Annotated in this window: 49 protein-coding genes and 1 riboswitch (2 of these 50 running past the window's edge); of the genes, 17 read left to right on the top strand and 32 right to left on the bottom strand. The window is 73.8% G+C overall.

Annotated elements, in window-relative coordinates:
* Positions 1-260, bottom strand: the start of a protein-coding gene (locus GL259_RS28690) for a response regulator transcription factor (RefSeq protein ID WP_003993508.1). It extends 394 nt beyond the left edge of the window; only the first 260 of its 654 coding nucleotides appear in the window; its start codon is at positions 258-260; its stop codon lies off the left edge, out of view.
* Between the two features lie 448 nt (positions 261-708).
* On the opposite strand from GL259_RS28690, the gene GL259_RS37775 reads away from it, so the two are divergent.
* Positions 709-882, top strand: a complete 174-nt coding sequence (locus tag GL259_RS37775) for a hypothetical protein (RefSeq protein WP_166461570.1) — start codon at positions 709-711, stop codon at positions 880-882.
* Between the two features lie 147 nt (positions 883-1,029).
* Here GL259_RS37775 and GL259_RS28685 read toward each other — a convergent pair whose 3' ends face one another.
* Positions 1,030-1,845 carry an inositol monophosphatase family protein gene (locus GL259_RS28685; protein ID WP_159536188.1) on the bottom strand — a complete coding sequence of 272 codons (816 nt, stop codon included), beginning with the start codon at positions 1,843-1,845 and terminating at the stop codon, positions 1,030-1,032.
* Between the two features lie 8 nt (positions 1,846-1,853).
* Complete coding sequence (locus tag GL259_RS28680; RefSeq protein ID WP_159536187.1) at positions 1,854-2,981, bottom strand: ferrochelatase; 1,128 nt, start codon at positions 2,979-2,981, stop codon at positions 1,854-1,856.
* A 149-nt stretch (positions 2,982-3,130) separates the two neighbouring features.
* On the opposite strand from GL259_RS28680, the gene GL259_RS28675 reads away from it, so the two are divergent.
* From GL259_RS28675 to sepH, 3 genes are all read left to right on the top strand, one after another.
* Positions 3,131-4,369, top strand: coding sequence for an MFS transporter (locus GL259_RS28675; protein ID WP_159536186.1), 1,239 nt, complete (start codon positions 3,131-3,133; stop codon positions 4,367-4,369).
* A complete protein-coding gene (locus tag GL259_RS28670) occupies positions 4,329-5,648 on the top strand; it encodes a D-arabinono-1,4-lactone oxidase (RefSeq protein ID WP_159536185.1) in 1,320 nt (439 codons plus the stop codon). The genes GL259_RS28675 and GL259_RS28670 overlap by 41 nt, the downstream gene beginning before the upstream one ends.
* A gap of 413 nt (positions 5,649-6,061) precedes the next feature.
* Complete coding sequence (gene sepH / locus GL259_RS28665) at positions 6,062-7,108, top strand: septation protein SepH (protein WP_159536184.1); 1,047 nt, start codon at positions 6,062-6,064, stop codon at positions 7,106-7,108.
* 54 nt (positions 7,109-7,162) lie between these two features.
* Here the strand turns inward: sepH and GL259_RS28660 are convergent, their stop codons facing one another.
* Positions 7,163-8,014, bottom strand: coding sequence for a sulfurtransferase (locus GL259_RS28660; protein WP_159536183.1), 852 nt, complete (start codon positions 8,012-8,014; stop codon positions 7,163-7,165).
* Between the two features lie 327 nt (positions 8,015-8,341).
* Between GL259_RS28660 and GL259_RS28655 the strand changes: the two genes are divergently transcribed.
* Positions 8,342-9,142, top strand: coding sequence for a VOC family protein (locus GL259_RS28655; protein ID WP_159536182.1), 801 nt, complete (start codon positions 8,342-8,344; stop codon positions 9,140-9,142).
* A gap of 252 nt (positions 9,143-9,394) precedes the next feature.
* On the top strand, positions 9,395-10,270 hold the full coding sequence (locus tag GL259_RS28650; protein WP_159536181.1) for a PhzF family phenazine biosynthesis isomerase: 876 nt from the start codon (positions 9,395-9,397) through the stop codon (positions 10,268-10,270).
* A gap of 98 nt (positions 10,271-10,368) precedes the next feature.
* Here the strand turns inward: GL259_RS28650 and GL259_RS28645 are convergent, their stop codons facing one another.
* From GL259_RS28645 to GL259_RS28620, 6 genes are read right to left on the bottom strand one after another with little or no spacing between them, the layout of a single operon-like run.
* Positions 10,369-10,815: a cytidine deaminase gene (locus GL259_RS28645; protein ID WP_159536180.1), complete on the bottom strand. Its 447-nt coding sequence runs from the start codon at positions 10,813-10,815 to the stop codon at positions 10,369-10,371.
* A 14-nt stretch (positions 10,816-10,829) separates the two neighbouring features.
* The gene (locus tag GL259_RS28640) at positions 10,830-12,014 is read right to left on the bottom strand and encodes a VWA-like domain-containing protein (protein WP_159536179.1); all 1,185 of its coding nucleotides are present in this window, start codon (positions 12,012-12,014) and stop codon (positions 10,830-10,832) included.
* Positions 12,015-12,025: 11 nt separating this feature from the next.
* Positions 12,026-13,231 (bottom strand): AAA family ATPase, encoded by a 1,206-nt coding sequence (locus GL259_RS28635; RefSeq protein ID WP_159536178.1) that lies wholly within the window; start codon positions 13,229-13,231, stop codon positions 12,026-12,028.
* Complete coding sequence (locus GL259_RS28630) at positions 13,228-15,078, bottom strand: ankyrin repeat domain-containing protein (RefSeq protein WP_159536177.1); 1,851 nt, start codon at positions 15,076-15,078, stop codon at positions 13,228-13,230. The genes GL259_RS28635 and GL259_RS28630 overlap by 4 nt, the downstream gene beginning before the upstream one ends.
* Positions 15,075-16,208, bottom strand: coding sequence for a gala protein (locus GL259_RS28625; protein ID WP_159536176.1), 1,134 nt, complete (start codon positions 16,206-16,208; stop codon positions 15,075-15,077). The genes GL259_RS28630 and GL259_RS28625 overlap by 4 nt, the downstream gene beginning before the upstream one ends.
* Positions 16,208-16,432 (bottom strand): hypothetical protein, encoded by a 225-nt coding sequence (locus GL259_RS28620; protein ID WP_159536175.1) that lies wholly within the window; start codon positions 16,430-16,432, stop codon positions 16,208-16,210. Before GL259_RS28620 ends, GL259_RS28625 begins: the two co-directional genes overlap by 1 nt.
* A gap of 323 nt (positions 16,433-16,755) precedes the next feature.
* On the opposite strand from GL259_RS28620, the gene GL259_RS28615 reads away from it, so the two are divergent.
* The gene (locus GL259_RS28615; RefSeq protein WP_159539049.1) at positions 16,756-17,580 is read left to right on the top strand and encodes a hypothetical protein; all 825 of its coding nucleotides are present in this window, start codon (positions 16,756-16,758) and stop codon (positions 17,578-17,580) included.
* Positions 17,581-17,689: 109 nt separating this feature from the next.
* On the top strand, positions 17,690-18,022 hold the full coding sequence (locus tag GL259_RS28610; RefSeq protein WP_159536174.1) for a putative quinol monooxygenase: 333 nt from the start codon (positions 17,690-17,692) through the stop codon (positions 18,020-18,022).
* Between the two features lie 105 nt (positions 18,023-18,127).
* On the opposite strand, the gene GL259_RS28605 is transcribed toward GL259_RS28610, so the two are convergent.
* The 5 genes from GL259_RS28605 to GL259_RS28585 all read right to left on the bottom strand — a co-directional run bounded on the left by GL259_RS28605 (position 18,128) and on the right by GL259_RS28585 (position 25,030).
* Entirely contained in the window at positions 18,128-19,009 is an 882-nt protein-coding gene (locus tag GL259_RS28605; RefSeq protein ID WP_159536173.1) for an endonuclease/exonuclease/phosphatase family protein, read from the bottom strand.
* Between the two features lie 404 nt (positions 19,010-19,413).
* Positions 19,414-20,064, bottom strand: coding sequence for a thymidine kinase (locus GL259_RS28600; RefSeq protein ID WP_159536172.1), 651 nt, complete (start codon positions 20,062-20,064; stop codon positions 19,414-19,416).
* 106 nt (positions 20,065-20,170) lie between these two features.
* Entirely contained in the window at positions 20,171-21,397 is a 1,227-nt protein-coding gene (locus GL259_RS28595) for a nucleotide pyrophosphatase/phosphodiesterase family protein (RefSeq protein WP_159536171.1), read from the bottom strand.
* Complete coding sequence (locus GL259_RS28590; protein ID WP_159536170.1) at positions 21,397-21,984, bottom strand: DUF5998 family protein; 588 nt, start codon at positions 21,982-21,984, stop codon at positions 21,397-21,399. Before GL259_RS28590 ends, GL259_RS28595 begins: the two co-directional genes overlap by 1 nt.
* Before the next feature lie 112 nt (positions 21,985-22,096).
* Positions 22,097-25,030: a GNAT family N-acetyltransferase gene (locus GL259_RS28585; protein WP_159536169.1), complete on the bottom strand. Its 2,934-nt coding sequence runs from the start codon at positions 25,028-25,030 to the stop codon at positions 22,097-22,099.
* 173 nt (positions 25,031-25,203) lie between these two features.
* Between GL259_RS28585 and GL259_RS28575 the strand changes: the two genes are divergently transcribed.
* Complete coding sequence (locus tag GL259_RS28575; RefSeq protein ID WP_003993478.1) at positions 25,204-25,485, top strand: HPr family phosphocarrier protein; 282 nt, start codon at positions 25,204-25,206, stop codon at positions 25,483-25,485.
* Between the two features lie 238 nt (positions 25,486-25,723).
* Here GL259_RS28575 and GL259_RS28570 read toward each other — a convergent pair whose 3' ends face one another.
* The 4 genes from GL259_RS28570 to GL259_RS28555 all read right to left on the bottom strand — a co-directional run bounded on the left by GL259_RS28570 (position 25,724) and on the right by GL259_RS28555 (position 30,545).
* Positions 25,724-26,419, bottom strand: coding sequence for a GntR family transcriptional regulator (locus tag GL259_RS28570; protein ID WP_159536168.1), 696 nt, complete (start codon positions 26,417-26,419; stop codon positions 25,724-25,726).
* Positions 26,420-26,627: 208 nt separating this feature from the next.
* Positions 26,628-27,401: a M23 family metallopeptidase gene (locus GL259_RS28565; protein WP_159536167.1), complete on the bottom strand. Its 774-nt coding sequence runs from the start codon at positions 27,399-27,401 to the stop codon at positions 26,628-26,630.
* A 12-nt stretch (positions 27,402-27,413) separates the two neighbouring features.
* Positions 27,414-27,579, bottom strand: a riboswitch (cyclic di-AMP (ydaO/yuaA leader).
* 198 nt (positions 27,580-27,777) lie between these two features.
* Positions 27,778-29,166 carry a pitrilysin family protein gene (locus GL259_RS28560; protein WP_159536166.1) on the bottom strand — a complete coding sequence of 463 codons (1,389 nt, stop codon included), beginning with the start codon at positions 29,164-29,166 and terminating at the stop codon, positions 27,778-27,780.
* Positions 29,163-30,545 (bottom strand): pitrilysin family protein, encoded by a 1,383-nt coding sequence (locus GL259_RS28555; RefSeq protein ID WP_159536165.1) that lies wholly within the window; start codon positions 30,543-30,545, stop codon positions 29,163-29,165. The genes GL259_RS28560 and GL259_RS28555 overlap by 4 nt, the downstream gene beginning before the upstream one ends.
* Positions 30,546-30,953: 408 nt before the next feature.
* Between GL259_RS28555 and GL259_RS28550 the strand changes: the two genes are divergently transcribed.
* Positions 30,954-33,410 carry a DNA topoisomerase IV subunit A gene (locus GL259_RS28550; RefSeq protein WP_159536164.1) on the top strand — a complete coding sequence of 819 codons (2,457 nt, stop codon included), beginning with the start codon at positions 30,954-30,956 and terminating at the stop codon, positions 33,408-33,410.
* Here the strand turns inward: GL259_RS28550 and GL259_RS28545 are convergent.
* Positions 33,407-34,459, bottom strand: a complete 1,053-nt coding sequence (locus tag GL259_RS28545; protein ID WP_159536163.1) for a GTP-binding protein — start codon at positions 34,457-34,459, stop codon at positions 33,407-33,409. The genes GL259_RS28550 and GL259_RS28545 overlap by 4 nt on opposite strands.
* Before the next feature lie 322 nt (positions 34,460-34,781).
* On the opposite strand from GL259_RS28545, the gene GL259_RS28540 reads away from it, so the two are divergent.
* Positions 34,782-35,300, top strand: a complete 519-nt coding sequence (locus GL259_RS28540; RefSeq protein WP_159536162.1) for a DUF6082 family protein — start codon at positions 34,782-34,784, stop codon at positions 35,298-35,300.
* Between the two features lie 251 nt (positions 35,301-35,551).
* Positions 35,552-35,788, top strand: coding sequence for a hypothetical protein (locus GL259_RS28535; RefSeq protein WP_159536161.1), 237 nt, complete (start codon positions 35,552-35,554; stop codon positions 35,786-35,788).
* Positions 35,789-35,908: 120 nt separating this feature from the next.
* Here GL259_RS28535 and GL259_RS28530 read toward each other — a convergent pair whose 3' ends face one another.
* Positions 35,909-37,066, bottom strand: coding sequence for a citrate synthase (locus GL259_RS28530; RefSeq protein ID WP_159536160.1), 1,158 nt, complete (start codon positions 37,064-37,066; stop codon positions 35,909-35,911).
* 110 nt (positions 37,067-37,176) lie between these two features.
* On the opposite strand from GL259_RS28530, the gene GL259_RS28525 reads away from it, so the two are divergent.
* The 4 genes from GL259_RS28525 (at position 37,177) to GL259_RS28510 (ending at position 41,851) form a co-directional block, all read left to right on the top strand.
* On the top strand, positions 37,177-38,466 hold the full coding sequence (locus tag GL259_RS28525; RefSeq protein WP_159536159.1) for a citrate synthase: 1,290 nt from the start codon (positions 37,177-37,179) through the stop codon (positions 38,464-38,466).
* Positions 38,467-38,490: 24 nt separating this feature from the next.
* Entirely contained in the window at positions 38,491-39,429 is a 939-nt protein-coding gene (locus GL259_RS28520; protein WP_159536158.1) for a sucrase ferredoxin, read from the top strand.
* Between the two features lie 71 nt (positions 39,430-39,500).
* Positions 39,501-41,174 (top strand): sensor histidine kinase, encoded by a 1,674-nt coding sequence (locus tag GL259_RS28515; protein WP_159536157.1) that lies wholly within the window; start codon positions 39,501-39,503, stop codon positions 41,172-41,174.
* The gene (locus GL259_RS28510) at positions 41,171-41,851 is read left to right on the top strand and encodes a response regulator (protein WP_159536156.1); all 681 of its coding nucleotides are present in this window, start codon (positions 41,171-41,173) and stop codon (positions 41,849-41,851) included. Before GL259_RS28515 ends, GL259_RS28510 begins: the two co-directional genes overlap by 4 nt.
* An 80-nt stretch (positions 41,852-41,931) precedes the next feature.
* Here GL259_RS28510 and GL259_RS28505 read toward each other — a convergent pair whose 3' ends face one another.
* The 3 genes from GL259_RS28505 to GL259_RS28495 form a co-directional block, all read right to left on the bottom strand.
* Entirely contained in the window at positions 41,932-43,524 is a 1,593-nt protein-coding gene (locus tag GL259_RS28505; RefSeq protein WP_159536155.1) for a cation acetate symporter, read from the bottom strand.
* Positions 43,521-43,982 carry a DUF485 domain-containing protein gene (locus tag GL259_RS28500; RefSeq protein WP_159536154.1) on the bottom strand — a complete coding sequence of 154 codons (462 nt, stop codon included), beginning with the start codon at positions 43,980-43,982 and terminating at the stop codon, positions 43,521-43,523. The genes GL259_RS28505 and GL259_RS28500 overlap by 4 nt, the downstream gene beginning before the upstream one ends.
* A 101-nt stretch (positions 43,983-44,083) precedes the next feature.
* On the bottom strand, positions 44,084-46,207 hold the full coding sequence (locus GL259_RS28495; RefSeq protein WP_159536153.1) for a DNA topoisomerase IV subunit B: 2,124 nt from the start codon (positions 46,205-46,207) through the stop codon (positions 44,084-44,086).
* Positions 46,208-46,649: 442 nt separating this feature from the next.
* Here GL259_RS28495 and GL259_RS28490 point away from each other — a divergent pair, with 442 nt between their 5' ends.
* Positions 46,650-46,880: a hypothetical protein gene (locus tag GL259_RS28490; protein ID WP_159536152.1), complete on the top strand. Its 231-nt coding sequence runs from the start codon at positions 46,650-46,652 to the stop codon at positions 46,878-46,880.
* 153 nt (positions 46,881-47,033) lie between these two features.
* On the opposite strand, the gene GL259_RS28485 is transcribed toward GL259_RS28490, so the two are convergent.
* The 8 genes from GL259_RS28485 to GL259_RS28450 all read right to left on the bottom strand — a co-directional run.
* Positions 47,034-47,870 (bottom strand): serine protease, encoded by an 837-nt coding sequence (locus GL259_RS28485; protein WP_159536151.1) that lies wholly within the window; start codon positions 47,868-47,870, stop codon positions 47,034-47,036.
* 152 nt (positions 47,871-48,022) lie between these two features.
* A complete protein-coding gene (locus GL259_RS28480) occupies positions 48,023-49,549 on the bottom strand; it encodes an RNA polymerase sigma factor (RefSeq protein ID WP_159536150.1) in 1,527 nt (508 codons plus the stop codon).
* 426 nt (positions 49,550-49,975) lie between these two features.
* A complete protein-coding gene (locus tag GL259_RS28475) occupies positions 49,976-50,863 on the bottom strand; it encodes an FCD domain-containing protein (RefSeq protein WP_159536149.1) in 888 nt (295 codons plus the stop codon).
* 163 nt (positions 50,864-51,026) lie between these two features.
* Positions 51,027-53,141, bottom strand: a complete 2,115-nt coding sequence (locus GL259_RS28470; RefSeq protein ID WP_159536148.1) for an ABC transporter ATP-binding protein — start codon at positions 53,139-53,141, stop codon at positions 51,027-51,029.
* 124 nt (positions 53,142-53,265) lie between these two features.
* Positions 53,266-54,024: an NUDIX hydrolase gene (locus tag GL259_RS28465; RefSeq protein ID WP_159536147.1), complete on the bottom strand. Its 759-nt coding sequence runs from the start codon at positions 54,022-54,024 to the stop codon at positions 53,266-53,268.
* A 278-nt stretch (positions 54,025-54,302) separates the two neighbouring features.
* On the bottom strand, positions 54,303-56,009 hold the full coding sequence (locus tag GL259_RS28460; protein ID WP_159536146.1) for a DUF4192 domain-containing protein: 1,707 nt from the start codon (positions 56,007-56,009) through the stop codon (positions 54,303-54,305).
* Positions 56,010-56,082: 73 nt separating this feature from the next.
* A complete protein-coding gene (locus GL259_RS28455; protein ID WP_159536145.1) occupies positions 56,083-56,841 on the bottom strand; it encodes an ATP-binding cassette domain-containing protein in 759 nt (252 codons plus the stop codon).
* Positions 56,838-57,042, bottom strand: partial view of an iron chelate uptake ABC transporter family permease subunit gene (locus GL259_RS28450; RefSeq protein WP_243762400.1) — the 3' portion only. 530 nt of this gene lie beyond the right edge of the window; 205 of the gene's 735 nt are visible here — the last part of the coding sequence; its start codon lies off the right edge, out of view; the stop codon is at positions 56,838-56,840. The genes GL259_RS28455 and GL259_RS28450 overlap by 4 nt, the downstream gene beginning before the upstream one ends.

The raw sequence follows: 57,042 nt of genomic DNA, 5'->3' as shown, positions 1-57,042 counted from the left end.
CGGTCGCTGACGTCGCCGGACGCCGTGAGCATCAGCACGCGCGTGGGCATGCCGAGCTCGACGATCTTGCGGCAGACGTCGTCACCGTGCACGAGCGGGAGGTCGCGGTCGAGGACGACCACGTCGTAGTCGTTGACGCCGATGCGCTCCAGGGCGGCCGCACCGTCGTACACGACGTCGACGGCCATGGCCTCCCGGCGCAGTCCGGTGGCCACCGCATCGGCGAGCAGCTGCTCGTCCTCGACGACGAGTACGCGCACGTCGCTTGTCCTTCCTCATGTCCTGCCGGGCGGCGCCGGCGGGCGCACGCGTGCAGGGGTGCTGATGGGGGTGTTGGCCTCCATCCTGCCCTTTTCGGCCATAAGTCGGCTGTAAGGCGGGGGCGGCCGGTGCGGCCGCGGTGGCGTACAGGTGCGGGACCGGGAAACGTCCGGGGGAACGGAGCGGGAATACGAGATTTTCTCGTGCGGTGAGGTTTCCGCGGAAGGCAGCTTGGGGAGGACGGGTCTTACATCCCGCGATCACGCTCTGCATGTACCGCACCACCATGCGGTGCGCATCGAACCGCTTCCGCAGAGCGGGTGTGGGTGTCCGGCACCGTCGCCTCCGGCCGTACGGCGCGGGACATCCGCTTCAGACGTGATCATCTCTTCCGAACGGCACACCCCCGTGCCACCGACCCACCGACCCAGGACGAGGGGGCGCAGCATGGACGCATTCACCGCAGGACTTCTGCAGCGCATAAAGGCGACCGAGTCCGATCTGTCGCGGGCTCGTGACGAGGGCGACGACTTCCTCGTCGAGGTGGAGCAGGGCGAGCTCGACGACCTGCGCCGTCTCGCCGCCGAGCACGGCGTGGAGGTCGGCCTGTCCGGCGTCTGACCGGCTCGTGGAGAGCGGGCCCCGGCGGATCCGGCGCCGGGGCCCGCTCTTTCGTTTCCGTCCGCCTCCGGGGTGCCCGAGCCGGTGCCGCGGGCGCGTCGGGACGGCGGGCGCCGGCGGGCCCTCGCCCGGGACCGGCGCCCCCGGTCAGTCGTGCCAGGCGCCGAAGTCCTCCAGGAGCCGCTGGAGGGGCTCGAAGACGCCCGGGACGGCCGCGACCGTGAGGTCCCACGAGGGGCGCTCTCCGGGGCGTCCGCCGGTCAGCGCGCCCGCCTCGCGGGCGATCAGGTCACCGGCGGCGAGGTCCCAGGGGTGCAGACCGCGTTCGTAGTAGCCGTCGAGACGGCCCGCGGCGACGTCGCACAGGTCCACCGCGGCCGAGCCGCCGCGCCGGATGTCCCGCAGGAGGGGGATCAGCCGCTGCGCGACGCCGGCCTGGTGGGTGCGGACCTCGGCGACGTAGTTGAAGCCGGTCGAGACCAGGGCCTGGTCCAGGGGCGGCGAGGGCCGGCAGGTGAGCCGGCGCTCGCCGTCCCAGGCGCCCGTGGCCCAGGCGCCGCCGCCGCGCACCGCGTGGTACGCCTCGCCCCGCATCGGGGCGGCGACGGCTCCGACCACCGTCTCGCCGTCCTGCTCGGCGGCGATGGAGACGGCCCAGGTGGGCAGGCCGTACAGGTAGTTGACCGTGCCGTCGAGCGGGTCGATCACCCAGCGGATGCCGCTGGTGCCCTCGGTGGAGGCGCCCTCCTCGCCGAGGAGGCCGTCCTCCGGGCGGCGCTCGGCGATCAGCCCGGTGATCAGCTTCTCGGCCGCGATGTCCATCTCGGTGACGACGTCGATCGGGCTGGACTTGGTGGCGGCGACCGCCAGGTCGGCCGGGCGGCCGTCCCGCAGCAGCTCGCCCGCCCGGCGGGCCGCCTCACGGGCGAGCTGCAGCAGTTCCGCGTGCAGGGGGTCGGTCACGGGACTCCTCATGCGTAGGGGCTGTCGGCGCCCGCGGCGGCGGGGCGCGGGGTGCGGGCCGGGCAGCAGCCGACCGGGCACAGGTCGTGGCTCGGGCCGAGGGCGCCCAGGGCGCACGGCGTGACGTCCTGCCCCCGCGCGGCGGCGGCGCGCTCCACGATCAGCTCGCGGACCGCGGCGGCGAACCGCGGGTCGGCGCCGACGGTCGCCGAGCGGCGCACCGGCAGGCCCAGCTCCTCGGCCTTGGCCGTGGCCTCGGTGTCGAGGTCGTAGAGGACCTCCATGTGGTCGGAGACGAAGCCGATGGGGGCCATCACCACGGCCGGGACCCCGGCCGCGTGCCGCTCCTCGAGGTGGTCGCAGATGTCGGGCTCCAGCCAGGGCACGTGCGGGGCGCCCGAACGGGACTGGTAGACGAGCTGCCAGGGGTGGTCGACGCCGGTGCGCTCCCGGACGGCGTCGGCGATCAGCCGGGCCACGTCCAGGTGCTGGCGGACGTAGGCACCGCCGTCGCCGTGCCCCTCGACGGGGCCGGAGGTGTCCGCGGCCGCGTTCGGGATCGAGTGGGTGCAGAAGGCGATGTGCGCGCCGTCCCGGACGTCCTCGGGGAGGTCGGCGAGCGCCCGGACGACCCCGTCGACCATGGGCTCCACGAAGCCGGGGTGGTTGAAGTAGTGCCGCAGCTTGTCGATCTCCGGCAGCGGAAGGCCCTCCGCCTCCAGCGTCGCGAGCGCGTCGGCGAGGTTCTCGCGGTACTGGCGGCAGCCGGAGTACGAGGCGTAGGCGCTGGTGGCCAGGACGAGGACGCGGCGGCGGCCGTCCCGGACCATCTCGCGCAGGGTGTCGGTGAGGTACGGCGCCCAGTTGCGGTTGCCCCAGTAGACCGGCAGGTCGAGGCCGTGCCCGGCGAAGTCCTCGCGCAGCGCTTCCAGCAGGGCGCGGTTCTGGTCGTTGATGGGGCTGACCCCGCCGAACAGGAAGTAGTGCTGTCCGACCTCCTTCAGGCGTTCCTTGGGAATGCCGCGTCCGCGCGTGACGTTCTCCAGGAACGGGACCACGTCGTCCGGGCCCTCCGGGCCTCCGAAGGAGAGCAGGAGCAGGGCATCGTAGGGGGTGGAATCGAGCACGTCTGGCATGTCTCGATCCTGCCACCCGGTACCGGCGGCCGGGACGGGGCGGGGGTGCCACCCGGTCGTGACGCGGTCTTCCCCCGGTGCGTTAGGGTGACCTAACCAGTAAGCTGTACCGACTGCGGTCGCACCTTACTGAGACCTTCGGAGACCCCGTGCCCAGCCCTTATCGCGCCCTGTTCGCCGCCCCCGGCAGCAAGGCCTTCTCCGCCGCGGGGTTCCTCGGCCGGATGCCGCTGTCCATGATGGGCATCGGCGTGGTGACCATGATCTCCCAGCTCACCGGGCGCTACGGCCTGGCCGGCGCCCTGTCGGCCACCATCGCGCTGGCCGCCGCCGTGGCCGGCCCGCAGGTCTCCCGCCTGGTGGACCGGTACGGCCAGCGGCGGGTGCTGCGCCCGGCGACGCTGATCTCGCTCGCCGCCGCGGCGCTGCTGCTGTGCGCCGCGCACTACGGCTGGCCCGAGTGGGTGCTGTTCGCCGCCTGCGTCGGCATCGGCTGCGTACCGAGCGTCGGCGCGATGATCCGGGCCCGCTGGGCCGCCCTGTACCGGGGCACCCCGCGCCTGCACACCGCGTACTCCTTCGAGTCCGTGGTGGACGAGATCTGCTTCATCTTCGGGCCGATCGTCTCCATCGGGCTGTCCACGGCCTGGTTCCCGGAGGCCGGTCCGCTGCTCGCGGCGTGCTTCCTGGCGGCGGGCGTCTTCTGGCTGACCGCACAGCGCGCCACCGAGCCCGAGCCGCATCCGCGCGAGCACACCGGCGGCGGCACCGCGCTGCGCTCCGCGGGCCTGCAGGTCCTGGTCGCGACGTTCGTGGCGACGGGGGCGATCTTCGGCGCCGTCGACGTGGTCACCGTGGCCTTCGCGGAGGAGGAGGGGCACAAGGCCGCCGCCAGCGTGGTGCTCGCCGTGTACGCGCTGGGCTCCTGCGTGGCGGGCCTCGTGTTCGGGCTGCTGCGCTTCGCGGGGGCGGCGGAACTCCGCTGGCTGCTGGGCGTGTGCGCGATGGCCGTGAGTATGATCCCCCTCCTACTGGTCGGGAACCTGCCGTTTCTGGCCGTGGCGCTGTTCGTTGCGGGTCTGTCCATCGCCCCCACGATGATCACGACGATGTCCCTCATCGAAGAGCACGTACCGCGCGCGCAGCTCACCGAGGGCATGACCTGGGTGAGCACCGGACTCGCGGTCGGCGTCGCGCTCGGCTCCTCCGTGGCCGGCTGGGTGATCGACGCGGCCGGGGCGCGGGCGGGGTACGGGGTCCCGGCGGTGTCCGGGGCCGTCGCGGTCGCGGTCGGTTTCCTCGGTTACCGCCGGCTCAAGCGGCCGGCTCCGGGTCGGGGAGGCTCCGTTGGGCAGCACGACGAGCGCGAAGAACGGCACGTGGCGTAACTGGGGAGGCAACGTCTCCGCCCGTCCCGCGCGGGAGGTCGCGCCCGCCTCGGTCGACGAACTGGCCGCCGCCGTGCGCCGGGCCGCCGAGGACGGGCTGCCGGTGAAGCCGGTGGGCACCGGGCACTCCTTCACCTCCATAGCCGCCACCGACGGCGTGCTGATCCGGCCTCACCTGCTGACCGGCATACGCGACGTCGACCGCGCGGCCGGCACCGTCACGGTCGAGGCCGGCACCCCGCTCAAGAGGCTCAACGTGGCCCTGGCGCGCGAGGGCCTGTCGCTGGCCAACATGGGCGACATCATGGAGCAGACGGTCTCCGGGGCCACCAGCACCGGCACCCACGGCACGGGCCGCGACTCCGCCTCCATCGCCGCCCAGATCAGGGGGCTGGAGCTGGTCACCGCCGACGGTTCGGTGCTCACCTGCTCCGAGGAGGAGAACCCGGAGGTCTTCGCCGCCGCCCGCATCGGCCTCGGCGCCCTCGGCGTGATCACCGCTATCACCTTCGCGGTGGAGCCGCTCTTCCTGCTCACGGCCCGCGAGGAGCCGATGCCCTTCGACCGGGTCTGCGCCGAGTTCGACCAACTGCACGCCGAGAACGAGCACTTCGAGTTCTACTGGTTCCCGCACACCGGCAACACCAACACCAAGCGCAACAACCGCAGCGCGGGTCCGGAACGGCCGGTGCCGCCGCTCAAGGGCTGGTTCGAGGACGAGTTCCTCTCCAACGGCGTCTTCCAGGTGGCCAACTGGATCGGCCGCGCGGCGCCCGCGACCGTCCCGGCCATCGCGCGGATCTCCAGCAGGGCGCTGTCCGCGCGGACCTACACCGACATCCCCTACAAGGTGTTCACGTCCCCGCGCCGGGTGCGCTTCGTGGAGATGGAGTACGCCGTGCCGCGCGAGGCCCTGGTGGAGACGCTGCGGGAGCTCAAGGCGACGGTCGACCGCTCGCCCCTGCGGGTCGGCTTCCCCGTCGAGGTGCGCACCGCCCCGGCCGACGACATCACCCTGTCCACGGCGTCCGGGCGGGACAGCGCGTACATCGCCGTCCACATGTTCAGGGGCACCCCCTATCAGGCGTACTTCACCGCGGCCGAGCGCATCTTCACCGCGCACGGGGGGCGGCCCCATTGGGGGAAGATCCACACGCGGGACGCCGAGTACCTCTCCCGGGCGTATCCGCGCTTCGCCGAGTTCACGGCGCTCCGGGACCGGCTGGATCCGGAACGCCGGTTCGGGAACGCCTACCTGCGCAGGGTCCTGGGGGCGTAGCCCGGCCGGGATCCGTTGATCCCGTTTCCGGCGCTTGCGTGAAGTTCCCCACGTTCAAGATCGGGACAGCCGGGTAATCAAGGCCGAGTAACGCTTCTTGCCGGAAGCCGGACGGCGTGCCCATCCACGCCGGTGGCCCGAATGGAGTACTGTGGCGAGCCCTGGGTCCGGTCTCCCGTCAGGGTGCCCGGGTCCCGCGAGGACCGCCGGGAGGGGGCTAGTTGCACAGGGTGAAGCAGTTGGTCACTCAGCGTTGCGAACAGGTAACCGTGCCATAACGGCGATCCAGGGCCCGTGCCCGACACGCCGGGCAACTCGGCAAGGTTGTGGCAGGCTGCACCCGGGCAGGCCACACTCGACTAGCGGAAGCAGCGACGCACGTGACGTCGGCAGGCACCACCCGGGAGGTCCCCATGCCCGAACTGCGTGTCGTGGCCGTCTCGAATGACGGCACACGGCTGGTGCTGAAGGCTGCGGACAGCACGGAGTACACGCTTCCGATCGACGAACGGCTCCGCGCCGCCGTGCGCGGCGACCGTCCCCGCCTCGGCCAGATCGAGATCGAGGTGGAGAGCCACCTCCGCCCCCGCGACATCCAGGCGCGTATAAGAGCCGGCGCGACCGCGGAGGAGGTCGCGCAGATGGCCGGCATCCCCGTGGACCGCGTGCGCCGCTTCGAGGGCCCCGTCCTCGCCGAGCGCGCCTTCATGGCCGAACGCGCCCGCAAGACCCCGGTCCGCCGGCCCGGCGAGAACTCCGGTCCCCCGCTGGGCGAGGCGGTTCAGGAGCGGCTGCTGCTGCGCGGCGCGGAGAAGGACACCGTCCAGTGGGACTCCTGGCGCCGCGACGACGGCACCTGGGAAGTGCTGCTGGTCTACCGGGTGGCGGGCGAACCGCACTCGGCGAGCTGGACGTACGACCCGCCCCGGCGGCTCGTCCAGGCCGTCGACGACGAGGCGCGCTCGCTGATCGGCGAGTCCGACGACCTCGCCGCGCCCGAGCCCAGCTTCCCGTTCGTGCCGCGCATCGCGCGGCTGCCGCGCGACCGCCCGCTGGACCGTTCCGGCGACCGCGAGCGGCCGAGCCTGCCCGCGCAGGCGTCCGAGCCCCCCGAGGAGACCACCGCCACGGCCTCCGGCGAACGGGACTCGCTGACCAGCCTGCTGGAGGCGGTGCCGAGCTTCCGGGGCGACCTGGTCGTCCCCGAGCGGGCACCCGAGTCCGACCCCGAGGAGCCCGACACCGAGCCCGAGGCGGAGGAGCCGCCGGCTCCCGCGGCCTCGGCCGGCTCCGCCTACGCGGACGTGCTCATGCCCCGTTCGGTCGGCAGTCACCGGGACCGTCTCATCGGCGCCACCGACCGTCAGGCCGAGGCGGACGGCGTCCGGCCGGGCCGCCGTGCGGCGGTGCCGAGCTGGGACGAGATCGTGTTCGGGACGCGGCGCAAGAAGCAGGAGTAGCAGGAGCGGAAGGGGGCGTTCACCGTGTGGTGAGCGCCCCCTTCCCGTTTCCGGCTACTGCGGGTCGGGACCCACCGCGACCGGACGCTCCGGGTCCGACGACCACTCGGACCAGGAACCGACGTACAGCGCCGCCGGGATGCCCGCGACCGCCAGCGCCAGCACCTCGTGGGCCGCGGAGACGCCCGAACCGCAGTACACCCCGACCGGCGTGTCCCCGGACACGCCCAGCCTCCCGAAGCGCGCGCGCAGTTCCCCGGCGGGCAGGAAGCGGCCGTCCGGGCCGACGTTCTCCGTCGTGGGCGCCGAGACCGCGCCGGGGATGTGCCCGCCGACCCGGTCGATCGGCTCCACCTCGCCGCGGTACCGCTCCCCCGCGCGCGCGTCCAGCAGCACCCCCGAGCGGGCCAGCGCGGCCGCGCCGTCGGCGTCGAGCAGCCCGGCCGCCGACGGCACGGGGACGAAGTCGCCCTCGGCCGGTGCCGGCTGCGAGGTCTCCAACGGCCCCTCCCAGGACGGCAACCCGCCGTCGAGGACCCGCACGTCCGGGTGACCCGTCCACCGCAGCAGCCACCACGCGCGGGCGGCGCCCCAGCCCATGCCCCCGTCGTAGACGACCACCGGTGTCCCCGACGACACGCCCGCCCGTCGCATCGCGGCGCCGAACTCGGCGAGACCGGGCAGCGGATGGCGCCCGTGCACGCCCGGCGCGGACGCCAACTCCCTGTCCAGGTCCACGAAGACGGCGCCGGGCAGGTGCCCGGCCCGGTACGCGGCCCGTCCGTCGAACGGCGGCTCACCGGCCGCCCTGGCCGTGCCGAGCTGCCAGCGGACGTCGAGCAGCACCGGAGGGTTCCCGGCCGTCAGTTCACGCGCGAGCTCGGATGCGGAGATGGTGGCGTTCATGGCCACCATCCTCGCGCACGGGGTGGCCGAGCCGCCCGGGTGCGGCTACTCTGCTCGGCCGGACGGCCCCGGTCACGACGCGTACAGGACCGGGCACATGCTGTACAACCGATCGACACCCGTCGGCCAGCGCGCCGGAAAGGACGACGACCCGCGTATCGGGCATCCTCCGGGAACAGGGTCCGTCGGCGGGCGCGTCGCACGGGAGCACGCGGACCACGGCCGGTGGGACCGGCACGGGGACGTCCCGCGGAGCGGACGCGGCACGCCCCCGCCGGGGCCGAGAAGAGCACGGCCACCGCGAGGGCGGCCGAGAAGAGAGTGACGATGACCGACGCACGGGGGTCCGCCCGCCCGAACGGCAGGGCGCCGCACGCTCCCGGCACACCGTGCTGGGTGAGCCTGATGGTGCGCTCGCCGGCCGCGACCGAGGAGTTCTACGGAGCACTGTTCGGCTGGGAGTTCCGGCCCGGCCCCCGGCAGCAGCCCGGCCCCTCCGTGCGCGCCCTGCTCGGCGGAGGCGAGGTGGCCGGCATCGGCCTGCTGCCGCCGGACCGGCATCTGCCGGTCGCGTGGACGCCCTACTTCGCCTCGGCCGACGTGGACCGGACGGCCGAGGCCGTGCGGTCGCGCGGCGGCACGATCGGGGTGGGTCCGCTGGACGTCGCCGGCACCGGGCGGCTGGCGATCGGCTCCGACCCGTCCGGCGCCGTCTTCGGCGTCCGGCGGGCTTCCGCGCACCTCGGTGCCGCCGTCACCGGCGTGCCCGGCACCCCCGCCTGGCACGAGCTGACGACGTTCGAGTCGGCGACCGTGGCCAAGTTCTACGAGACGGTGTTCGGTTACGACGAGGAGCCGGTGGTCTCCGCGGACTTCGACTACGTCACCCTGCACCTGGACGGCCGCCCCGTGGCCGGCGTCCACGGGGCGGGCGGCGCCGTGCCCCGGGACCGGGGGCCGCACTGGACGACGTACTTCACCGTGACCGACACGGACGACGCGGTGGACCACGTCCTGCACCTGGGCGGCCAGGTCCTCACCCCGGCCCGCGACGGCGTCCGCGGCCGCACCGCCGTGGTGGCGGACCCGGAGGGGGCGCGGTTCGCGCTGCTGCAGGGCCCGCGTTGACGCGCGGGCTCCCGGGGGCCCGGGCAGGCCCGCCGACGGCACCGGAGTCCGGGCGGGAACTCCCGACGGCTTCGCGTCGAGCGGGCCGACGGCACGGACCGGTCGCGGTCGCAGTCCCGGTTACGGTTACGGTTACGGTTGCGGTCGGCGGCATCACGCCGGGCTCGGGGGTCCCCACGGCCGGGATCTCCTCGGCCGGTGTCCCCGGCGCGTCCGGGAATAGCCGTGCGTCCGCCCCCTGTTGCCGCGAGCATGACGACGAACGCGCCGCGGCCCGAGGTGCTGCGCTACACGGCCTTCTCCAGCACCCCCGACGGCGGGAACCCCGCCGGTGTCGTCCTGGACGCCACCGGTCTGGACGACGGCGACATGCTGGCCGTCGCCGCCGAGCTCGGGTACTCGGAGTCCGCGTTCCTGACCGCGCCCCCGGAGGGGCTCGGCGGCCCGGAGGGACGGGCGTACCGCATCCGTTACTTCAGCCCCAGGGCCGAGGTGCCGTTCTGCGGGCACGCCACCGTCGCGACCGCCGTCGCGCTCGCCGAGCGGATCGGCCCCGGGGAACTGCTGTTCGCGACGCGCGCCGGCACCGTGCCGGTGGAGGTGACCGAGGAGGACGGGACGGTCAGGGCCACGCTCACCAGCGTCGAGCCGCACGTCGAGGAGATCGCCGGTGCCGACCTCGGGGAGGCGCTCGCCGCGCTGGACTGGCCGGCCGCCGACCTCGATCCGGCCTTCCCGCCCCGTGTCGCGTTCGCCGGCGCCCGCCACCTCGTCCTCGCGGCGGCGACGCGCGCCCGCCTCGCGGACCTCGCGTACGACTTCGCGCGCCTCGAGGCCCTGATGCACCGTCTGGACCTGACCACGGTCCAGTTGGTGTGGCGGGAGTCGGCCACCGTCTTCCACGTCCGTGACCCGTTCCCCGTCGGCGGCGTCGTCGAGGACCCGGCGACCGGTGCCGCGGCCGCCGCGTTCGGCGCGTACGCCCGTGAGCTCGGCCTGGTCCCCGGGGACGCCGTCCTCACCCTGCACCAGGGCGAGGACCTGGGCCGCCCCGGCGAGCTCACGGTGACGCTGCGCGCGGGCGACCCGCGCGTCCGCGTCGGCGGCGCGGGGGCCCGCATCGGCTGAGGCGTCCGCCGGGACGGCGGTGCGCTCGCGGAGCGTCCCCGTCGCGTGGTCGCCGGCGCAGCGCCGGGGAACGCCCGCCCTGTCGCCGGCCGGCGGTGTCAGCCCGTGCCGAGTGGCGGGGTCCTGTCGGCACCGAGCTGGTGGTCGGCCCAGACGTAGCCTTCGGGCAGCAGGTCGGTGACGGGGACGGTGCGGAGGCGGTCACCCTCGCCGACGACGACCCCGAGGGCGGGAAAGTAGTCGAGGAGGACCTGACGGCACCGGCCGCACGGGGGGACGACCCCCCGGTCGCGGTCGCCCACGGCGACGATCGTGTCCAGCTCGTAGGCGCCCTGGGCGGCCGCCGCCCCGATGAGGACCAGCTCGGCGCAGGGGCCTCCGGTGAAGTGGTAGGCGTTCACCGCGGTGACGATCCGGCCGTCCCGGGCACGGGCCGCGGCAGCCATGGTGTGGTTGTCGCCCCGGCAGCGGGTGCGGGCGACATCGGCCGCGGCCCGGACGAGTTCATGGTCGACGGGGCGGGTCTGCGGGGGCTGCGGGGTCATCTTCTCCGCCTTCGTCAGGTGGGGATCCGCACCGTCTCCACCCAGTGCGGGGGGTGCGGTGCGTCGGGGCCGATCAGGGCCGCGATCAGGCGGCAGGACGGGGTCTCGTCGGGCCAGGGCGTGAATCCGTCGGTGAGGACGACGACGACGGCCGGGCGCTCCCGCGCCGCGAGCGCGGCGTCGATCCCGACGCGCAGGTCCGTGCCGCCTCCGCCGCCGAGGGTGATCTGCTCGGTGGCCGTCACCCGGGACACGGCGTGCACGTCGGCGTCGCAGGCGAGGACGGTGACGCGGTTGCCCCGCACGCCGACCTCGCGCAGCACGCCCGTGACCTCGCCCAGGGCGGCCGCGAGTTCCGCGTCGCCCATCGAGCCCGAGGTGTCGACGACGACCGCCACCCGGGGCAGCGGGCGGCGCAGGCTCGGGAGGACGACGCCGCGCAGCGCCGGGGTGCGGCGCGACGGGCGGCGGTAGGTGTAGTCGACGGCCCCGCCGGCCCACGCGGCGGCCTCGCGGACCGCGCCAGACAGTGCCTGGCGCCAGTCCACCGTGGGTTCCAGGACCTCCTCGGCCCAGCGCCGCCAGCCCGCGGGCAGGGTGCCGCGGGCGCGCTGGTGGGCGCGCATCGCCTCGGCGGTCTGCCGGCGCAGTGCCTGGGCCTCGACCTCGCCCAGCCGGGCGGGGCCGGCGGATCCCGGGAGCTCCCAGGGCGCCGGGCGGCCGTGGGCCCCCGATCCGCAGTCGCACTCCCGTACCTCGGGGGGCAGGTGCGGCAGGTACGCCTCGAACAGCTGCCCGTCGGGCAGGCCGAGGAGGCGGGGCTCGACGCGCCCGGCGGGCAGGCGCAGGCCGTCGGCGAGGAGGTCGTCGTTGATCTCGCAGTCCTGGGCGACGTTGACGCGGTGCCGGTCGCGCTGGTCGGCGGCGGGGAGCCGGTCGGCGCGGCCGTGGTGGTCGCGCAGCAGGTGCGCCGCCTCGTGCACCCAGACGCCCGCGAGTTCCTCCACGGGGGTCGCGTCGACGAAGGCGGGCGAGACGTAGCAGCGCCAGTGCCGGTCGACGCCCATCGTCGGCACGTCGGGGCAGGGCACGACGGTCAGGGCGTACAGGGCCGACGCCAGGTAGGGGCGGTCGCTCGCCGCCCGGTAGCGGGCGGCGAGCAGCTTGGTCGTGTCCAGGGCCTCGCGGGACGTCGTCATGCCCGCCGGCCTCACCGGCTGCCGGGCAGGGCCCCGGACATCCGCAGCAGGTCCAGGAACCCGTCGATGCCGGGGGGTACGGGCCAGTCCGGCCGGCGCATCGCCGCGAGGTCGGTGGCGGCCCGGGCGGCCACGTCCGGTACGCCCGCGTCCACCGCCTTGGCCAGCACCGTCCAGCCGGCCTCCCAGCGGGGCCGGGTGGGATCGCTCTGGATGGCGGCGACCACCGCGATGAGGAAGGCCAGTTGCCGGTCGCCGCGCTCGGGCAGGGCGAACGCCCCGGGATCGGCGAGGACCCGCTCGGGGTCCGGCAGGTCGAGGTGCTCCAGGTACGACAGCAGTTCGACGCCCGCGCCGTCCCCGACGGCACCGGTGAGGGCGGCGGCCGTCGCCTCGCGGCCGGCGCCGGTCGCGTACGCCGTCGCGAGCAGCCGCAGTGCCATCTCCCAGGTCCGCGGGGACGGCCACGACCGGCCCCGGCTCTCGGCGTCGGCGGGGATGTGGTGGACCAGGCCCGGCCGGGCGGTGAGGAAACCGGAGACGGCGCCGCGGGCCCGCGCGACGGCGCCGGGCACCCTGGCCGGGTCGACCGCGGGGACGGCCGCCTCGGGCCAGGTGCCGGCCATGCCGCGCGCGACCGTGGCGGGGTCGTGGGTCCAGTCGAGGTGGACGAAGCGGTTGGCGAGCGGCGGGCTGAGGTGCCAGCCGTCCGCGGCACTGGACGGCGGGTTGGCGGCGGCGACGATGCGCACCGCGTCGGGCAGGACGAGGCTGCCGACCCGGCGTTCGAGGACGACCCGCAGCAGCGCCGCCTGCACGGCCGGCGGCGCGGAGGACAGTTCGTCGAAGAAGAGCAGGCCGTGTCCGGCACGCTTGAGCCGGACCGCCCAGTCGGGCGGGGCCATCGGCACGCCGGTCCCGGCCGGGTCGTCCCCGACGATCGGCAGCCCGGCGAAGTCCGACGGCTCGTGCACGCTGGCGATGACCGTCTCCAGCGGGAGGCCGAGTCCGGCGGCGAGCTGCTCCAGGCCGGCCGACTTGCCGATGCCCGGTTCGCCCCACAGCAGGACGGGCTGATTGGCCGTCACGGCCAGGGCCAGCGCCTCCAGCCGGGGGTTGGCGGCGGGCTCGGTGCGCCGCGCGCGCAGCCTGCGGACGAGGTCGTCCGCGGCGGCCAGCGGGCCGGGTGCGGTACGGGGGGTGGGGACGGTGTTCAAAAGGGCGCGTCCTCGTCGTCGTGTCGGTCGGGCTCGCCGTGCTCGTCGGGCTCGTCGGGCTCGTCGGGCTCGTCGGGCTCGTCGGCGTGGTACTCCTCGCGCTCCTCCATCCACTCGTCCCACCACTCGGCGCCGACGCCCGGGTGTTCCTCCCGTACGCGCTTCCGCAGGAAGGCCAGGTCGGAACGCTTGTACCGGCGGATGGTCTGGGCCAGCGAGAGCTCCGACTCGTCGACCACGTCGATGCGGGCGCCGGCGGCGAGGAGTGCCTCCACGAGGGCCCTGGAACCGCCGTCGCCGACCGCCACGTACAGCGGTGTGCGGTTCCGGTCGTCCCGGGCCTCGAGGTCGAGCCCCTCCGCGAGCAGCCGGGGCAGGAGCAGCTCGTGGTCGACCAGGTGCAGCACGTGGAGCAGCGAGCGCCCGCGGGCGTCGCGCACCCGGGGGTCCACGCCGGCGTCCAGGAGTGCGAGCACGCCGTGGGTGTCGCCGTGCTGGGCGCGCAGGAACAGGTCCTGTCGCTGGGCGCGCAGGGCCTTCGGCAGCCGGCCGCTCCCCGACGCCCACGTCTGCTGGACCGCGAAGCACCCGGTGACGGCGCCGCCGAACGCGCGCAGGGCCCGCTCGCGCTGCTGCTCCTCGTCGCTGTGCGGCATGTGGAGCAGACCGCCCGGGCGGAAGCCCACCTCGTGCCACTCGCCGCGGCAGCGCACCCGGACGGGCGCGGGGACGGCGGGACCCGGAGGGCCGCCGGTCCCGGCGGGAACCCGGAGGGCGGGCAACAGCGCCTCGCGGACCAGCGGATGCAGGTGCTCCGGCTCGACTCCGCCGACGCGCAACAGGTCGAGGTCGGGGAGCCTGCGCCAGAGCGCTTCCGCGAGGAAGGGCACGCCCTTGGCCTCGTCCCGGCCGACGGCCCTCGCCCGCAGTCCGGCGCGGCCACCGGGGGCCGCCGGCTGCAGCAGGACGTACGTGCGCCAGTCGCCGGCGACGAGGAAGCGGTCCCCGACGCCCTCGTCCGCCAGCCGGCGGACCTCCCGCTCCAGGCGGGTGTGGTCGAGCGCGAGCCTGCCGAGGAGCAGCTCCGGGTCGGCCCGGTACCACCCGGGGCCGGTCGGGGGCGTCAGGTCGACCTCGATCCCGGCCGCGGCGAAGGCCGCCTCGACCTCGCCCTTCTGGTGCAGCAGGGTGACCCACTCGGCCCGTGCCACCGCGTCGCCGGGGCCGGGGTCGGCCGTGGGCAGCTCGTCCGTGCGGCGCGGCCTGCCGTCGGGGTGGAGGAACGGCGGCCGTGCGCGGCCGCCGCCCCTCTCCCGCAGTTCGGCGGTGTGCCGTGCGTCCCACAGGTGCCGGGCGTACCGCCAGTCCTCGGTCCGGCTCCCGAAGACGCCGGCGGCCCTCTCGTCCGCGACCGTCCGGAACCGCAGGGTGAGGCGCTGCGGGCCCTCCAGCATCGCGGGGGTGGTGAGGTGGAGGTACGGCGTGGAGCGGGGCCCTTCGGCCGTCCCCACCGGACGGTAGCGGGCGAGGACCACGGTCCGGTCGGTGGCGAGTGTGGTCCAGCCGCCCAGCACCCGGGGCAGGTGCCAGCGCACCAGGTCCGGGACCAGGTGGCGCAGGTCGTCCTCCAGCGCGGCGGCGACGTCGGGGCCGCAGTGCTCGGCGACCTCGGACAGGTCGACGGCGACGTCCACGCCGGCCGCCGCGCACGCCCCCCGCCAGTCACCGGCCGAGCGGCGTTCGGTCGCGCGCTCGATCATCCGCCGGGGCACCGCGTAGCGGCGGATCCGCCGCCGGCTCGCCGCCTCCTCCGGTGGGAAACAGGGGAGTTCGGGGCGGGGGCTCACCGGTGGACACTTCCTATCGCGCGCAGGTCGGGATGGGCCCCGGTCACCGGCCGCAGGCGCCGGGTGAAGGACCGCTTCACCTTCCGGGGCAGTCCGGGTCCCAGACCGACGTACTCCAGCGGCGAGTCGTCCGGCACGGCCTCCAGCAGGGACTTCGCGCCCCGGCCGGTGAGTCCGGTGTGGCGCAGCTCGAGCCGGCGCAGCGGGCTGCCGGGAAGCGCGGCGGCCAGCGCGCGGGCGCCTTCGTCACCGGTGGCGTTGGCGGGGGCGCCGAGGCTCCGCTCCGACATCGGCCGTCCCAGGTCGAGCGCCTCGACACCGGCCAGGGCGCCGGCGAGGGCGCGCGCCCCGGCGGGGCCGATCCCGTTGCCGCCGAGCCCCAGGCGCACCGGCCGCCCGGAGTCGGCCGCGGCCGCGAGGACGGCGGCGCCCTCGTCGCCGAGGTGGTTGGCGGGCAGGTACAGCTCGCGCACGCCCGCCTCGCGGATCAGCGCCGCCAGCAGCCCGGCGGCGTCGGCGGTCAGGCCGTTCCCGCCGAGGAAGAGGCGTTCCACCGGGCGCGGGCGGCCGGTGAGGGCGTCGAGCAGCGCGCGCAGCCCCACGGTGGTGAGGCCGGTGTTGACCAGGTCGAGGGTGCGCAGCGCGGTGTTGCGGCGGAGCATCGCGGCGAGCGCGAGGACGCCGTCGTCACCCACCGGGTTGCGCTTGAGCCACAGGGCGCGGACGGTGCCGTCCGCCGACAGCGCGTCGGCGAGCGCGACGACGCCGTCCGGGCCGATGCGGTTGCAGCCGAGGTAGAGCGTGTGCAGACCGTGGTCGTCGGCGAGTGCCCGGGCCACCGCCGAAGCCCCCTCGTTCCCGATGGCGTTGGTGCCGAGCAGGACGTGCCGGGCGTGCGGCGAGGAGGCGGCGACGGGCATCAGGCGGGCGGCGCCGGCCGCTCCGAGCCCCTGCTTGCACAGGTCGACGCGCCCGTCCGCGCGCACGGTGCCGAGCGGGAAGGTCTCGTCGGCCTCCACCGCTCGCGCCGACCCCAACCGGGCCAGCAGCGGATCCAGGCCGGCAGGGTCGCCGATCGGGATGTCCGGGTGTTCGATCGCCGGGCAGCGCACGGGCGTCGGCTGCGTCATCACCACTCCACCGGTCCGTCGCCGGTGCCCGGCTCGCCGAGGGCGGCATCGCCCTCCGCCCGGCCAGGACGGACCGACGCCAATCGACTTTCCTCCACGACATGGGCGGCAAGACCGGTCGGATTCGAACCGACGTCCTCCAGCTTGATGCTCGGGCGCGACGACCTCTGCGCTACGGCCTTGCCGCGGAGATCATAGCCGTATTCGCCTTGTTGTTCGATCAATTGTGGACACCTCCGCCCCGGCGGGAGGACGTCGCGCAGCGGTCCGTGCCCGGCGCCGTGTGCGGGAGCCCGTGGGCGGTCGGGCCGGCGACGCCGGACACCGGCCGGTCTTCACCCGTATGACCCCGCTGTGCTGGTCACCCGGGCGGGCCGGTGGTGCGGTGGAGGGGCAAGGGGGGAGCCGCCCGGAGCACGTAGCCGCTGGGCGACCGTCCCGTTCCCAGGAGGTGCTCGTGACCACCCCCCGCCCGAACGTCCGCACGCTCCGCGCGGCCGCGGCCCGTGCGTCCGCGCCGCACCCGGCCGCCCGGCCGGCCCGTGTCCTGGCCGCCGCGCTGGCCACCGGGACGCTGCTCCTCACGGCAGCCTGCTCCGGCGGGGACGCCGGCCCGGCGGCCGGGCCGGCGACCGCCACCACCGTCGCCGAGCGGCCCCTCGCCGCGCAGACCACCACGCCCCCGTCCACGCCGTCCGCCTCCCCCACCTCGAACCTCACCGGGACCGGTGCGCGGAACGCGCTGATCACCGAGGCGGACATCGAGGACGCCTGGACCCAGGCGAAGGACCCGCGGTCCTGGCGGGACTCCCTGCTCATCGGACAGGTGGACGCGGCGGTGTTCCTCGACGGGAGGGCCGACGCCGACGTCTGCCAGCGCCTGGTCGACTCGCTCTACGACGAGACGCTGCTGGGCCGCCCGTCCGGGGCGTCGGCGCTCACCGGCTTCCAGGAGGGCGACTCCCGGCTGCTCCACCAGGTCGCCGCCTACCGGAAGGCCGACCTCGACAAGTCGATGCAGTGGCTGGGGTCGCTGCCCGACACCTGCGACCAGTTCACCCTCACCGGCAGTGACGGCGGTGACGGCGGTGAGCGCACCGTCCAGGTCGTCGAGGCGCCGCTGCCCGAGGAGGGCGACGCCCGGCAGGGGCTGACCGTGACGGTGAAGGGCACCAGCGGCGGCGGTCCCGTGACCCTCACCCTGGACGTCGCCGCGGTCCAGGTCGGCGCGGACGCGATCACGGTCACCAACGGCGGGCTCGACGGCGCCGACCACGACACCACCAGGGCCGCCGTGGAGCAGGGCACCCAGCGGCTCACGGAGGTTCTGGCCGGCCGTACGCCGCAGCCGACGCCCAGCGGCGTCGAATGAACCGCGGGGTCCCGGGCGCCCCGCCGCCGACCGGGCCGGAGGCCGGGGCGGTCCGCGAACGCCACGGCGCCCGGCGCGCCTGTGCACACAAGACCGACGAGGGAGACCGATGATCTTCATCACCGCCAAGTTCCGCATCCGGCCCGAGCACGCCGACCGGTGGCCGCAGATCGCCGCCGACTTCACCGCGGCCACCCGCGGGGAGCCGGGGTGCCTGTGGTTCGACTGGTCGCGCAGCGTCGAGGACCCGACCGAGTACGTCCTGGTCGAGGCCTTCCGCGACGACGAGGCGGGGGCGGCCCACGTGCGGTCCGAGCACTTCAGGACCGCACAGCGGACCCTGCCGCCGCACCTGGCCGAGACGCCCCGGATCGTGAACGCGACGGTTCCGCAGGACGACTGGTCGCTGCTGGGCGAGATGAGCGTCTCCGCGCAGGAGTGACGCACCGCCTCGCGGGAGGAACCGTCTCGCGGTCCGGCGGCCGCCGGGGCGGGCGCGGCGACCGGGGACGGCTCCTGCGGGGTGCCGTCCCCGGTCGCGGGCGGTTCAGCGGCCGCGCCGGTGCAGCCTCAGGTCCGCGACCACGGGACGGTGGTCCGACGCCCGCGTCGCCACCGCCTCGGCGCCGACCACGGTGATGCCGGGCGAGACCGTGATCAGGTCGATGCGCTTGACCGGGTCGACCGCCGGGTACGTCCCGCCGCCTCCGGGGGCGGCGTCCCTCAGGTGTCGCCACAGCGGCGCCAGCTCCGCGGCCGCGGGCTCGGCGTTGAAGTCGCCGACCAGGACCTTCGGTCCGCGGTCGGCGGCCAGCACCCCGAGCATGTCCGCCACCTGGGCCGCGCGGACCGAGGGGTCGGCCCGGTAGTCCAGGTGCGTGGTGTAGACGTGCACGTGCGCGCCCTTCACGTTGACCGTCACCTCGGCGAAGCCGGGCGCCGGGGCCGGCACCGGATCGGGGGTCTGGGTCGAGAGCCGGGTGATCTCGTGGTTCTCCGTCTCCAGTACCGGGTGGCGGCTCAGCACGGCGACGCCGAACTGCCGGCGCTCCCCGGCCTGGCCGGCCGGGTCCAGGTCGTAGATCGGTGCGAAGAACACCCGCATGTCCAGCTTCTCGGCCAGCGCGCGGGCTTCGTCGACGAAGTCGCTGCGGGCGCCCCAGTGCACGTCGACCTCCTGGAGGCCGATCACGTCGGCCCGCAGACCGCGCAGGGCCTCCGCGGTGCGGTCGAGGTCGAAGACCTGGTCCGCGCCGGCCCCGGCGTGGATGTTGTAGGTCGCCACCCGCAGCGGCACCGCCGGGGCCCGCGCTCCGGGGGCGCCCGCGTCCGCGGCCGTCGCGGGCGCCGCCGCGGCGAGCACGACGGCGGCCAGCACCGTCGCGGCGGCACGGCGGCCGCGGACGGGGCGTCGGGAACTGGGCTTCATGCCTTCTCCAGATCAGGGGGGAGCAGGACGGGAACAGTGACGCGGAGCACCTGACGACCCGTCAACGTCCGCACCGGGCCCCCTCCTCCGCGGCGACGTCGCGGCCCGGGAGTCGGCCACCGACGTCCTGACGCCGATTCACACGCCCCTGCATTCTGCTCCGGTGACGGCCCGTCCACTCGCGTTCCGCCGGACTCGTCGTCGTGGCGGACGGCGTCCGCGCCCGTCGGAGCAGCGCTCGTGTCCGGCGGGCTGCGGGCTGCGTGGCGGACGGCGGGCGCGCCCGCCCACCGCGTGGCGGGCCGTCACCGGTGGTCGGGGCCGCACCTGCCGGGCCCGCACACCCGTCGGGGCGGGCCGCCCCGGGAAGGCACCGTGCCGAGCGCCTCCGCCCCCGGGCGGGGTCAGGCCGGAGTGACGGGCAGGACGTCCGGGGACAGGGCCGCCGCGCGGGCCGTCGCCGCCGTCATGCGGCGGCGGTGGTGGCGGCGGCACAGGACCTCGTAGCCGACCTCGTCCGCGGAGTCGGTGACGTCGCCGACGACCACCTGGGCACCCTCGACGACCATGACCCCGCCGACCGTGCGCGCGTTGTGCGTGGCGCGGGCGCCGCACCAGCACAGGGCCTCGACCTGGAGCACCTCGACCCGGTCGGCCAGCTCCACCAGCCGCTGGGAGCCGGGGAACAGCTTGGAGCGGAAGTCGGTCGTGATGCCGAAGGCGTAGACGTCGATCTCCAGGTCGTCGACCACGCGCGCGAGCTGGTCTATCTGTTCCGGCGCCAGGAACTGCGCCTCGTCCGCGATCACGTAGTCCGCGCGCCGGCCCCGGGAGAGGTGGTCGACGAGGTGTGCGTACAGGTCCGCGCCGTCCCCGACCTCCACCGCGTCGGTGACCAGGCCGAGGCGGGAGGACAGCTTGCCCTCGCCGGCCCGGTCGTTGCGGGTGAAGATCATGCCCACCAGGCCGCGTGCCGAGCGGTTGTGCTCGATCTGGAGAGCCAGCGTCGACTTCCCGCAGTCCATCGTTCCGGAGAAGAACACCAGCTCGGGCATGGGGAGTCGGGCACCTTTCGGCCTGGGTTGTCGGGGACGGGACGCCGGGGACGGGACGTCGGGGCGGTGACGGGAAGGGGGGTCGGGGCCGCGTGTCGGGCGGGCCTCAGGAGCGTACTTCGAGCAGCGGGACCAGCTGTTCGGCGGGGGTCATCGAACCGTGGTTGCCGACCATCGACGACTCCTTCGGCTCCCGTTCGGAGGCGATCAGCAGGACGTCGTCCCGCGCGGCGGCGACCACGTCGCCGATCCGCCGGTACACGCGCTCGTCGACCGCCGGCCCGAACCAGCCCGCCTCGATCGCCTCGTCCCGCGAGGCCACCCAGAACTGCTCGCCGAGCACCTCGCGCCAGCAGGTCAGCACGTCGTTCGCGGCGCCGGGCACGGCGTAGACGTGGCGGGCCCGCCCCTCGCCGCCGAGCAGGGCCACCCCGGCGCTCAGCTCCCAGTCCTCGTCGAAGTCGATGCGGTGCTCCTCGTCGAACGGGACGTCGAGCATGCCGTGGTCGGCGGTGACGTAGAGCGCGCTGCGCGGCGGGAGCTGTTCGGCCAGGCGCTGGACCAGGCGGTCGACGTACATGAGCTGGCCGCGCCAGGTGTCGGAGTCGACACCGAAGCGGTGGCCCGCGCCGTCGACCTCGGCGTAGTACGTGTAGACCAGGGCGCGGTCGGCGGCGGCCAGCTGCTCGGCCGCGACGTCCATGCGCTCCTCGCCGGACAGCCGCCCGAGGAAGGTGCCGCCGCTGAGCGCGACCTTGGTCAGCGGGGTGTTCTCGAAGGCCGGGGAGGTGACCTGGGCGGCGTGCACCCCCGCCCGGTGGGCCAGCTGGAAGACGGTGGGGTACGGCTGCCAGGGGCCGGGCGGGGCCCAGGGCTGCCAGCGCAGCTGGTTCATCAGCTCGCCGGTGTCCGGGTTGCGCACGGTGTACCCGGGCAGGCCGTGCGCGCCCGGCGGCAGGCCGGTGCCGACGGAGGCCAGGGAGGTGGCGGTCGTCGCCGGGTAGCCGGCGGTGATCGGACGTCCGGTGCCGCCGCGCGAGGCGGCCAGCAGGGACGTCATGAAGGGGGCCTCCTCCGGGTGCGCCTTCAGCTGCTCCCAGCCCAGCCCGTCGATCAGGAACACGCAGTTCCGGTCGGCGGGGGTGAGCTCGGGGATCGCGGCGGCCGTACCGGGGACGTCCATCCCCGCGGCGAGCGTGGGCAGCAGGTCGGCGAGCGAACCGGTCCCGTACTCGGGCAGGGGCGCGGAGTCCAGGGGGAGCGGCTGCGGGTGGAGGTCCCAGGCGGCGTGCGCGGTGGACGTGGACGGTGCGGGCTGTGCGGGCTGCGCCATCAGCGTGTCTGATCCGCGGTCGCCTCGGAGAGGGCCTGCGCGAAGACGAGCGCCTGGCGCACCGTCTCCGGCCCGTCACCCGCCTCGCTGACGCGCAGGCTCAGGTCGTCCGCCGTCGAGCTCCCGGTGTATCCGTGGTCGGCTTCGCAGTTGGGGTCGCCGCAGGCGGCCGGTTCGAGGTCGATGCGGGAGACCGCGCCCCAGCCGATGGTGAGCACGATCTCGCGGGGCAGGGTGCCCGGCGTGTACGCCTCCGGGTTGGCGACCACGCGGCTGACCACGATCGACGAGATCCGGCCGAGCTTGACCGACTCCGTGGACGTGGTGGCGTACGGCGTCGGGGAGGTGTCGTCCGCGGCCTGCTCGTCGGTGTGGCTGACGATGAAGCGGTTGCCGGTGAGGACGAGCACGGTCACGTGCCGCCGCACCTCGTTCTGGTCGAACGTCGTCTCCTGGTGGACCAGGTACGACCGGACGGGCTCGCCGCCCACGGCGGCCTCCACCGCCTCGGCCACGAGGGCCGGGTAGTAGCCGCTGCGCTCGATCGCCGCCCGCAGCCCCTGGGTCGTCGTACTGGTCTTGGCCATGACGCCCATCCTACGGGGGACCACTGACTGCGAGGCACCGCTCGGGGCGCCTCCGCGTGCGCGGGGCCCCGCCCCGGCACGCTCCCCCGGCTCTCCGGCCTCGCGCGTCCCCTCAGTACGCCGCCGGGAGGGTCCGCGGACCGAGGTCGTCGCGGGCGGGGGGCGGGGCCAGGCGTACCGAGGCGCCGAGGACGCTCACGCCGTGCGGGGCGACGACGACCGGCTCGAGGGTGACCGCCACGACCTCCGGGTGGTCGTGGACCAGCCGCGACACCCTCAGCATCAGCTCCTCCAGCGCGGGGGTGTCGACCGGCGCCGAGCCGCGCCAGCCGAACAGGAGCGGGGCCGTCCGGATCGATCGCACCAGCGAGGCCGCCTCCCGGTCGGTGACCGGGATCAGCCGGTGCGCCATGTCCCCGAGCAGCTGCGAGGGGGCCCCGGCGAGACCGAAGGAGAGCACGGCTCCGGCGGCGGGGTCGATGACCGCCCGTACGACGGTGTCGACACCGCGCGGCGCCATCCGCTGCACCACGGGGCGCAGCTCCTGCGGTGCGCCGAACAGTTCGGTCAATTCGTCGTACGCCCGGCGCAGTTGCCGCTCGTCCGCGAGGTCCAGGCGTACGCCGCCGAGGTCCGCGCGGTGCCTGAGGTGCGGCGCGGTCGCCTTGAGGGCCACGGGGTAGCCGAGGGTGCGCGCGGCCTCGGCCGCGGCGTCGGGGGTGGGGGCGGGCAGGGCCCGGTGGACGTGGACGCCGTACGTGCCGAGCAGGTCGCAGGTCTCCTCGCTGCCGAGGGTGAGGCCCTGCCCGCGCGAGAGCAGCCCGTCGATGAGCGCGGCGGCGCCCCTCTGGTCGACGTCCTCGTACTCGGGCACCTTGCCGGGGTCGGCGGCGTCCCGCCGCCACTGCGCGTACGCGACGGCCTGGGCGAGGGCGCGGACCGCGCGTTCGGCGGCGGGGTAGGCGGGGATGAGGTGGGCGCCTTCGGGGGGCGTGGTGGGGGCGGGCGGGCCGCCCGCGGTGGGCGGCGCGGGGTCGGGGCCGGCGGCCGCCGGGGACGCGGCGGCCGGCGGCCGGGGCGGTGTGGCCGGCGGCGTCTGCGGTGCGGTGGCCGCCGCCGTCTGCGGTGCCGTGCTCGCGGCGGCCGAGAGGGCCTCCGCGAGGCCGCCGAGTTCCACGTGGACCACCAGGACCGGCTTGGACGGCGTCGCGGCGGCGGCCGAGCGCAGGGCCTCGGCCAGCGCCGCGTCGGCGACCGGCCCCTCCCCCACCGCCGGGATCGCGGTCACGACCACCGCGTCGCAGGTTTCGTCGGCCAGCGCCCGGGACAGCGCGGCGTGGAAGTCCGCCGCCGAGGCGGCGGTGGTGAGGTCCAGCGGGCGGTGCGGACGCAGCCCCTCGGCGAGACAGGCGTCGTAGGTGAGCAGGCCCAGCGACTCGGAGTTGCCGAGGATCGCCACCCGGGGTCCGGCCGGCAGGGGCTGGCGGGCGAGCAGCAGGCCCGCGTCGACCAGTTCGGTGATGGTGTCCACCCGGATCACCCCGGCCTGCCGCAGCAGCGCGGACACCGTCGCGTGCGGCAGCCGGGTCGCCCGTACGGCGTGTCCCCGGGGACCGGCTCCGTGGCGTGCGCCCTGGACCACGACCAGCGGCTTCGCCGCCGCGGTCCGGCGGGCGAGGCGGGTGAACTTGCGGGGGTTGCCGATGGACTCCAGGTACATGAGGACGACGTCGGTGTCGGGGTCCTCGTACCAGTACTGCAGGACGTCGTTGCCGGAGACGTCGGCCCGGTTGCCGGACGACACGAAGGTGGACACGCCCGTGACGCCGGTGACGCCTCCGCCCCGCCGGTGCAGGCGCGACAGCAGGGCGACGCCGATGGCGCCGGACTGGGCGAACAGTCCGATCCGGCCGGGGCGGGGCGGCTCGGGGGCGAGCGAGGCGTTCAGCCGTACCCCGGGGGAGGTGTTGATGACGCCGAAGGCGTTCGGGCCGATGATCCGCATGCCGTACGTGCGCGCCTGCCGGACGAGGGCGCGCTGGCGCTCGTGTCCGTCGGGGCCGGACTCGGCGTAGCCGGCCGAGACGACGACCAGGCCCTGCACGCCGTGCTCGCCGCACTCGGCGACGGCCTCGGGGACGCGCTCGGCGGGCACCGCGACGACCGCCAGGTCGACGGGTCCGTCGATGTCCCGCACCGAGCGGAAGGCGGGCACCCCGTCGAGCTCCTCCAGCCCTTCCGGGAGGGCCCTGTTCACGGCGTACAGGCGGCCGGTGAACCCGGCGGCGCGGATGTTGTCGAGGACGCTGCGCCCGACGCCGCCGGGGGTGCGGCCGGCGCCGACGACGGCCACCGCGCCGGGGGCGAGCAGCCGCTGCACCGAGCGCGCCTCGGCGCGCTGTTCGCGCGCGTACTGCACGGCCAGGGAGCGGTCGGTGGGTTCGAGGTCGAGCTCCAGGCGGACGACGCCGTCCTCGAAGCTGCGCTTCTGGGTGTACCCGGCGTCGGTGAACACCTTGATCATCTTGGTGTTGGCGGGCAGCACCTCGGCGGCGAACCGGCGGATGCCGCGCTCGCGCGCGACGGCGCCGATGTGTTCGAGCAGGGCGGAGGCGACGCCCCGGCCCTGGTGGGCGTCCTGCACCAGGAAGGCGACCTCGGCCTCGTCGGAGACGGCGGGGGCGGGCGCGGAGCGCCCTCCGGCAGGGGCGGCGGGCGACGGGTGGGAGGTGGCGGGCATCCCGTCGGGGCCGATCCGGTCGTAGCGTACGGTGGCGATGAACTCGCCGCCGACGGTGGCCGCGAGTCCCACCCGGTCCACGAAGTCGTGGTGCGTGAAGCGGTGGACGTCCTTCGCGGACAGGCGCGGGTAGGGCGCGAAGAAGCGGTAGTACTTCGACTCGTCCGACACCTGCTCGTAGAAGCTGACCAGGCGCTCGGCGTCGTCGACGGTGATGGGGCGGATGCGCGCGGTGCCGCCGTCGCGCAGCACCACGTCGGCCTCCCAGTGGGCGGGGTACTCGTGCCGGTCCGACGGGGTCTGCATGGGCCCCAGAGTACGGCTCGCGTACGACAACGGCGCGAGGCAGTCTGTGGGGGGCGACGAGCCGGACCGAGGCCGCGGTCCGGAGGCCGACCGGGAGCGGGTACCGCTCCCGGCATGCTTCACGATGTGGGAAACTGGTCTAGACAACCCTGAACACCGAAGGGCAGCAACACATGGCTGAGCGCCGCGTCAACGTCGGCTGGGCCGAGGGCCTCCACGCCCGCCCCGCTTCCATCTTCGTCCGAGCCGCCACGGCCGCAGGCGTCCCGGTGACGATCGCCAAGGCCGACGGCAACCCCGTCAACGCGGCCTCCATGCTGGCCGTTCTGGGTCTGGGCGCCCAGGGCGGCGAGGAGATCGTCCTCGCCTCCGACGCGGAGGGCGCGGACGCCGCCCTGGACCGGCTGGCGAAGCTGGTCTCCGAGGGGCTCGAGGAACTCCCCGAGACCGTCTGAGCGCACGCGCCCTTTCGCGTCCGGACCGGCCCCGCTCCCGCGGAACCGGCCCGGGCGCGATCGGGATTCCCCGGTCGGGGTTCCTCGGCCGGGGACCGCGGTGCCCGTCGTTCGGCGGACACCCGCCCGCACCGCCGAAAGGCCCGCCCGGACCACCGGGCGGGCCTTTCGCTTTCCCTTTTCCGGGCAGCAGAAAACAACCCCCGAATTGAATGCCTCTTTGTATACGGCCCTCGCGTTAATTCCGGAGACTCGGCGTGTTTACGGGATGTTGCGAGTTCCTCACACGCTCCGGGCGGGCGGCCGCGGAGGCGAGGCGCAGCCGGTGCGCGGCGCTCGCGCGCTCCGCGTGCAGCGCGGTGGCCGCCCGCGCGCGCTCGCCGTCGCCGCGCGTCACGGCGTCCACGATCGCGCCGTGCTCCGCCCAGGACTCCACCGGGTCCGACGGGCCCTCCACGGCGTACATCCAGGCGATCTTGTGCCGCAGCTGGGTCAGCATCGACGTCAGGGCGGGGCTGCCCGCGGCCTGGGCGAGCGTCTCGTGGAACCAGCCGTCCAGGGAGCGCAGGTCGTCGCTGCCGCCCCGGCGGGCGCGCTCCTGCCCCAGCCGGACGAGACCGCGCAGGACCTTCAGGTGGGCCTCGGTGCGGCGCTGCGCGGCGCGGGCGGCGGCCAGCGGCTCCAGGAGCACGCGCATGTCGAGCAGGTCGGCGGCCTCCTGCTCGGTGGGTTCCGCGACGCACGCGCCCGCGTGCCGCCGGGTCACCACGAAGCCCTCGGCCTCCAGGGTGCGCAGGGCCTCCCGGACGGGGACGCGGGAGACGCCGTAGCGGCGGGCGAGGAGTTCCTCGGTGAGCCGGCTGCCCCGCGCGTGGACACCCGCGACGATGTCGTCCCGGATCGCCGTGCACACCGAGTGCGCGGGAATACGCATGACCGACCTCCGGCTTAATCCCCGTGAAACGCCGACGAGCGGCGCGCTTTTCCGTGACTCTATTGCAATCCGCGGGAATTTCCGATGCCGGGCCGGATTCCATGTGTGTTTTTGGACAACCGCTCCCCGGAAACGCCGGTGCCCCGGCTCGGGGAGCCGGGGCACCGGGAAGCGGGGGGGCGTGCGCCTGGGACGGGGCGTGCGCGCCTCAGAGGTTCACGCCGTGCGCCCGGAGGTAGGCGACGGGGTCGATGTCGGAGCCGTACTCGGCGGTCGTCCGGGCCTCGAAGTGCAGGTGCGCTCCGGTGACGTTGCCGGTGGCGCCCGAGAGGCCGATGCCCTGGCCCGGGGTGACCCGCTGGCCCACCGAGACGTCGACGGACGACAGGTGGCCGTACTGGGTGTACGTGCCGTCGTGCATCTTGATGACGACCTGGTTGCCGTACGCGCCGCCCCAGCCGGCCTCGACGACGGTGCCCGCGCCGACCGCGTGGACGGGGGTGCCGCTCGCGGCGTGGAAGTCGACACCGGTGTGGCTGCCGGAGGACCAGACGGCGCCGCCGGACTTGTAGCCGGTCGAGACGTAGGAGCCGGGGATCGGCGAGACGAAGGTGTTGAGGCGCTTGCGCTCGGCCTCGCGCGCCGCGCGCTCCTTCTCCGCGCGGGCCTTCTCGGCCTCCTCGGCCGCCTTCTCGCGCGCGGCCTCCTCGGCCGCCTTGCGCGCGGCCTCCTCGGCCGCCTCCCGGGCGGCCTCGTGCTGGGCGGCCGCCTGGGCGTCGATCCGGGCGGCGACCTCGTCGCCCAGGGTGACGACGGGGGTGAGGCCGGTCTGCGCGACGGCGGGTCCGGCGGCGAGCGCGGGGGCCGCGAGGGAGCCGACGACGCCGGTGCCGGTGAGGGCCGCGACGCCCGCCGCGCGGGCGGTGCCGCGCTGCATCCGGCTGGGACGACGGTGCTTCCCGGTGGCGCGGGTGAACGCCATGTACAGGCTGGTCCTTTCCTTCCCTCTCGCCTACCGGGTTAGCTGACGGGTTCGGAGCAGGAAGGTCTCCTACGGACCCCCTCGCGACACGCGCGGGCGTCCGATTCACCCCAGGGACTGCACAAGGGTCCCCGGCTCCCCTGGCTCGCGCCGTACGGGGACTCGGCGATGGCTGTCCGGTGCCGCGGGTGCGGCGCACTGCCCGACGAACAGCCCGGAAGACGCTAAGCGGGCGGGCTTCCAATTCCCAAACAGAACCCGGAGTTTGTAGCGCATCCCACAGGGCAGACGGGCAACCTCCCGTCAATTCGGGCATAAGAGGGCCCTGGTGACACATGGGTCACCAGGGCCCCGCGCGCGTGTCCTGCGCGGCTGCCTACTCGGCCGCCACCACGGTGACCTCGCCGATGCCGAGGGCCTCCACGGGCTCCTTGATCTGCGCCGCGTCACCGACGAGGACGGTCACCAGACGGTCCACCGGGAAGGCGTTGACGACGGCGGCGGTCGCCTCCACGGTGCCGGTCGCGGCGAGCTGCCGGTACAGCTCGGCCTGGTAGTCGTCGGGCAGGTGCTGCTCGACCTGGTCGGCCAGGGTGCTCGCGACGGCCGCGGCGGTCTCGTACTTCAGCGGCGCGACGCCCACCAGGTTCTGCACGGCGACGTCCCGCTCGGCGTCGGTGAGCCCCTCCGCGGCGAGCGTGCGCAGCACCGTCCACAGGTCCTGCAGGGCGGGCCCGGTGTTCGGGGTGTCGACGGAGCCGCTGATGGCCAGCATCGCCGCTCCCGTGCCGTCCGGGGCGGACCTGAGGACCTGCCCGAACGCCCGGACGCCGTAGGTGTAGCCCTTCTCCTCGCGCAGGACGCGGTCCAGGCGGGAGGTGAGGGTGCCGCCGAGGCAGTAGGTGCCGAGCACCTGCGCGGGCCACACGCGGTCGTGCCGGTCCGGGCCGACGCGGCCGATCAGCAGCTGCGTCTGGACGGCACCCGGACGGTCCACGATCACGACCCGGCCGGTGTCGTCGGCGACCACCGGCGGAACGGGCCGGGGCCGGCCCGGGGAGCCCGTCCAGGAGCCGAGCGTGTCGCGGAGCAGCGCGTCCAGGTCGACACCGGTGAGGTCGCCGACGACCACCGCGGTCGCCGTGGCGGGACGGACGTGCTTCTCGTAGAAGGCGCGCACGGCCGCGGAGTCGATGCCGGCGACCGTCTCCTCGGTGCCCTGGCGCGGGCGCGACATGCGCGAGTCCGCCGGGAACAGCTCCTTGGAGAGCTCCTTCGCGGCCCGGCGGGAGGGGTTGGCCAGCTCGTGCGGGATCTCGTCGAGGCGGTTGCGGACGAGCCGCTCGACCTCGCTGTCGGCGAACGCGGGCGCCCGCAGGGCGTCGGCGATCAGTCCGAGCCCCTTGGCGAGCCGCGAGGCCGGGACCTCGAGGCTCAGGCGGACGCCGGGGTGGTCGGCGTGCGCGTCCAGGGTGGCGCCGCAGCGCTCCAGTTCGGCGGCGAACTCCTCGGCGGAGTGCTTGTCGGTGCCCTCGGAGAAGGCCCGCGCCATGATCGTGGCGACACCGTCGAGCCCGGCCGGCTCGGCCTCGAGGGGGGCGTCGAGGAGCACCTCGACGGCGACGACCTGCTGACCGGGGCGGTGGCAGCGCAGCACGGTCAGGCCGTTGTCGAGCGCGCCGCGCTCGGGGGCCGGGAAGGCCCAGGGCCTGGCCTCGCCCGCCTGCGGCTGGGGGTGGAAGTCCATCGTGGCGAGCTCGGTCACTTCGCCGTCTCCTCGTTCTCGTCGGTGCCGGCGACTGCGGCGGCTTCCTGTGCGTCCTGCGCGTCCTGCGCCGCGGGGGCGAGGGGCTCGTAGACGAGCACCGCGCGGTTGTCGGGGCGCAGACGGCTCTTGGCGACCTCCCGCACCTCCTCCGCCGTCACCTCGAGGACGCGCTGGACGGCGGTCAGGGCGAGCTGCGGGTCGCCGAACAGGACGGCGTACCGGCACAGTTCGTCGGCGCGGCCCGCGACCGTGCCGAGGCGGTCCAGCCACTCGCGCTCCAGCTGGGCCTGGGCGCGCTCCATCTCCTCGGCCGTGGGGCCCTCCTCGGCGAACCGGGCGAGCTCCTCGTCGATGGCCGCCTCGATCACCGGCACCTCCACGTCGCCGGACGTCTTCACGTCCAGCCACCCGAGGGAGGGCGCCCCGGCCAGCCGCAGCAGGCCGAACCCGGCCGCCACGGCCGTGCGGTCGCGCCGTACCAGCCGGTTGTACAGCCGCGAGGACTCGCCGCCGCCGAGGACGGTGAGCGCCAGGTCCGCCGCGTCGCACGCGCGCGTGCCGTCCTGCGGCAGCCGGTAGGCGGCCATCAGCGCCCGCGCGGGGACCTCCTCCTCGACGACCTCGCGCAGCTGCTCGCCGATGACCTCGGGCAGCGAGCCGTCGCGGGGCGCGGGCTTGCCGTCGTGGGACGGGATGGAGCCGAAGTACTTCTCGATCCAGGCGAGCGTCTGCTCGGGGTCGATGTCGCCGACGACGGAGAGCACGGCGTTGTTCGGCGCGTAGTAGGTGCGGAAGAACTGGCGGGCGTCCTCCAGGGTGGCCGCGTCCAGGTCCGCCATCGAGCCGATCGGCGTGTGGTGGTACGGGTGGCCCTCCGGGTAGGCGAGGGCGGTCAGCCTCTCGAAGGCCGTGCCGTAGGGCACGTTGTCGTAGCGCTGGCGGCGCTCGTTCTTGACGACGTCCCGCTGGTTCTCCATGGACTCGTCGTCCAGGGCGGTCAGCAGGGAGCCCATGCGGTCGGCCTCCAGCCAGAGGGCGAGCTCCAGCTGGTGGGCGGGCATGGTCTCGAAGTAGTTGGTGCGCTCGAAGCTGGTGGTGCCGTTGAGCGAGCCGCCGGCGCCCTGGACCAGCTCGAAGTGACCGTTGCCCTTCACCTGGGCGGAGCCCTGGAACATGAGGTGCTCGAAAAGGTGAGCCAGACCGGTACGCCCCTTGACCTCGTGACGTGAACCGACGTCGTACCAGAGGCACACCGCGGCGACCGGGGTCAGGTGGTCCTCGGAGAGCACCACGCGCAGACCGTTGGCCAGGCGGTGCTCGGTCGCTGTCAGGCCGCCGGAGCCTGCCTTGGCTGTGGCCGTGTGACCCATGGGCATGTACGTCCCTTCGATCGCGGAGGCGGTCGTCGAAACCGCCGTTTCTGCCGGTCCTGCCACTGTATGCAAGCGTGCGGACCACCGGTGGAGTTCCCCGGCGGGGCCGACTACGCCGAGAGCGAGAAGCCACCGGACCGGTGGTGGTGCCGGTGTGGGCCGTGGGGCGGACGGGGCGCCCGTGGTGCCGGTCCCCGGGCACGGCCGGGTCGCGGGACCGGCCCCCGGCGCCCGGCCCGCCGGAGCCCCCGCCCGCGGCGCCCGCGGCCCGTGCGCGTACCCTGCTCGCGCCGCCGCTCCCCGCCCGCGCCGGACGGCCGGAGCCGGGTCCTGGTCCCGCTATGTCAGTGCGGCGGTCCACAATGGTCCGCGTCAGATCCCGTCACACGCTTCAGCAAGGAGCCGGCAGCGATGGCCCGCCGCAGCACGAAGACCCCGCCGCCCGACGACTCGTACGAGGAGAAGATCCTCGACATCGACGTCGTCGACGAGATGCAGGGCTCCTTCCTCGAGTACGCGTACTCGGTCATCTACTCCCGCGCCCTGCCGGACGCGCGCGACGGCCTCAAGCCGGTGCACCGCCGCATCGTCTACCAGATGAACGAGATGGGCCTGCGGCCCGAGCGCGGCTACGTGAAGTGCGCCCGCGTCGTCGGCGAGGTCATGGGCAAGCTGCACCCCCACGGCGACGCCTCGATCTACGACGCCCTGGTGCGCATGGCCCAGCCCTTCTCGATGCGCGTGCCCCTGGTCGACGGCCACGGCAACTTCGGCTCGCTGGGCAACGACGACCCGCCCGCCGCCATGCGGTACACCGAGTGCCGGATGACCGAGGCCACGAGCCTGATGACCGAGTCCATCGACGAGGACACGGTCGACTTCGCGCCCAACTACGACGGCCAGGAGCAGGAGCCGGCCGCGCTGCCCGCCGCCTTCCCGAACCTCCTGGTGAACGGCGCGTCGGGCATCGCCGTCGGCATGGCCACCAACATGCCGCCGCACAACCTGCGCGAGGTCATCGCGGCCGCGCGTCATCTGATCAGGTACCCGAACGCCGATCTCGACGCCCTGATGAAGCACGTCCCGGGCCCCGACCTGCCCACCGGCGGCCGGATCGTCGGCCTGTCCGGCATCCGGGACGCGTACCGGACGGGCCGCGGCACCTTCAAGATCCGCGCGACGGTCACCGTGGAGGACGTGACGGCGCGCCGCAGGGGCCTGGTCGTCACCGAGCTGCCCTTCACGGTCGGCCCGGAGAAGGTGGTCGCCAAGATCAAGGACCTGGTCGGGGCGAAGAAGCTCCAGGGCATCGCCGACGTCAAGGACCTCACCGACCGCGAGCACGGCCTGCGGCTGGTCATCGAGATCAAGAACGGCTTCGTGCCGGAGGCGGTCCTGGAGCAGCTGTACAAGCTGACGCCGATGGAGGAGTCCTTCGGCATCAACAACGTGGCGCTGGTGGACGGCCAGCCGCTCACCCTGGGCCTCAAGGAGCTGCTGGAGGTCTACCTCGACCACCGCTTCGACGTCGTGCGCCGGCGTTCGGAGTTCCGCCGCGGCAAGAAGCGCGACCGCCTGCACCTGGTCGAGGGCCTGCTCACGGCACTGGTGGACATCGACGAGGTCATCCGCCTCATCCGCTCCAGCGAGAACTCCGCGCAGGCCAAGCAGCGCCTGATGGAGCGCTTCTCCCTCAGCGACGTCCAGACCCAGTACATCCTGGACACGCCCCTGCGCCGTCTGACCAAGTACGACCGCATCGAGCTGGAGGCGGAGCGGGACCGGCTGAACGCGGAGATCGAGGAGCTGACCCGGATCCTGGAGTCGGACGCGGAGCTGCGCAAGCTGGTCTCCGGTGAACTGGCCGCGGTGGCCAAGAAGTTCGGCAACGACCGCCGCACACTGCTGCTGGAGTCGGCCGCCACCCCGGCGGCCGCCGTACCGCTGCAGGTGGCGGACGACCCGTGCCGCGTGCTGCTGTCCTCCACGGGCCTGCTGGCCCGTACGGTGAACGACGAGCCGTTCGCGCGGGACGGCGCGGCCAAGCGGGTCAAGCACGACGTGATCGTCTCGGCGGTGCCGGCGACGGCCCGCGGCGAGGTGGGCGTGGTCACCTCTGCCGGCCGCCTGCTCCGGCTGAACGTCGTCGACCTCCCCCAGCTCCCGGAGGCGATGCCGACGCCGAACCTCTCGGGCGGGGCGCCCCTGGCCGAGTTCGTCTCCCTGGAGGACGACGAGCAGGTCGTGTGCCTGACGACGCTCGACGAGTCGTCGCCGGGCCTGGCGCTCGGCACCGAGCAGGGCGTCGTCAAGCGTGTGGTGCCCGACTACCCCTCCAACAAGGAGGAGCTGGAGGTCATCACGCTCAAGGAGGGCGACCGGATCGTCGGCGGGGTCGAGCTGCGCACGGGCGAGGAGGACCTGGTCTTCATCACCGACGACGCCCAGCTGCTGCGCTACCCGGCCGCGCAGGTCCGTCCGCAGGGCCGGCCCGCCGGTGGCATGGCGGGCATCAAGCTCACGGAGGGCGCGAAGGTCATCGCCTTCACCGCGGTCGACCCGGCGGCGGACGCGGTGGTGTTCACGGTCGCGGGCTCGCGCGGCACGCTGGACGACTCCGTCCAGACGACGGCGAAGCTGACCCCGTTCGACCAGTACCCGCGCAAGGGCCGGGCCACCGGCGGCGTGCGCTGCCAGCGGTTCCTGAAGGGCGAGGACTGCCTGGCCCTGGCCTGGGCGGGCCCGGCCCCGGCCCGTGCCGCCCAGAAGAACGGCACGCCGGTGAGCCTGCCGGAGCCCGACCCGCGCCGCGACGGCTCGGGCGTGTCGCTGCCGAAGACGGTGTCGGTGGTGGCGGGGCCGGTCTAGACAGCCGGGTCCTCTGGCTCCCGCACATAGCGCAGGACGCCCCACATGCCGTGCTCGTCGGCGTGTGGGGCGCCGTCGCTCACGCACTCCTCCAGCTCCTTGCGCAGGGCGGCGGCGTCGATGCCCGTCCCGATGAGGACGAGCTGCGTGAGCCGCTCCTCGCCGGCCGTCCAGGCCTCGGGGTAGAACCGCAGGAACCGTCCCACGGCGTGCACGGCGTACCGGTTGCGGGTGTCGTGCGGCCCGAAGTCGACGTACCCCTTGATCCGGTACAGCCCCTCGGGACGGCTGTCCAGGAACCGGATCAACCGCCGCGGGTCCAGCGGGTGCCCGGAGGCGAAGGAGACGCTGTCGTACGCGGCGTGCAGATGCCCGGCGTGCTCCTCCTCCCCGTGGTCACGGCGGTGCAGGTCGTCGAACGACAGCTGCCCGACGCGCTCCTCGCTCGGCCTGCGGTCGAAGAGGAACTCGGGATCGACACGGCCGTGCGTGGCGGGCACCACGGCCGCGCGGTCGACGAGCGACCGGACCAGGTCCAGCACGCGCGAGGCGTCCGTGACCCGGTCCGTCTTGTTCACGACGACGAGGTCGGCGAGACCGAGGTGCCGGTCGATCTCCGGGTGCCTGGCCCGGGTGTCGTCGAACTCGGCGGCGTCCACGACCTCGACGAGCCCGCCGTACACGACGCCGGGATGCTCGCTGGCGAGCACCATCCGCACGAGTTCCTGCGGCTCGGCGAGGCCACTGGCCTCGATGACGATGACGTCGATCCCGGCGGACGGCCGGGCCAGCCGCTCGAGGTACACGTCCAGCTCGCTGCCGTCGACGGCACAGCACAGGCAGCCGTTGCCGAGCGAGACCGTCGAGTCCCCGAGCGCGCCGGCCACGGCCATGGCGTCGATCTCGATGGCGCCGAAGTCGTTGACGACGGCGCCGATGCGGCTTCCGCCGCTGTGGTGGAGGAGGTGGTTGAGCACGGTGGTCTTACCGGCGCCGAGGAACCCGGCCAGGACGACCACCGGTATCTGCCGGCCACTGCTCCGCTCCACCGCACGACCTCTCTCACACCCACGCGCACACCGGCTCGCGCCCCGGTACACGGACGGGAACCGACTGACGCCCCAGGATACGAACGACGGGAACCACCGCGAAGTGAACGATTGTTAGCGGCGTGTGCGGGGCAGACGTTGAGGAAGGCGCCGGTCCGTGCGACCCTCGCTTCCCTCCGTGCGCCTCCTCTCCGCCTTCCCGCCGATCAGAGCCGCTCGGCACCCTGGGAGGCGGCAAGCGCCGCCCACCGCTCGCCGGTCCCCTCCAGCAGACCCGCACTCCGACGACCGGCGGACGGCCGCCTGATCGGGGGTATTTGACATGGCCACACAGAACTTCGGGATCCGGGAGCTCGGCTCCACCGCACGCTCACGCCTCGCGGTCACCGCGAGTGCCCTGGCCAGGCGGAGTCTGCGGAACCGCAGGCGGGCGGCGCTCGCCGAGCAGCACCGGCTCCACTTCGATCTCCTGTGCAGGGCCATGGTCGATCCGGCGCTGGCCGCCGTCCTGGACACCTACGAGAGCGACGTGCCGCCGGAGAGGCAGCGCCAGTACCTGTTCGCCAACGCCCTGTACGTCAACGCCCTGTACTTCCACCGGACCGGGGCGCTGACCCTCGCGGAACTGTACGGACACGTGCGGGTGATGTCCCGCAACAAGATCTTCCGGGAGTACTGGGCCGCCACCCGTCACCACCGGGAGAGCCTGCCCGCGTCGTCCGACGAAGCCGTCCTGGGCAAGATGATGAACGCCCTGATCGAGGAGATGAACACGCTGCTCGAGGACCCGGACGACGACGGCGAGGAGTGGTGGGTGGTGGGAGGGACGCCGGAAGGGTGATCACTGCCGCGCAGCCGACGACGCCGGGCTCCCGGGCGATGTAGCCTTCCCCCAGCCGTCCCGGGAGAAACATCCTCGCGCGGGCGGTGACTGTGTACTGCGTGGGGCCATCCTCCTTACAGCGGTCGGCGGCCCTTCATGAGCATCAGTGGGCCCACTCATGAGCTTCACTGGACGCGAGTCGAGGCCATCAGCCGGCACGGCGTCCGGCGCACGCCCCGGCCCGTCCCTCGATCCACCTAGGAACGGACTTGAAGATCGTGCGCCGAGTCGGTGCCTCACCCCGGGAGCGCGGCAGCGCCACCGGGCAGACGTGCCCCGACATCTTCGAGCTGAGCGACGGAAACTTCGCCGTCATCGGCACCGAGGCCACCGCCGTCCTCGACGGCGAACTCCCCCCGGATGCCGCACGCGCCGATGACGAGCGCATCGTCGTCATCAGCCGGGAGACCCTGCTGCGCGCCAAGGCGGACATCCCCGAGGCGTGAACCTCCCCTCCACCCGGGGCCCGTCGCCGTTGCGCCGCGCACAGGGCCCGGTGGACGCGGGGCGCCCGCCCGGCGGCCGCGGGTCCGCCGGTGGGCACGTCACGGCGGCACCGGCCGGTGTCACCGGGGCAACGGGCGAGGGGACTCCCCCACATAACGGGCCGCCGGTCTGATGATCTTGGAGTCCTCCGCCTGCTCCAGGATGTTGGCGCTCCACCCCACCACCCGCGCCGCCGCGAACGTGGGGGTGAACATCTCGCGCGGCAGACCGCAGAGTTCCATGACGACGCCCGCGTAGAACTCCACGTTGGTGTGCAGCTCCCGCCCCGGCTTCAGCTCCGCCAGGATCGCCTCCACCCGCCGTTCGACCTCCACGGCGAAGTCGACCCGGGGGCCGCCGAACCGCTGCGCCACCTCGCGCAGCATCCGCGAGCGGGGATCCTCCGTGCGGTAGACCGCGTGCCCGAAGCCCATCATCCGCTCACCCGCGAGGACGTGCTCACGGACCCAGGCGTCGATGCGCTCCGGCGTCCCGATCGCGTCCAGCGTGTCCAGTGCCCGGCTCGGCGCACCTCCGTGCAACGGCCCCGACAGCGCCGCCACCGCCCCGGCCAGGCAGGCCGCCACGTCCGCACCCGTCGAGGCGATGACCCGGGCCGTGAAGGTCGACGCGTTGAAACCGTGGTCGACGGTGGAGATCAGGTACTGCTCGATCGCCCGGACCCGGCCCGCGTCCGGTTCCGAACCCGTCAGCATGTAGAGGTAGTTGGCCGCGTACGACAGATCCTCACGCGGCTCCACCGGCTCCAGCCCCGCTCCCAGCCGGTACAGCGCGGTGAGCAGCGTCGGCACCGCGGCGGTCGCCTCGACCGCGTCCCGCCGTCGCCGGCCGGCGTCGATGTCGTACACCGGCCGGAACCCCTTCGCCGCGCCGAGCAGGGACAGCGCCGTCCGCATCCCGGCGAGCGGGCCCGAGCGCCCGCCCGCCGCCGCGATGGCGGGCAGCGCCGCCCGCACCTGCCCGGGCAGCGCCCTGAGGGCTGCGGTCTCGGCGGCGAAGGCCGCGCCGCGCTCCGCGTCGGGCAGGTCGCCGTACATCAGCAGGTGCCAGACGTCCTCGAAGCCGCGGGACTCCGCGAGGTCGACGGCCGAGTACTGCCGGTAGTGGTAGAAGCCCTCGGCGCCGCGGACGTCGCCGATCCGGGTGTCGGTGACGACGACACCCGCCAGCCCCCGGGGCACTTCCACGCGCGGGGCCACAGCCTCATGGACGGACATGAGCTACCTCCTCGAAAACTTGATTCGACTGTCCACTCTTGATTAATTGATGTCAATATTGATTGAATCAACATTGAGTTCGGTCGAGACAGGACGGATACCGTGACCCCATGCGCGATCAAGACCCCTCCCCCGCCGACGCGGACCGGCGCCTGAGCACCAAGGAGGCCGCCGAGCTGCTCGGCGTGAAGCCGGAGACCGTGTACGCCTACGTGAGCCGCGGCCAGCTCAGCAGCCGGCGGGCGGCGGGCGGGCGGGGCAGCACCTTCGACCCCGCGGAGGTGGAGGCGCTCGCCCGGCGCAACAGGCGGGAGAGCGTCGGCGGCCCGGGCGGCTCCGGCGGCGAGCTGTCCGTGCGGACCCGTCTCACCCTGATCGACACCGACCGGTACTACTTCCGGGGCGTCGACGCCGTCGAACTCGCCGCCCGGCACACCTACGAGGAGGTCGCCGAGTGGCTGTGGACGGGCCGGCTCCGCCCCGGGGCCTCCTTCACCGCGCCCGAGGCCACGGTCGCCGTGGCGCGTCGCGCCGTTCGGGCACTGCCCGCACACGCCACGCCCACCGACCGCCTGCGGGTCGCCGCGATCGCCGCCGCGACCGCCGACCCGCTGCGCTTCGACCTGTCCGAGGACGCCGTGCTCGGCACGGCCCGCACGCTCATCCCGACCCTCGTCGCCGCCCTCCCGCCGGTGCGGCCCGACCACCGCGACACCGGGCCGCTGGCCCACCGCCTCTGGGCGCGGCTGACCGGCCGGCGGGCCGACGAGGCGCAGCTGCGCGTCCTGGACACCGCCCTCGCCCTCCTCGTGGACCACGACCTGGCGGCCTCCACGCTCGCCGTCCGGGTCGCCGCGTCGGCCCGCGCGCACGCCTACGCGGCCGTCTCCGCGGGGCTCGGGGTGCTCGAGGGGCCGCTGCACGGCGCGGCCAGCGGGCTCGCGCACAAGCTGCTGCTCGAGGTGCTCGACCGGGGCGGCGCGGCGCCGGTGATCGCCGACGAGTTGCGGGCCGGCCGCCGCGTCCCGGGGCTCGGCCACCGTCTCTACGCCGGTGAGGACCCCCGCGCGCGTGCCCTGTTCTCCCTCCTGGAGGAGATCCCGCACGCCGCGCCCGCCCTCGCCGCGGCCCGCGACGTCGTGGCCACCACCGCCCGCCACACCCCCCTGCACGCCAACGTCGACCTGGCCCTGGCCGTTCTGACCGCCTCGTGCGCCATGCCGGCCACCGCGGGAGAGACGATCTTCGCCGTCGCCCGTACGGCGGGATGGATCGCGCACGCCCTCGAGGAGTACGGCGAGCGCCCCCTGCGCATGCGCCCCAGCGGGCTGTACGCGGGCCCGAAGCCGCCCCGGCCGCTGCCCGAGCACGACACGAGGGGGATGAGAAGTCACTTGTGAGGAAGTCAGGTTAGGCTTACCTCCGTGAGTACGTGCTCAACCGTCTCCCGCGAGCTCGACGAGCCGGTCGCGGGAACCGCGGCCACCGCGAGGACCTGGCTGCTGCTGGAGCAGCCCGGCCCGTGGGGTGCCAAGGCGCTCACGTCGAGCCACCTCGATCCCGCGCTGGGCCGCGCCCTGGAGGCGGCCGCGAAGGGCACCGGGGTGCGCATCGCGCTCATACGCCGCCCGGGGCGCCACGCGGACTGCCGCGTGCCCGCCACGCGCCGGGTGTACGTGGGGCACACCGTTCCGGGACGCGTATGGCTGTACACCGCCACGATCACCGACCCCGAACGGCTGCTCGACCTCGACTTCGCCGCACTCGGCAGGGGCGAGCCCGCCACCTTCGGCACGGCGCTCGGCGGACGGCCCCACGAGGGCGACCCCCTCGCCCTCGTCTGCACCAACGGCAAGCGCGACCGCTGCTGCGCCCTCCTCGGGCGGCCCCTGGCGGCCGAACTCGCCGCCTCCGGGGTCGAGGGCGTCTGGGAGGTCACCCATCTGGGCGGTCACCGCTTCTCCCCCACGGTGCTCGTCCTGCCCCACGGCTACGCGTACGGCAGGACCGGGGCACATGCCGTCAAGGAGGTGCTGCACGGCGCGCGGGAGGGCCGGATCGTGGTCGAGGGGTGCCGCGGGAACTCCGCCTGGGAGCGCCCCGGCCAGGCGGCCGAGCTGGCCGTGCGCGGTGCGATCGGCGAGCACGCCGCGCAGGTCCTGGACGTCGTGCGGACGGACGGCGCGGCCGGGCACTGGGAGGTGACCGTCGCCCACGCGGACGGGCGCCGGTGGCTGGTCGAGGTCGCCCGGGGCGCGTCCCTTCCGCCCCGCCCGGAGAGCTGCGGGTCGGTGCTGGGCTCGCCCGCGCGGATGGACGTGCTGGCGGTCCGCGAGGTGACCGTGGCGGCGCTGGTGGGCTGACCGTCCTGCGCGCACGAGATCCACGCCACACCCCTGCGGCGTCCCGCGCCCGCCCACGTACCGTCGTGGGTATGAGCCCCACTCCTCCCGCACGCCGCCTGCGCCTCGGCCTGCCGCGGCGGGTGTTCTCCCAGGTCCTGCTGATGCAGCTGGCGATCGCCGCGGGAGTCGCGGTGCTCGCCACCGGGTTGTTCCTGGCGCCGCTCGGCGACCAGCTGGACGACCAGGCGATGCGGCGGGCCCTCGCGATCGCGCAGACCACCGCCCAGCAGCCGCAGATCGTCCACGACCTGTGGAGCACGGCACCGTCGCCGGACGGACCGGTGCAGCGGGAGGCGGAACGGATCCGGGAGGCCACCGGGGCCGAGTACGTCGTGGTGCTGGACCGGCGGGGGGTGCGCTGGTCGCACACCGACCCGCGGCGGATCGGCGGCCCGGTCTCCACCGACCCGAGCGAGGCCCTGGCCGGGCACGACGTCATGGAGATCGACGACGGCACCCTGGGCCGCTCCGCACGCGGCAAGGTCCCGCTGCGCGACGACGACGGCGAGATCGTCGGGGCGGTGTCGGTCGGCATCGCCTACGACAGCGTCCGGGCCCGGCTGATCCACGCCATCCCGGGGCTCTTCGCCTACGCGGGCGGCGCCCTGGCCGTCGGCGCGCTCGCGGCCTGGCTCATCTCCCGGCGGGTGCAGCGGCAGACCCGCGACCTGGCCTTCTCGGACATCTCGGCGCTGCTCGCGGAGCGCGAGGCCATGCTGCACGGCATCCGGGAGGGTGTCGTCGCCCTCGACCGCGGCGGCCGCATCCGCCTGCTGAACGACGAGGCGCAGCGCCTGCTGGGGATCGGCGAGGAGGCCGTGGGCCGCTCTCCCGACCAGGCGCTCGGCGAGGGACGCACGGCCGATGTGCTGGCCGGGCGGGTGACCGGCACCGACCTGCTCACCGTCCGGGGGCAGCGCGTCCTGGTCGCCAACCGCATGCCGACCGACGACGGCGGCGCCGTCGCGACCCTGCGCGACCGCACCGAACTGGACCGGCTGGGCCGGGAACTGGACTCCACCCGCGGCCTGATCGACGCGCTGCGCGCCCAGGACCACGAGCACGCCAACCGCATGCACACGCTGCTGGGGCTGCTCGAACTGGAGATGTACGACGACGCCGTGGAGTTCGTCGGCGAGGTCGTCGGCGAGCACCGGGCCACGGCGGAGCAGGTCACCGAGAAGATCCGGGACCCCCTGCTGGCCGCCCTGCTGGTGGGCAAGGCGACGGTCGCGGCCGAGCGCTCGGTCGCGCTGCGGGTCTCGGACCGGACGCGGCTGCCGGACCGGCTGGTCGACCCCCGGGGGCTCGTCACCGTCGTCGGCAACCTGGTGGACAACGCCCTCGACGCCGTCGCGGGCGCACCGCGGGCGCGCGTGGAGGTCGAGCTGCGCGCGGAGGGACGCACGGCGGTGCTGGTGGTGCGGGACACCGGGCCCGGGATCCCGCGGGAGCACCGCGAGTTGATCTTCACCGAGGGCTGGTCGACCAAGGAGCCCCCGGCGCACCGCGAACGGGGCATCGGGCTGCCCCTGGTGCGCAGGTTCGCGGAGCGGCAGGGGGGCAGCGCGACCGTGGCGGAGGCGCACGGCGGAGGCGCGGAGTTCACCGTCGTCCTGCCCGAGGCCCTGACCGAGGAAGGCGCGCAGCCCGCTCTCACCGGGGCCCGCGCCCCGCTGACCGCCACGGAGGAGGCACGATGATCGAGGTCCTGGTCGTGGACGACGACGTCCGGGTCGCGCGGGTCAACGCCGCCTACGTCGAGAAGGTGCCCGGCTTCCACGTCGCCGGTCAGGCGCACAGCGCGGCCGAGGCGCTCTCCCGTCTGGAGACGCAGCCCCGGCCGGATCTCGTCCTCATGGACCACTACCTGCCCGACGGGACCGGGCTCGAGGTCGTCCGGGAGGTGCGCCGGCGCGGCCACCAGACCGACGTGATCATGGTGACGGCCGCGCGCGACGTGTCCACCGTGCAGGCGGCGATGCGCCACGGTGCCCTGCAGTACCTGGTCAAGCCGTTCGCCTTCGCCGGCCTGCGCGCCAAGCTGGAGGCGTACGCGCACCTGCGCCGCACCCTCGACGGCGGCGGCGAGGCGGAGCAGACGGAGGTGGACCGCATCTTCGGCGCCCTGTCGGCGCCGGCCGAGCCCCAGCTGCCCAAGGGGCACTCGCCCACCACCGCGGAGCTGGTGCGGCAGTCCCTGATGAACGCCGACGGCCCGCTGTCGGCCCAGGAGATCGCCGAACGCACCGGGGTGAGCCGTCAGACCGCCCAGCGCTACCTGAAACTCCTGGAGCGCACGGGACGGGCCACGCTGACCCTCAAGTACGGCGACGCGGGCCGCCCGGAACACCGTTACGTGTGGGCGACCCGCGCCTGAGGACACGGCCCTGGGGGCGGGGGAGGGAACCGTGCCCTCCCTCCGTACGGATGGCGGCGCCGTCCGTCTCCGCCGGTGTCCTACGCGGCTCCCGCGCCGGTCAGCGAACGGACCTCGGTCTCCGCGTGCCTGGCCTCGTCGGGGGCCTCGGCCGAGGTGACCGTGCCGATCCAGCCCGCGAGGAAGCCCAGCGGGATGGAGACCAGCCCCGGGTTCTGCAGCGGGAAGAGCCGGAAGTCCACGCCGGGGAGGAGGGCCTCGGGGCTGCCGGACACCACGGGGGACAGCAGCACCAGCACCACGGCGGGGATCAGCCCCCCGTAGACGGCCCACACGGCACCGCGTGTGGTGAAGCGGCGCCAGAACAGGGAGTAGAGCAGCACGGGCAGGTTGGCCGACGCGGCGACGGCGAAGGCGAGGCCCACGAGGAACGCGACGTTGAGGTCGCGGGCCAGCAGGCCGAGGGCGATCGCGACCACGCCGATGCCGACGGCGGCGAGGCGGGCCACGGCCACCTCGCTGCGCGGTGTGCCGCGCCGGCGCCGCAGGGAGGCGTACAGGTCGTGGGCGACGGACGCCGAGGAGGCGAGCGTGATCCCGGCGACCACGGCGAGGATGGTGGCGAAGGCGACCGCGGCGACGATCGCGAACAGAACCGTTCCGCCCGTGGAACCGGCCCCGCCGCCCAGGTCGAGCGCCAGCAGGGGCACCGCCGTGTTCCCGGACGCGTTCGAGGCGCGCACGGCATCCGGCCCGACGACGGCGGCGGCGCCGAATCCGAGCACGATCGTCATCAGGTAGAACCCGCCGATGAGCCCGATCGACCAGACGACCGAGCGCCGTGCTGCCCGCGCCGTGGGGACGGTGTAGAAGCGGGACAGGATGTGCGGCAGCCCGGCCGTGCCGAGGACCAGTGCGAGTCCCAGGCTGATGAAGTCGAACCGCGCGGTCCAGTCCCCGCCGTAGGCGAGCCCGGGCGCCAGGAACGCCTCTCCGTGACCGCTGCGCTCGGCCGCCGTGAGCAGCAGCCGGTTGAAGTCGCCGTGGAACCGCAGCAGGACCAGGACGGTCAGCGTGACGGTGCCGCCGAGCAGCAGGACCGTCTTGACGATCTGGATCCACGTGGTGGCCCGCATGCCTCCCAGCGAGACGTAGACGACCATGAGGGCACCGACCCCGACGACGGTCCAGGCCCGGGCCGCCTCGCCGGTCTCTCCGAGCAGCAGCGCGACGAGGCTGCCCGCGCCCACCATCTGCGCCACCAGGTACAGGACGGAGACCGTGACCGACGAGGTCCCCGCCGCGACGCGCACCGGGCGCTCCCGCATGCGCGCCGCGACCACGTCGGCGAGCGTGAACCGCCCGCAGTTGCGCACCAGCTCGGCGACCAGGAACAGGACCACCAGCCAGGCCACCAGGAAGCCCACCGAGTAGAGCATCCCGTCGTAGCCGACGAGCGCGATGAGCCCGGAGATGCCGAGGAAGGAGGCGGCCGACATGTAGTCGCCCGCGAGGGCGAAACCGTTCTCCGCGGGCGAGAAGAGCCGGCCGCCGGCGTAGAACTCCTCCGCCGAACCCTGCCGGTGGCGGCTCACCCACGTCGTGATGCCCAGCGTGACCGCGACGAACGCACTGAAGAGCAGCAGGGCCAGCGTCTGGTGGTCCCCCGTCATGCCGCGTCGCCCTTCCCCCGCGCCAGCTCCTGGGTGTCCCAGCGCAGGTCCAGCGCCGCCCGGTCCCTGCGCAGCCGCGCGTGCCGCGCATAGGCCCAGGTGAGCAGGAAGGTGGTCAGGAACTGTCCGAGCCCCGCCAGCATCCCCGCGTTCACGGCGCCCGCCACGGGCCGCGCCATCCACTCCGGCGCGGTGGTGGCCGTCACGACGTACGCCACGTACCAGGTGAAGAAGATCACGACGGCCGGGACCACGAACCTCCGGTACCGGCTGCGCACCTCCTGGAAGGCCTCGCTGCGCTGGACCTCGAGGTAGACGTCGGCCGCGGCCCGGGCCTCCTCCCGCGCCGACGGCGCCACCGCCGGCGTCCCCGTGTCGGCGGACTCCCCCCAGCCCGAGGCGAGGGCGTCGTACCAGGGATCGTCGTACCTCACGTCCCCCGAGTTGCTTGACTGCATGCCCAAGGATGGACAGAACGGGAAGATCCCCGACTCTTCTTCCCGTTCCTCTTCACCCCATCAGGTGACCCGGTCCGCCGTGGGCACACCCGGCACGCCCGCTACGCGTCGATGCGGGAGCGGTCCAGGGTCGCCGCGGAGCTGGAGATGAACTCCTTGCGGGGGGCGACGTCGTTGCCCATGAGCAGGTCGAAGACCTGCTCGGCGGCCTCCAGGTCGGTGAGGTTGATCCGGCGCAGGGTGCGGTGGCGCGGGTCCATGGTCGTCTCGGCCAGCTGGTCGGCGTCCATCTCGCCGAGGCCCTTGTAGCGCTGGATCGAGTCCTTGTACCGGATGCCCTTGCTCTGGAACTCCATGAGCTTGTCGCGCAGCTCCCGGTCCGAGTACGTGTAGACGTACTTCTCCTGGCCCTTCTTGGGCTGGACGAGCTCGACGCGGTGCAGCGGCGGCACCGCGGCGAACACCCGGCCCGCCTCGACCATGGGCCGCATGTAGCGGTGGAACAGCGTCAGGAGCAGGGTGCGGATGTGGGAGCCGTCCACATCGGCGTCGGTCATCATGATGATCTTGCCGTAGCGGGCCGCGTCGATGTCGAAGGTCCGCCCGGAGCCCGCTCCTATGACCTGGATGATCGCACCGCACTCGGCGTTCTTCAGCATGTCCGTCACGGACGACTTCTGAACGTTGAGGATCTTGCCGCGGATCGGCAGCAGCGCCTGGAACTCCGAGTTCCGGGCGAGCTTCGCCGTACCGAGCGCGGAGTCGCCCTCGACGATGAACAGCTCGCTGCGGTCGACGTCGTCGCTGCGGCAGTCGGCCAGCTTGGCGGGCAGCGAGGAGGTCTCCAGGGCCGTCTTGCGACGCTGCGCGTCCTTGTGCTGACGCGCCGCGATGCGGGTCCGGGCCGCGGCGACGGCCTTCTCCATGACGACCCGCGCCTGCTGGGCGGCGTCCCGCTTGGTGGAGGTCAGGAAGGCCTTGAGTTCGCGGGAGACGACGGTGTTCACGATGCGGCGGGCCGCCGAGGTGCCGAGGACCTCCTTGGTCTGGCCCTCGAACTGCGGCTCGGCCAGGCGGACCGTGACCACCGCCGTGAGGCCCTCCAGGGCGTCGTCCTTGACGATGTCGTCCTCGGCCACGCGCAGCATCTTCTTCGCGCGCAGCACCTCGTTCATCGTCTTGGCGACGGCCTGCTCGAAGCCGGCGACGTGGGTGCCGCCCTTGGGGGTGGCGATGATGTTGACGAACGACCTGAGCGTCGTGTCGTAGCCGGTCCCCCAGCGCAGCGCGACGTCGACGCCGAGCTCACGGGTGACCTCGGTGGGCGTCATCTGGCCGTGCTCGTCGAGGACGGGGACGGTCTCCTTGAAGGTGCCCTGCCCGGTGAAGCGGAGGGTGTCGCAGACAGGCTTGTCGGCGGCCAGGAACTCGCAGAACTCGCTGATGCCACCGTCGAAGCGGAACGACTCCTCGCCCTTGCTGCCCCCCTCGCCGAGCCCGTACTCGTCGCGGACGACGATGGTCAGGCCGGGCACCAGGAACGCGGTCTGCCGGGCGCGCTGGTGCAGGTTCTCCAGGGAGAGCTTGGCGTCCTTGAGGAAGATCTGCCGGTCGGCCCAGTAGCGCACGCGCGTGCCGCTGCGGGTCTTCGGGATCTTCTTGGTCTTGCGCAGTCCGTTCCTGGCCTCGAACTTCGCGTCCGGGCCCACGGCGGCGAAGGCGCCGGGGACACCGCGCCGGAAGCTGATCGCGTGGGTGTGCCCGCCGCGGTCCACCTCGACGTCCAGCCGCGCGGACAGGGCGTTGACGACGGACGCGCCGACGCCGTGCAGGCCGCCGGAGGCCGCGTACGAGCCGCCGCCGAACTTGCCGCCCGCGTGCAGCTTGGTCATGACGACCTCGACACCGGAGAGGCCGGTCTTGGGCTCGACGTCGACCGGGATGCCGCGGCCGTTGTCCCGGACCTCCACCGAGCCGTCGTCGTGGAGGATCACCTCGATGTGGTCGCAGTAGCCTCCGAGGGCCTCGTCGACGGAGTTGTCGATGATCTCCCAGAGGCAGTGCATCAGACCGCGGCTGTCGGTCGATCCGATGTACATGCCGGGGCGCTTCCGCACGGCCTCGAGCCCCTCGAGGACGAGCAGGTGCCGCGCGGTGTAGTTGGAACCGTCCCGGTCTGCTCCTGCCAGCAGCGCTGTGGACGGCACGGACGTCTCGGCGGTCACGCGGTTCGCTCCTCGCTGAATTTCAGATGGGGCCCTCGTGGGTAAGGGCGCGGCTTCAGTCACCGGTGAGAGGGTACCGAGGCCTGGTAGAGCCGTTGAAGCGCCACCCTCGTCCGAAGTCCAGCCTAGTCGAGAGTCGCATGCTTGTTCGATCCCTCGGTGGAGTGAAGCACACATCACGTTCCCTTCCAGGCATGAACCATTTAGGCTCCGGGCACGTCCTCATGAACAACCGGCAACCCGGCCGGGAGGGCGAACCACCCATACGAACGCGAATCCGTACGGCACATCCGACACGCACTACGGCACATTCGCCGCCAACCGGCAACAACCAGCCATCTCGGAAAGATTTTTTCGAAGAGAAGCCACGAGCGGGAACGTTTTGGGGCTGGTTGGATGTTGACCCTGGTACGACAGCTCGTCGAGCTAGAGAAGAGGCGACGTGACTACTGTTCTGACCCCCGCGAGCCCGCTGACGGCCGCCGATCGCTGCGACCGCTGCGGCGCCCAGGCATACCTGCGCGTCGTCCTGCTGAGCGGCGGAGAACTGCTCTTCTGCGCCCACCACGGCCGCAAGTTCGAGCCGGAACTCAAGAAGATCGCCGCTGAGATACAGGACGAGACGGAGCGGCTGACCGCCCCTCCGGCGACCGCGCCCGACGAAGAGCGCTGACAGAGCGCCGACACTTCGCGTCCGACGACGAGCCAGCCCGGCACAGGCCGGCGAACGGGCGGCTGCCCATCCCCTTCCGGGAGGCAGCCGCCCGTCTCGCGCCGAGAAGTCCGCCGGGACCGTCTCGGACCCGTGGGCGCCTTCCGCGTCCCCTCAGCCGGCCCGCGCCCACCCGAGGGCCCGCACCACCTCGGACACCCTCGTGTACACCCCGGGGCTGTCCGCCCAGCCGCAGCCCGCACCCCAGGACACGAGGCCTATCAGCCGTCCCTGGGCCACCAGCGGCCCCCCGCTGTCCCCCTGGCAGGCGTCCCGGCCCCCTGACGTCTCTCCCGCGCACAGCATCGTCTCGGCGCGGTACGTCCCGTCGGGACCGCCCGGATAAGCCCTCTCGCACAGCGTGTCGGGCTGCACACGCACGCGTGCCGCGTGCAGGCTGCCCGCGTAGGTGCCGGAGCCCGTGGTGTCCCCCCACCCGTAGACGGTGGCCCCCGTGCCCGCCCGGTACGCGGGGTCGCCCGCCCCCGCCATGGCGATGACCGAACCCGACGGGAGCGGCTCGGCCAGGGTGAGCACGGCGAAGTCGCCGGAGTTGGTGACACCGTCGTACACCGGATTCACCCAGGTGTCGCGCACGGCGATCTCCCGGCCCCGGTCCGAGAGCAGGTCCGTGCGTCCTGTGATGACCCTGAGGTCGGGCACCCGGTCCGGCGATCCCCCCAGCAACTCCTCGTCCATGCAGTGGGCAGCCGTGAGCACGGTGGTCCGGCCGACCGCCACGCCTCCGCAGAACTGCCCGGCTCGCGTACCCCCGAACCGGTCACGGCTGGACAGCGCCACGGTCCACGGACTTTCCAGCGCATCGACCGGGAAGCCGCCGACGACGATGCTGTCGGCGGCCGCCGGGGCGGCCGAGGCCATCGGTATGACGGCCGTGGCGGCCGCGAGGACCAGAGGCCGGGCCAGGGCCCGGACAAGACGACGACGCATGCGCACTCCTCACACAGGGGTGATCGTGGGACACCCAGAGTGATCCACCCCGTCACGGCTCGCACCCGCGCACAGCGCGAAGGCCCGGCCCCCTCTTGGGGGCCGGGCCTTCGCGTCGGTGCCGTGCGCCCGTGCGGCGCCGCGGGCGGGACCTAGTCGAGGTAGTCGCGCAGCACCTGGGAACGCGACGGGTGGCGCAGCTTCGACATGGTCTTGGACTCGATCTGGCGGATGCGCTCGCGCGTGACGCCGTACACCTTGCCGATCTCGTCGAGGGTCTTCGGCTGACCGTCGGTGAGACCGAACCGCATGGAGACGACGCCCGCCTCGCGCTCGGACAGGGTGTCCAGGACGGAGTGCAGCTGCTCCTGCAGGAGCGTGAAGCTGACCGCGTCGGCCGGGACGACGGCCTCGGAGTCCTCGATGAGGTCACCGAACTCGCTGTCGCCGTCCTCGCCCAGCGGGGTGTGCAGCGAGATGGGCTCGCGACCGTACTTCTGGACCTCGATGACCTTCTCCGGGGTCATGTCGAGCTCCTTGGCCAGCTCCTCCGGGGTGGGCTCGCGGCCCAGGTCCTGGAGCATCTGGCGCTGCACGCGCGCGAGCTTGTTGATGACCTCGACCATGTGCACCGGGATGCGGATGGTGCGGGCCTGGTCGGCCATCGCGCGGGTGATCGCCTGGCGGATCCACCAGGTGGCGTACGTGGAGAACTTGTAGCCCTTGGTGTAGTCGAACTTCTCCACCGCGCGGATCAGACCGAGGTTGCCCTCCTGGATGAGGTCCAGGAAGAGCATGCCGCGGCCGGTGTAGCGCTTGGCCAGGGAGACCACCAGACGGAGGTTGGCCTCCAGGAGGTGGTTCTTGGCGCGGCGCCCGTCCTCGGCGATGATCTCCAGCTCGCGCTTGAGCTTCGGCGCCAGCTTGTCGGAGTTGGCCAGCTTGTCCTCGGCGAACAGACCCGCCTCGATGCGCTTGGCGAGCTCGACCTCCTGCTCGGCGTTGAGCAGGGGGACCTTGCCGATCTGCTTGAGGTAGTCCTTGACCGGGTCGGCGGTGGCCCCGGCGGCGGCGACCTGCTGGGCGGGCGCGTCGTCCTCGTCCTCGTCGGAGAGCACGAAGCCGGCGCTCTCGGCGCCCTCGGGCTCCTCCCCGACCTTGGTGTCCTCGAGGACCTCGTCGTCGACCAGCTCGACGTCGTCCTTCTTGGCCGCGGTCTTCTTGGCGACCGTCTTCTTGGCCGTGACCTTCTTCGCCGTCGCCTTCTTGGCCGCGGTCTTCTTGGCGGCCGCCTTCTTGGCGGGCGCCTCCTCCTCGACGGCCGGGTCGGCGGGCGCCGCGGGCGTGGCCGTGGCGGCGGCCTTCCGCGTGGTCGTCGTCTTGGCCGGGACCGTCTTGGTGGCGGTGCGCTTGGCGGGACTCTTCGCTGCGACGCTCTTGCGGGTGCGCTTGGGCTCTGCGGCACTGACCATCAGCGTCACACCCTCTTCCTCGAGGATCTGATTGAGGCTGCGCAGTACGTTCTTCCACTGAGTGGCCGGAATCTGGTCAGCTTCGAAGGCCCGACGCACGTCATCGCCGGCGATCTGCCCCTCAGCCTTTCCCCGCTCAATGAGCGCCATGACAGAGACGGACTCGGCGATCTCCGGCGGGAGCGTACGGGATGTGCTGGCCGACACGAACAACCTCTCGGAACGTTGGAAAACGGCTTCCGGCCCCGTCCACAGTGGACAGGAGCCGACCGCCGGCTTGGGGATGGGCCGACGGCGCGGGCGGGGGCCGGGAGATGCACAGCGCCTTCGACGGCGTCCGTATTCCCTCCGCGGCTGTCACCTCTTAGGTCATCGCGTTCCTCCCGGGAGCGTTACGCCCAATCCGCGTGGCCCGAGTCACACCGCGTAATATTCAGAAGCTGTCAAATACGGGCAAAAAGCTTCATTCGGGGGCGAGAGCGATGCCTCTCCGGACCTCGCGGCTCCTGCTCGCCGTCGGACCCCGCGGGATCCTCAGATGATCCCGCGGGGTCCGACGGGGGACGGCTCATCGGTGGGGCGCTGCCACAGGAGGGGGATGGCACGCCGGACCGCGCCGCCCGCGGAACGCGGTCAGTGCTCGCGCGGGGCGGGCACCACGCGTTCCACCCCGGGGTGGATCGTGAGGAGCTGGCGCATGGCCGCCTCGGCCGCCGCGCCGTCGCCGTCGGCGAGGGCCTCGACGATCCTGCCGTGGTGCGCCAGCGACGCCTCGCTGGGCCGCTCACAGCCCGTGACCGGACCGCCCGAGACCTGCAGCGCGGCGGACACGATCCCGGAAAGGTGCTCCAGCATGCGGTTGCCGGCGATCTGGATGAGCAGCGCATGGAACTCGGAGTCGGCACGGGCGAACGTGAGCGCGTCGCCCTGCCCCATCGCGTGCCCCATGATCTCCACCATGTCGGACAGGCGCTGCTGGACGTCCTCGCGCCCGTGGCCGGCCGCCAGGCGGGCGGCGAGCGGCTCGATCGTCCAGCGCAGCTCGCTGAGCTCACGGCGCTGGTCGTCGCGCTGCGGCCCGAAGGCCCGCCACTCGATGATGTCCGGGTCGAGCAGGTTCCAGTCACTGACGGGGCGCACGCGCGTGCCGACGTTCGGGCGCGCGCTGACCAGGCCCTTGGCCTCCAGGACGCGGAGCGACTCGCGGACGACGGTGCGGGAGACCTCGAAGCGCTGGCCGATCTCCTCGGGCACCAGTGGACGGTCGGCGCCCAGATCGCCGGAAACGATCATCTGACCCAACTGCTGGACGAGTTGGCCGTGCAGCCCGCGTCCACGGCTGCCCGCGGCACGCCGGTTCACGCGGCCCAGCTCCGGATCCGCTCCGTCCCAGGCGGGGGCCCCGACGCGGTCGGCGGCGGGCGCCTCGGCATAGGGGTAGCGGTCGAGTTCGCCCGGGTTCGCGAGGCCGGAGTCTGCGGAGCGGGCGGCGGTCATCATGGTGTGCGCAAGGGTACTCACGCATCCTTTGTCGGCGCCGTTCCCAACTCCCTTGAGGTCTTTGGTGAAAAGCACACGAAAGGGTGATCGCTCACCCCATCGCAATTGACGCCTTATCGGAAAGAAACGGGCCGCTTACGGGAAGTTACGGCCAGGATCGTAACGATCCATGCACGGACGGTCGTCATCGGACCCTGCTCCGCAGTGTGGTGAACAGATAGGCGCAGAGCAGCACCGCCAGTGACAACATCAGCGCGCCTCCCACGGGTTGGGCGATCACCCGCAGCACCGCCTCCAGACGGCGTTCCCCTCCGAAGGGCCACCGGAGCGGCGACCCCTCCCGCACCCGCGTCGGCAGCCCGATCGCCGTGGGCAGCGACGGCCCTTCCAGCACCTTGCGCACGAGGGGCACGACGAGGAGGGGTACGGCGACGACCGCGGCGAACCCGGCGGTGGTGGACCGGAAGACGCCCGCGGCCAGCACACCGGCGCAGGCGCACCCGATCACGAGTCCGAGCCAGCCGGCACTCAGCGGGACCCAGTCGGCGGGAACCTCCACGACCTCCGGGCCGTGGAGGAGATAGAGCAGTCCGGCGTCGCACCCGACGGTCAGGACGGCCAGCACCAGCGCGGTGACCGAGGCGACGAGGAGCTTGGCGACCAGCAGCCCCAGCCGCCGGGGCACGGTGCCGCGGTCCGCCGCCAGGGCGGGGTGGCGGAACTCGTCGCCGAAGGCCAGCGCGCCGAGCAGCCCCGCCCCGAGCGCCGCGGGCGGCAGTGGCAACTCCCGCGGCCACGCGGCCAGCAGGCGCGGTTGCGGAGTGTGCCCGATGCGCGCCAGCAGCACGGCGGTGAGCGCGGACACGACGAGCACGGCGGCCCCGACGAGGAACCCCGTGGGGACGCCCGTGGCGCGGCGGATCTCATAACGAAGGGGGCGGAGAGGGCCGGGGAGGCGCCGGACGGAGAGCGGAGGCGGAAGTTCCGCCCGGGTGCCGGGGGCGCGGTCGGGCCGGCCCGCGGGGGCCGAGGCGGGGCGGTGGGACTCCCCGGCGGCAGGAGCCCCTGGCGCCTGCCGGCCGGAGGGCGCGGAGGCGGACGAGCCGCTGTCGGCCGGAGCGTCGGCATGGTGTCGTGGCACCGGGGAGGGGGCCGGCCGTCGGTCGTCCGCCGCTTCCACTACGGAGGGCGACGGCGCGTCGGCGGTGAGGAGTACGGGCACGTCAGCGTCCAGGGCCGTCGGCGCGTCGGTGACGGGGACCACAGGCACGTCCGCGCCCGGGGTCACCGACGCGTCGGCGTCCGGGACCGCTGGTTCGTCCGTGGCCGGAGCCGCCGGTTCGTCCGTGGCCCGTTGCGGACGGCCGGTTCGGGACTCCGCTTCGTCACCGGCGGTCCGGGGCGGGTCGGCAAAGCCCGCTCCGGGCCCCATGTCTCCGATCTCGTCCGCGAGTTGGTGCACGACGATGCCGTGCCGGAACGCGGTCTCGCCGACCTCCGCACAGGTACTGCCGTAGACACAGAGGCGGTTGCCGGCCTCCGGGACGACCTCCACGGAGCGCCGCGCGGCGCGGGCTTCCTTCGCGAGCAGCGCGGAGAGGCGAGCCGCGTACGGGCTGCGGACGGCGACGCGGGGGCGCAGCCGGGTGCGCGAGAAGTCCCCGGTCTCCTGGTCGGCGACGAGCTTCCCGCGCTCCAGCGTGACCACGCGGTCCGCGGTCCGCGCTGCCTCCTTGGGATCGGCCGTCGTGTACAGGACGGTGCCCCCCTGGTCCGCGTACGCCCGGAGCATGCCGTGGAGCCACCGGCGCTCACGGGCGGAGAGTCCGTGCGCGGGCTCGTCGAGCACGAGCGTGTGCGGGTCCGCCAGCAGTGCACAGGCCAGTCCGAGCCTGCGGTCCATGCCGCGCGACAGGGTGCCGAGGCGTTCGTCGCGCAGGCTCACCAGCTCCACCGCTTCGAGGACTTCGTCGGCACGGCGGGCCGGGACACCCGCGGCGGCACACAGCATGCGGAGGTGCCCGCGGACCGTGCGGGCGGGATGGCCCGGCACGTCGCCCAGCAGTACGCCGACCTCACGTACGGGATGGGCGATCCGGTGCAGCGGGCGTTCCTTGAAGTAGGTGATCCCACGGCCCGGTTGGAGCTCGAGCATGAGTCCGAGCACTGTCGTCTTACCGGCGCCCGGCGCTCCGAGCAACGCGGTGACGCGACCCGCGGGAGCCTCGAAGGAGACGTCGTCGACGGCGGGCGGAAGCTCTTTGCGAGGGCTGCTGGTCAGTCCGATGGCCTGGATCACCCGAAGCAAGATAGCGTGCCATATCGGGTTTTCCGGGCACCGTGAGGTCCGCTGCCGACGAGGAAATCGACCTTGCCAAACCCGTGTTCGCCGTTCGCTTCCCCGCGCGGCCGCGCTCTGCGCGTCAGACTTCGGGGCGCAGCATCGGGGGGTTGAGCAGGGTGGCTCCGCCGGCCCGGAAGAGCTGGGCGGGACGACCGCCCTGGCGGGTGGTCGTGCCACCGGTGGGGACCAGGAAGCCCGGTGTGCCGGTCACCTTGCGGTGGAAGTTGCGCGGGTCGAGTGCCACGCCCCACACCGCCTCGTAGACACGGCGCAGCTCACCGACGGTGAACTCGGGCGGGCAGAAGGCCGTCGCCAGCGACGAGTACTCGATCTTGGACCGGGCGCGCTCCACCCCGTCCGCCAGGATCCGGGCGTGGTCGAAGGCGAGCGGCGCGACCGGCTCGCCCTCCCGGCCGTGACCGCCCTGCTGCAGCAGTTCCTCGACCGGCGCCCAGCGTGCGTTGCTGGCGTCACCGCCCGCCCGGGGTGCGGGCAGGTCGGGGGCGAGGGCCAGGTGCGCGACGCTGACGACGCGCATCCGGGGGTCGCGTTCGGGATCGCCGTACGTGGCGAGCTGTTCCAGGTGAGCGCCGTTGTCCTGGGCGGGGACGGCCGGGTCGTGCACACTCAGCCCCGTCTCCTCGGCCAGTTCCCGCGCCGCCGCCTGCGCCAGGTCCTCGTCGGCCCGTACGAAGCCGCCGGGGAGGGCCCAGCACCCCTGGAAGGGCGGTTCCCCCCTGCGCACCGCCAGCGCACACAGAGCATGGCGGCGCACGGTCAGCACGACCAGGTCCACGGTGACGGCGAAGGGCGGAAAGGCTGACGGATCGTAGGGCATGCGGCGATCATAGTCGTCTGCCTGACGATAAACACTCCCTTCGCCGACCGCCTCGGCGGCCGGTCCACTTCGCTCCGGCACGCCCTGCCGGCTGCCCGGCGGTACCGCGTCCCACCTGGTCACAGGCTCGACCGCGGTCAGCCGGCGCCCTCTGCGTCCACGGCGGAACCGAGTCGGCCGCCCGTCTGCCCTCCCGCCCGCCGGGACCCTCCGCGCCCCGCCCCTCCGGTCATCGGTTCCCCCTGTTCTTTCACCCGTGTTCTTTCACCCGTGTTCTTTCACCCGTCCCCTTCGCCGCTCCGCCCGCCGGACTGTGCGCCTCCCCGCGGAGCGCCACGACGGCGTGCGGCGTCCGGCACCACCGCGCCCGGACGCGCGCCGCCCGGGCGCGTACGGTCCCCGGCTCCGGGACGCGTGCTCCCCGCCGACGCGCGCGGATGCGGAACCCGCGTGCCCCGGCGCTCCCCCTCCGTCCGCATCCGGAGAGGGGAACAGCCGCCGGGGGCGCGGACACGCGTGCGGCGTCGGCGGCGCGAGGAGGGCGCCTCCGGAGCGGAAACCGCACGTTCGGACGCAGCGGGTGGGGAATCCGCGGGTTCCGCGGCTACGAGTGCGCATCCGCCGCCCTCCCCGGCGTCCGTGACCGGTCCGTCGGACTCCGCCTGCCCGCGTTCCTCGCGTTCCGCGCGCAGACAGCGGCGGATCGATTCCGGGTCGAGGCCCTCGTTGCAGGCCTGGTGCAGGAGGCGGGCGAAGAGGTAGTCGGGGTCGGCGCCCAGGGCCATGGCGAGCGCCTCCCGGGCTTCCAGTTCGTCGCCGGTGGACCAGGCGACCCAGCCGGCGAGGGTGAGGGGGGCGGCCGCGTGTTCGCCGTACGCTCCCACACAGCGGCGCGCCAGAGCCCGCCACAGCCGGAGGGCGACGCCCGCTTCGCCGCCCTCCATCCACCCGGCCGCGCGGTCGCGCGTCGTGCGGTCCTGCAGACCGAGGATCAGCGTGGCGGCCTCGCCGTGTCCGAGCAGCGCGTCGTCCCGCCGGTCCGCCGGGAACGCGCCGGTGACGGGCGGAGCACCGGCGAGGCGGCCCATGACCCGCTCGGCGAGCCTCAACGTCTCCTCGGCGACCTCGTGCCGCCCCGCCGCGTCGAGGATCCTGGGGACCAGTGCCGCGCCGGCGGCGTCCAGGGCGGCCTCCTGTTCGAGGGCGGCGGCGGGGTTCTCCCACGGCAGGAGCCTGGCGCGCAGCTCGCGCAGCGTGCCGCGGACCTGGATGCCCGCGTAGGTGGCGGCGGCGGCCAGGACCGAGGTGCCGGGCAGGCCCATCGGCGTCCCCTCGGCCGGGCAGCAGCCCTCGTTGTCGCAGCAGTAGGACCAGAAACGGCCGCCCGAGACGCACAGGGCCTCCACCACCGGGACGTCGAGGGCGCCGCACTCCAGGCGCAGTGCGTGGGCGAGTGGCCCCAGCCGCTCCTTGACCTGCCGGCCGGACTCGCCCTCGGCCGGCTCGTGGCAGAGGAAGACGACCATCTGCTCGGGCCGGGCGCCCCGGCGCTCGCCGCCCGTCACCAGGCCGCGGGCGAGCTGCCGGGCGGCAGAGGGCCAGTCGTCCGGCTTCGCGGGAATGCCGAGCCGGGCGCGGCCGCCGAACCGGCCCCGTCCGTCCTTGTCGTGCAGTGCGACCAGCACGATGCTGTCCTCGGGGCGGTACCCGAGCAGGTAGGGCAGCGCGTCGGCGAGTTCGGCCGGGGTGCGCAGGGTGATCTGCCGCGCGTCGCCGTGATGGTCGTACGCGTGGTCGTACGCGGTGCAGGTGATGTCCGCGGCGCGCGGCGCGCGGCCTTCCCCGTCATCGTGCCCGCGGGGACCGGTGGGCTCGGTGGGGTCCGCGGGGCCGGCACGCTCCGGGAGGCCGGTGTGCTCGCGCCTGTCGCGCCCGGGAATGCCACTGTTTTCGGAGGATCCAGTCGTTTCGCCGTGGTTCGTCATGCGAAGACGATCTCGCGGAATTCGAGACTCCGCTTCGCCCTGTGGATAAGTCCGATCAGGGACACATCACCTGTCAGCGGTGGTGGACCGCCAGGGGGCGGCCGTCGACCTCGTGCCCCTGGACCGGGGTGTCGAAGACCCGGGTGAGGAGGTCGGGACCCATCAGCTCGGCCGGGGTGCCGTGGGCGACGATCGCGCCGTCCCGCAGCGCGATGACGTGGTCGGAGTAGCCGGCCGCGATGTTGATGTCGTGCACCACCAGGACCACGGTCTTGTGCAACTCGTCGGCCGGGGAGCGCAGTTGCTCCATCATCCGGACCGCGTGCCGGATGTCGAGGTTGTTCAGCGGCTCGTCGAGCAGCACGTAGCGGGTGTCCTGGGCCGGCACCATGGCGACATGGGCGCGCTGCCGTCGGCCGCCGGAGAGCTGGTCGAGGTGGCGGTCGGCCAGGGCACCCAGGTCGAGGAAGTCCAGGGCCCGGTCGATGTGCTCGTGGTCCTCGGCGGTGAGCCGGCCCCGGCTGTGCGGGAACCTGCCGAAGGCGACGGGTTCCCGCACGGTGACCCGGGCGGTGAAGTGGTTGTCCTGGCGCAGGACGGCCAGTCGCCGGGCCGTCTCGGCCGACGGTGTGCGGTGCACGTCCACGCCGTCCAGGAGCACCGTGCCGGCGGTGGGCTCGGCCAGCCGGCCGAGCAGGGTGAGCAGCGTCGACTTGCCCGCGCCGTTCGGTCCGATCAGCGAGGTGATGCCGCCCTCCTCGATGCGGCCGCTCACCGGGCCGAGGACGGTGCGGTCCCCGTAGGACTTGACCAGATCGTGGAACCCGATCACAGGGTGCCCTTCTTGAGCAGGTAGGCCAGGAAGACCACGCCGCCGAGGAACTCGAGGACGGTGGTGAGCATGCCGGACGCGTACACGATGTGCTCCATCGTGAACTGGCCGACGAGCAGGGTGAGCAGGCCCATCAGGAAGGCCGTCGGCAGGACGACGGCGTGCCGGTGGGTCCCCGAGAACTGGTGGGCGAGCAGCGCC

It is taken from the genome of Streptomyces sp. Tu 3180 (genome assembly GCF_009852415.1).
In the GTDB taxonomy this organism is placed as follows: domain Bacteria; phylum Actinomycetota; class Actinomycetes; order Streptomycetales; family Streptomycetaceae; genus Streptomyces.
Note: the sequence above shows the minus strand (reverse complement) of the source record. Positions and strands in the feature narration are given on the sequence as shown.

Excerpts from the sequence above, each read along its gene's own strand:
- GL259_RS28565 (WP_159536167.1), bottom strand. The coding sequence starts at position 27,401 with ATGGCGTTCACCCGCGCCACCGGGAAGCACCGTCGTCCCAGCCGGATG.
- GL259_RS28550 (WP_159536164.1), top strand. The coding sequence starts at position 30,954 with ATGGCCCGCCGCAGCACGAAGACCCCGCCGCCCGACGACTCGTACGAG.
- GL259_RS28540 (WP_159536162.1), top strand. The coding sequence starts at position 34,782 with ATGGCCACACAGAACTTCGGGATCCGGGAGCTCGGCTCCACCGCACGC.
- GL259_RS28640 (WP_159536179.1), bottom strand. The coding sequence starts at position 12,014 with ATGACGACGTCCCGCGAGGCCCTGGACACGACCAAGCTGCTCGCCGCC.
- GL259_RS28575 (WP_003993478.1), top strand. The coding sequence starts at position 25,204 with ATGGCTGAGCGCCGCGTCAACGTCGGCTGGGCCGAGGGCCTCCACGCC.
- GL259_RS28655 (WP_159536182.1), top strand. The coding sequence starts at position 8,342 with ATGACCGACGCACGGGGGTCCGCCCGCCCGAACGGCAGGGCGCCGCAC.
- GL259_RS28585 (WP_159536169.1), bottom strand. The coding sequence starts at position 25,030 with ATGCAGACCCCGTCGGACCGGCACGAGTACCCCGCCCACTGGGAGGCC.
- GL259_RS28510 (WP_159536156.1), top strand. The coding sequence starts at position 41,171 with ATGATCGAGGTCCTGGTCGTGGACGACGACGTCCGGGTCGCGCGGGTC.
- GL259_RS37775 (WP_166461570.1), top strand. The coding sequence starts at position 709 with ATGGACGCATTCACCGCAGGACTTCTGCAGCGCATAAAGGCGACCGAG.
- GL259_RS28605 (WP_159536173.1), bottom strand. The coding sequence starts at position 19,009 with ATGAAGCCCAGTTCCCGACGCCCCGTCCGCGGCCGCCGTGCCGCCGCG.
- GL259_RS28625 (WP_159536176.1), bottom strand. The coding sequence starts at position 16,208 with ATGACGCAGCCGACGCCCGTGCGCTGCCCGGCGATCGAACACCCGGAC.
- GL259_RS28645 (WP_159536180.1), bottom strand. The coding sequence starts at position 10,815 with ATGACCCCGCAGCCCCCGCAGACCCGCCCCGTCGACCATGAACTCGTC.
- GL259_RS28530 (WP_159536160.1), bottom strand. The coding sequence starts at position 37,066 with ATGTCCGTCCATGAGGCTGTGGCCCCGCGCGTGGAAGTGCCCCGGGGG.
- GL259_RS28660 (WP_159536183.1), bottom strand. The coding sequence starts at position 8,014 with ATGAACGCCACCATCTCCGCATCCGAGCTCGCGCGTGAACTGACGGCC.
- GL259_RS28515 (WP_159536157.1), top strand. The coding sequence starts at position 39,501 with ATGAGCCCCACTCCTCCCGCACGCCGCCTGCGCCTCGGCCTGCCGCGG.
- GL259_RS28680 (WP_159536187.1), bottom strand. The coding sequence starts at position 2,981 with ATGCCAGACGTGCTCGATTCCACCCCCTACGATGCCCTGCTCCTGCTC.
- GL259_RS28465 (WP_159536147.1), bottom strand. The coding sequence starts at position 54,024 with ATGCCCTACGATCCGTCAGCCTTTCCGCCCTTCGCCGTCACCGTGGAC.
- GL259_RS28525 (WP_159536159.1), top strand. The coding sequence starts at position 37,177 with ATGCGCGATCAAGACCCCTCCCCCGCCGACGCGGACCGGCGCCTGAGC.
- GL259_RS28595 (WP_159536171.1), bottom strand. The coding sequence starts at position 21,397 with ATGGCGCAGCCCGCACAGCCCGCACCGTCCACGTCCACCGCGCACGCC.
- GL259_RS28600 (WP_159536172.1), bottom strand. The coding sequence starts at position 20,064 with ATGCCCGAGCTGGTGTTCTTCTCCGGAACGATGGACTGCGGGAAGTCG.
- GL259_RS28650 (WP_159536181.1), top strand. The coding sequence starts at position 9,395 with ATGACGACGAACGCGCCGCGGCCCGAGGTGCTGCGCTACACGGCCTTC.
- GL259_RS28570 (WP_159536168.1), bottom strand. The coding sequence starts at position 26,419 with ATGCGTATTCCCGCGCACTCGGTGTGCACGGCGATCCGGGACGACATC.
- GL259_RS28555 (WP_159536165.1), bottom strand. The coding sequence starts at position 30,545 with ATGCCCATGGGTCACACGGCCACAGCCAAGGCAGGCTCCGGCGGCCTG.
- GL259_RS28500 (WP_159536154.1), bottom strand. The coding sequence starts at position 43,982 with ATGCAGTCAAGCAACTCGGGGGACGTGAGGTACGACGATCCCTGGTAC.
- GL259_RS28485 (WP_159536151.1), bottom strand. The coding sequence starts at position 47,870 with ATGCGTCGTCGTCTTGTCCGGGCCCTGGCCCGGCCTCTGGTCCTCGCG.
- GL259_RS28505 (WP_159536155.1), bottom strand. The coding sequence starts at position 43,524 with ATGACGGGGGACCACCAGACGCTGGCCCTGCTGCTCTTCAGTGCGTTC.
- GL259_RS28590 (WP_159536170.1), bottom strand. The coding sequence starts at position 21,984 with ATGGCCAAGACCAGTACGACGACCCAGGGGCTGCGGGCGGCGATCGAG.
- GL259_RS28460 (WP_159536146.1), bottom strand. The coding sequence starts at position 56,009 with ATGACGAACCACGGCGAAACGACTGGATCCTCCGAAAACAGTGGCATT.
- GL259_RS28610 (WP_159536174.1), top strand. The coding sequence starts at position 17,690 with ATGATCTTCATCACCGCCAAGTTCCGCATCCGGCCCGAGCACGCCGAC.
- sepH (WP_159536184.1), top strand. The coding sequence starts at position 6,062 with ATGCCCGAACTGCGTGTCGTGGCCGTCTCGAATGACGGCACACGGCTG.